This is a genomic window from Mycobacterium sp. NGS34 (assembly GCF_059812845.1).
In genome coordinates this window covers 1-53,366 of record NZ_JCALDM010000022.1, presented here as the reverse complement: position 1 = coordinate 53,366, position 53,366 = coordinate 1, and the positions used below count along the sequence as shown (strand labels likewise).

Here is a 53,366-nt window from a genome sequence, read left to right as displayed (position 1 = left end):
AGAGCCCGATACCCCCAGGCCCTATTTATCCCGGTCCCACTCTCGCCCGGGTCACGTTATGGGCCAAGAGGACTTTTGCCCCGAGCCGATGGGCCAAAGGTCACAGACCAAGCGAACACTCGACGGGTGAACCGTTCGCGAAGTGAAACCGCTTGGCGGTCGCGACGAGAGTCATCGCCTCTGTTAGCGTCGTTGTGTTAGACGAGCGTGTGTGTGGGCATCACCTTGAGTTTGACACCGTAACGCGGTCCGATGCCGTAGCCTCCGCGACCGGCCGAGGCAACCGCCGGCATACCGGTCGCCACCGTTGTCATCTCCGTGCCCTGTTCTGCGGGGGCGGTCCAACCCGAGCCCGCCAGCGTCGCAGCACCAGTCTCCGCGGGGGTGGCCGCAGACCATGCGGCTGGCACCGTCAACTTGCCGACCGAGGACGCCGAGCCCATAGCGGCCAACACCGGCGCCCCACCGGAACCTCCGGCTGCTGGCCCTGCCGTGCCCGCCAGGACCGTTCCAAGGCCCGCTCCCCAGCCCTGCGGAGCGGCGACCCCGGCGGCGGCAGCACTTTGCGACACAGCACGACTGACCCCGCCGGCGACGGCCTCGAACATGTTCCAAGACCCGATGTCTCCTAACAGGCCGGCGATGGCGTAGCCGTCGTTCCAGATCCCGATGTTCGATCCCGAGCCAATGAGGTCGTTCAGGAAACCGTTGGAGCTGGACGAGAGGCCCGGCGCGGACGATTGGGCAAAGCCTTCCACCCGTTGCACGGCGGCTTGGATGACTGCGGCGGCTTGGGCGGCCGGCCCGGCCGGGTTGGTGGTCGGTGCCGGCGAGGTCAACGGGTTCAACGTCGCGGCGCTCGCCGAGGAGCCCTCGTAGCTGTACATGGCGGCGGCGTCTTGGGCCCACATCTCGGCGTAGTGGGCCTCGGCCGCCATGATCGCCGGCGTGTTGACGCCCAGGAAGTTCGTCGCGACAAGGCCCGCCAGCAGAGCCCTGTTGGCCGCGATCACCAGCGGGGGCACCGTCATCGCAAACGCTGTCTCGTAGGCGGCCGCAGATGCCATGGCCTGACTGGCCGCGTGCTCAGCGGCCGCGGCGGTGGAGTTCATCCACCCGATATAGGGCTCGGCCGCGGCGGCCATCGCCGCCGAGGACGCACCCAGCCACTGCCCGCCGGCCAGCTCTGAGATCACCGACTCGTAGGAGGCGGCCGTGGTAACCAATTCGGCGGCCAGGCTGTTCCATGCCGCCGCGGCCGCCATCAGCGGCCCCGCCCCCGGCCCGGTGTACATCCATGTCGAATTGATCTCCGGGGGTAACGCTGCGAAATCGAAAACCATTTCACTAATCCTGTCCCTTGTTAATTGAACGATTACGCTTCGGTTTAGCCGGCCGCGTTGGCCGTCTGGCGCCCTAAACGACCGCCGGCTTGGGCATCACGGTGGGTTTGACGCCATAGCGCGGCGCACCCAAGCCGCCGGATTTCCCGGCCGTGGCCACCGACGGCATGCCGGCCGGCATGGTTGTCACCGGCGCAGCATGTGGCGCGGCGCTGGTCCAGCCCGCGCCCGCCAAGAAGGCAGGGGCAGGGCTGACCGCCGGGGCGGCTTGGCTGGCCCAACTGGCCGGTACCGACATCCCGCCGACCGAGGATGCCTGACCCATACCCGCCAACACCGGCGCCCCACCCAGGCCGGCAGGGCCCGCCGGCCCCACCGCACCCGCCAAGAGAAGTCCGCCCAGGCTGCCCGAACCGAGACTCCCGGCGCCCAGAGCCTCGGCGCCGCCAGTGGTGGGACCGGCGCCTCCTAGCGTGATCCACGAGAGCAGGTCCGATGCCCCGGCGCCGAACATATTCATCTGCAGAATTCCGATCAGGCTGCTGTTATTGAGCGCGCCGGGGATGAGCCCAAACTGTCCAAACTGGGTCAGCTGACCGATGATCGAAAACCCCGAGCCGGCTGCGGCGGCGTTGGCGGCCTCGGTGGCGCCGTAGGTACCGGCGCTGGTGCCCAGGGTGCTCACAAACAGCTCGTGAATCGCCTGGGCTTGGGCGGCGAGCGACTGGTATTGGCTGCCGTACGCGGAGAATATTCCCGCCTGCAGCGCTGATACCGGATCGGCGGCTGCAGGAATCACGCCCGTGATTGGCGCGACTGCGGCCGCGTTCTGGGCGGCCATTGCAGAGCCGATACCCTGCAGCTTGTTCGCCGCGACGCTCAACGCTTCGGGCTGTGTGATTACGAAAGACATTTTCTTCGCTCCTTCAGAGTCGTGTTGTTTCAAAGAGTGTGGATGACGTTGTTGTTTCAGCGACCCCCTGCCTGGTTGACGTGTCAGGTTATTTGGGTGACGTGTCATGTCAAACACCCAGCGGCATAAGGACTTTGGATTGGATGCAGCGACATACTGAGTGACTGAGGGATGCCGATGGCAATCCATCACACTGTCAGCGTCGTTAGCGGGTTTGCAGCGAGCCTGGGAATTAGGTTCGGGTATTTTCGACCTACCGCGGTGCGTGACAAGGTTCGCCGCCGACACGAATTCGGTCTCGTAGTGCGTCGCATACATCGCCGACCCATCGGGGCTGACCGTGATGGTGTCCGGCGAGGCGCCCAGGTTAACGGCGTCGATCACGGCGTCGGTTGCGGTGTCGATCACTCCCAGGAGGCGACGGTGTTGGTAGTAGGAGCTGTGTTGAGACAACCCGGCGTACACGCGAGTGCCGCCGGGTTTGGCTGCAAGGTCGGCGATCGGGTAAGTATCGACGCCGGGAATGGTTGCGAGCGTGGCGGTCTGGGTGTCATTCACCGAAACCCATCTGGCGCAACGACCGTCATTCCGCGCGTTGTATGCGGCGCAGAGGAACGCCCGATCTGAGGTGATGACCTCCCGCGCGTAAGACGCACCGCCAATAGCATGTATCTGGTGGTCGGCGACGTCGACAACTGAAATCGAGCCTTCGAAGTTGGTGACGTAGATCCGGCTTCCGTCGGGGCTGATCGTCATGCTCTTCGGATGTGTATTGATCGGAATGGTCCCGAGACTGTCGTTCTCGCAACTGATCACCGCGATCGAGGTGGTCAGGGCCACAAATGCACGAAACGTATCCCTAATGGCCACGTCGCCCGTTGGGCAGCCAAACGGGATCGTCGCGATGACGGTTGCTGTCGGTGTGCGGTAGTCCGGCTGGGGGCCATCGGCCATCGGACGATCAGCGAGGTCAACCAGCTTGGGGTCGCTCAGAGCTGGCTGGCTGTCACTGGACCTATCACGCGGGCTGTCGCGGTTATCGCCGTCGGCGTGGCTCATGGTGATTCTTTTCGGTTGGCTATCTCGCGCCTTCTATGGTTCGAGCACCGGTCACGACGGACATAGAGACCAAAGTCATTCAGATGATCGGCGTTCGTCCTCTTCGTGCTGCTGCGGTCCCGCCCCGCCGCATCCCCGCAACCGAAAACGAGGCCGCCGTGTTCGGTGGATCGGTCGCTATCGCGGTGCGGGTCTTGCACGTGATGAAATCAGCGACCCCGACATTCGATTCTGTGAAAATTGTTGGTGCCGTGCGATATCGGCATCAGCTCATCGTCGTCGCAGTACTGCTCTGCTCACCCGGCTGGGCGAACCGCGCGGTGGTCGGCGGTTCACGACTGGGACTCCAAGGCCCTAGGCTCCACAGCCATTCGGGGTCGGCCACTGCCTTAGCGGCACCGGCGGATTGCGCCACATCCTATCCCTAGCCCGCCGGTCACGCCGCCGCAATTTCGGTCGCGAAACACTGCGCGGTGCGCCCGCACCGGGTATGGCCGTCCAAACTGTCGACGGTCACGTGATGCGACAGGTCGTCCTAATTATTGCGCGCCTCAAGTCGGTACTAGCTCAGATCCGAACTAGCGTGGCGAGGAACAGGACTGTCATGCCGGCGGCCATCATCGCCTGACCGAGGTCACCCGCGACCTAAAGCGGGCTGTGTCGTGCTGGCCTGCGTGTCCAGAAAACCGCTGCGAGGGCGAAGCCGATGGTACCGAACCAGTTCACTGCGCTGAACCATCTAGGCGATCCACTGTTTGCCGGCACGCTGCTTGCTGGCGCGCTGCTTGCCGGCGTGTTCGTCGCAGCCATGTCCATGCCCGGCATCGAGGCACCCCGACTGGATACTTGATCCGGCGCTTTCGACGTACCGATCGACAGGGGATGAGATTTGGTAGCAGAACACGGTTGCCGATGCAGCGTAGGACCGCAGCCGCCGGCGGCCGCAATCGAGTCGGTGCCGCACGATATGGCGGCTATCGAACGGATTCGATGCAAAGCCGTCACCGCAATGAACCCGCAGCCATCGTTTGCAGAGCGCCCGCACCAGTGTACTCTCTGGGGGTATGTGGAATGTGCGGGTATCGGTGGGTGCCCGACACGTCGCCGCGTCCAAACCGTCGCGGCGCCATGTTGTCGTCGCCGTAGCGGTCGCAGTCGGGCTGCTCGCTATCGTCGGCCCCTGCGGACCGCCGCGTTTGCAGTTCCACACGCCTGCTCCATGGCACCCGGTGGTTTCAGCCAACGGCAGTGAGTTCGTTGCCAACATCGACAACGCGTATCTTGTCAACGCCTCATCGATCTGCAAATCGGTCCGGGTGTTGGCGACCGCGCCGCTGGTGCGGACGGCCAGTATTTTGGTTGCGCTCAGCATTGGGCTGGCGTTGGTCGCCCTCGCGGTTTCAGCGGCGCTGCTTGTGGTGCCAGCTGGCCGAGGCCCGCCACGCGGACTCACCGCCGCCCTCACCGGACAAGACCAGTTGGTCCGGTACTGTCAAGCTCGTCGCTGATCGGTCAGCGTCAGGCCGTTGTGCTATTGCGACGGCTGGTGACCGCTGGCCCACGTTAGCTGCCGCGCCCTAGGCTTGCGGCCTCGATCCTGAAGCGACATCCCATGAATCGCGTCGTGTCCGCCGACACCTTGGTGCTGCGCCAGCTTCGGGCGACCGCCTCCCGCGAGGAGACACGGCGCCCCGGTCGACGCCGCACCGTCCTCGGTGACTATCGCCGTCGGAAAGCCCCTGGCCGGCACCGCGGTAGCGCTGCACGCCTCAACGTCACTGAGCACCGCCGACCACTTTTTTTCGGGCCAGACTCGACGGGTTCGACCCGTGCGCAGCATGAAAGGCCCCCCGTCCGGCCCGTGGCCAGCCGGCCGGTGCGCGGTGCCTCGGGTCAGGCATTTGCCGGCCGCGGAGATTCCGTCGTGACTTTCGTTGCGCAGTTGTGCAGCGTCGAAACGCCCAGCCAGATACCAATCACCAACCAAATTTCGCCATCGCCCATCGGCCAGCTCTGTGCTGATACCAGGCCTGACTCCGCTTGAAATGAGAACCGTGAGAGACATGAAGGGACACAACGAATGTCGTTTGTGACAACGCAGCCGGAGGCCCTGACGGCGGCGGCGGGCAACCTGCAGGGCATCGGCTCGGCATTAAGCGCCGAGAACGCGGCTGCGGCAGCGCCGACCGCCACCGTGGTTCCGGCCGCCGCCGATGAGGTGTCGGCGTTAACAGCGGCGCAATTCGCCGCGCACGCACAGCTGTATCAGGCCGTCAGCCGCCGGGCCGAAGAGGTTCATCAGCAGTTCGTGGTGGCCATGGGAGCCAGTGCCGGTTCGTATGCGGCCACCGAGGCCGCGAATGCGATGTCGGCCAGGTGAGTCGAGGGAGCTAAGAAATGGATTTCGGAGCATTACCCCCGGAGATCAACTCCGCCCGGATGTATACCGGTCCTGGATCGGGGCCGTTGCTGGTCGCCGCGGCCGCCTGGGACGGGCTGGCCACCGAATTGGCTTCGGCGGCAAACTCTTACGGATCGCAGATCTCGGGTTTGACCGTCGGGTCGTGGCAGGGTCCGGCGTCGACGTCAATGGCCGCCGCCGCGGCGCAGCATGTGGCGTGGCTGACGACTACCGCAGCCCAGGCTGAGCAGACCGCCGCCCAGGCCCGCGCTGCGGCGGCCGCCTACGAGGCCGCGTTCGGGGCGACGGTGCCGCCGCTGTTCATCGCTGCTAACCGCGCGCAGTTGATGGCGCTGATTGCGACCAACATTCTGGGTCAAAACACGCCGGCGATCGCGGCCACCGAGGCGCAATACGGCGAAATGTGGGCCCAGGACGCGGCCGCCATGTATGGCTACGCCGGTTCCTCGGCGGCCGCATCGACCTTGACGCCGTTTACCCCGCCACAGCAAACCACCAACCCGACCGCGCTGGCCACCCAGGCCACCGCTGTTACCCAAGCGACCGCAACCTCCGCCACCCCCGACACTCAGGCGATGCTGTCACAGGCGATATTGGCCGTGCCGCAGACGCTGCAGGGACTTGCCTCGCCCGCATCGTCGGGATCGTCGGCGTCGCTAAGCTCGATGAGTACGGTCATGTCGATGACTAGTTCGACCGGTTGGATTGCAAGTGCTCTCCTGTCGAATGCAAACCAGCTGCAGAGTCTGGTCCCCAAGGCCAGCCTCGCCAGCGAGGCCGGAACTGCGCTGGCGCCGGTGCTGGGCGGACTGGGTTCGCCGACGAACGTGCTCGCGTCAGCCGGCGCGCCCGGCCTTGGCACTAGTGCGGCCGCGACTGCGGGTATGGGCCGGGCGAACTTGGTCGGGGCCTTGTCGGTGCCGCCTAACTGGACCACGGGAGCAGCAGCGATCAGCCCTGGCGCCGCCGCGCTGTCCGGCACCAGCCTGAATGCCGCCCCTTCAGCCGAGGTAGGCGCGCCGGCGAGCATGCTGGGCGGATTGCCCTTGGCGGGTACGGCCGGGCGCGGCGTCACCGGTGCCCTGGCCGATACCCGGTTCTTGATCCGCCCCCCCATGGTGCCGCGGTGGTCGGAAATCGGGTAGCGAAAGGGTGCACTACCAATGCATTTCAGCTCGCCCGGCCATATCACATCGACGAGTGCAAGACACAGGACCTCAAGAAGTTGCAGGCCTGATCTTCGGCTGGCAAACAGCCGGGTGTGCAACGTGGCGGGATGGTTGATGACGTCCGATCAGGACACCAGTCGGACGAAGTCCACCCGCGTACCCTATGAGGGTATGAGGCGCGTGCGGGGTCAGGCCGATGCCCGTTGCGTGGTGTCGTGTTTGCGGTCGCCGTGTCGTGGCATACACGGATTATCGCTTGCCGGCGACCCGATTACGCCGAGCTGCTCGATCACCTTCCACCCGATGAGCCAGCCGTCAACACGCATTCCGATGACATGGTGGGAGCAGTCATGGACACGGTGGTTGACCGTCGTCGACCCCGCCGCAGTGACGCGATGACCCCTATTTCCCGGTTCCGCAGCTTCGACATGCCCAGCCGAATGCTGATGATCAACCAGTTCGGCATCAACATCGGCTTTTACATGCTGATGCCGTACCTGGCGGCCTATCTCGCGGGCCCGCTCGGTTTGGCGGCCTGGGCGGTCGGTTTGGTCCTGGGTGTGCGCAACTTCTCCCAGCAGGGCATGTTCGTTGTCGGCGGGAACGCTGGCCGATCGGCTGGGCTACAAGCCATTGATTGTGGCCGGCTGTCTGCTGCGCACCGGCGGGTTCGCGTTGCTGGCGGTCGCCCACTCACTGCCTGCTGTCCTTGTCGCTTCGGCGGCAACGGGTTTCGCGGGAGCGTTGTTCAATCCGGCGGTGCGTGCTTACCTCGCAGCCGAGGCCGGGGAACGCCGCGTCGACGCGTTTGCCATGTTCAACATCTTCTACCAGGCCGGTATCTTGCTCGGCCCGTTGGTGGGGCTGGCGCTGATGGTGTTTGACTTCCCGATCACCGCAGCGGGTGCGGCGGCGGTGTTCGCCGTGCTCACCGTCGCGCAGCTACTGGCGTTGCCCCAGCACCGGGTCGATGCGCCGCCGGAGAAAACCTCGATACTCGATGACTGGCGTGTCGTCTCCGGTAATCGGCCCTTTCTGTTGTTTGCCGCGGCGATGATCGGGTCGTATGTGTTGACATTCCAGGTCTACCTGGCCCTGCCGCTGCAGGCCTCGCTGCTGGCGCCGCACTCGCAGACCGCGGTGGTAGCGGGGATCTTCATGGTGTCTGGGATCGTGGCCATCGTCGGCCAACTGCGCATCACCCCCTGGTTCGCCGCACGCTGGCGCTCCGGGCGAAGCCTGGTCATCGGCATGGCCATCCTGGCGGCATCGTTTTTGCCGCTAACACAGGTTCCCGACGGTCAGCGCCTCGGAATCATTCCGGCGATCGCCGCCACTCCTGGCGTCGGCGGCCATGCTGGCCGTGGGCGCGGCCGCAGTCTTTCCTTTCGAGATGGACACCGTGGTTGCCCTGGCCGGGGGCCGGCTGGTAGCGACCCATTACGGGTTCTACAACACCATCGTCGGGGTCGGAATCCTAATCGGCAACTTGGCAACCGGCTCGATCATGGGCGCCGCGCGACACGTTGGTGCCAGCGAACTCGTCTGGGGCGGACTGGTTCTGGTTGGCATCACCGCCGCGCTGGCACTACACAGGCTCGATCGTGGTCATCACCTCGAACTTCAAACCGCGATTCCAAGGGGTCAATAATGCGAGTACTTGCAATGTCAGGCGGAACGCTTGATGGATGCGACGTCGAAGACACCGCAAACAGCACCCAGGATTTGCAATATGGCACCAAAGAGCTGCGTCGCGCACGCTGGTTGCCATTCTCATTACCTGACCAGCTGGAGTGGCCGATCAAGCTAGTTCGGGGAAGGAACCCGATGATCGCACTCTGGGCGAACGAAAAGGCAAGTGCGCGATGCAGACCCAACGACGATGCGCCATCCCGGCCCGTCCTCGCAGGAGATCCATAGCCCTTCGGCGCTTCTGCTCAAAGGGAGGTCCCAAAGTGATAGCCACCCCGGTACGCTCGCCCAACCACGGGCTATCACGATTGGCAACCCGCCTTGGACTGGCGGTTGCGCTACTTGCCGCTCTGGGAGTGTCAGCTCCGACCGCTTATGCCGACCCTAACGATGACGCGTTCCTGGCAGCACTGAGGTCCCAGGGCATTAGCTTCGGGTCAACGACAGGCGCGCTCAACGCCGCTCACGCCGTCTGCGAACAACTTGATCACGGCAGGACGCCGCGTGGGGTTGCGCGTGAAGTGAGGAAAAACAGTAAGCTGGACGCTAATCGTGCCGGGTACTTTACCGGCCTCAGTATACGTGTGTATTGCCCGCAGTATGCCCACTAGACCTGAGGGCGCATGCGCAACCGCCAGTGGATCTACCAGTGGCAAGGTTGGGCTTCGTTCGTGCATTAAAAGGTCGCTCGCCGTATCGGGGTATAGCGTACCTAGGTCACGAGGGGTGGGCCACGCTGCTCGATGCAGGCCGCTACCTCGGCTCGATCTCGACTTTCTACCGGCTGCTGCGCCAAGCAGGTGAGAGCAAGGAGCGTCGCCACCAGGCCACCCACCCAGCGACGGTAATACCCGAGCTTGTCGCGTTCGAGCCGAACCGGGTCTGGTCGTGGGATATATGCAAGCTGCGCGGCCGGGCGAAGTGGAGTTGGTACTACCTGTACGTGATCTTGGACATCTTCTCCCGCTACGTGGCCGGATGGATGGTCGCCGGTCGCGAAAGTGCCGCGCTAGCTGAGGTATTGATCCGCCAGACTTGCACCAAGAAGGACATCGCCATCGCGGCATGCCGATCAGCCAAACCAGCGTGAGCACAACATTATGACCCTACAGGGATATCTACGGCTGCACCGCGTACCGGAGCGCCAAGTGGACGCGTCGCCGACCCGGGTGCTCCTCACCAAGGGAAACTCTGGCGGCGGGTTATGGTGCCCGCGTGAGGATCCCGTCCCGCCGATCCCGGTCGTGGCTGGGCGGAGGCTGTGATCGGCGGGCCGGTTTCATTGCCGCGGTACATGGTCGGCAGCCGGATCGGTTACCGATCAGCGGAGTAGCCGGTGCGCGCAGCGGGCTCGGATACCAACTGCACACTGCCGCCCGGGTGCCATCACCCGGGCGGCAGCTTCAGCACTCGGTCGTTGCCGAAGTCGGTGATGTAGACGGTGCGAGCCCTGTCCACCGCCACGGCCGCGGGGTCACTGAGGCCGGTGAACGGCAGCTGGGTCGCGGTGCTGGCGCCCGCCGCCAGCGTCAGCACCCGGTTGTGGAAGAAGTCGGTGACATAGACGGTGCGAGCGCTGTCCACCGCCACACCCGTGGGGTAGCTGAGGCCGGTCAACGGCAGCTGGGTCGGGGTGCTGGCGCCCGCCGCCAGCGTCAGCACCCGGTTGTTGGCGTGGTCGGTGACATAGACGGTGCCGGCGCTGTCCACCGCCACACCCGTGGGGTAGCTGAGGCCGGTCAACGGCGGCTGGGTCGGGGTGCTCGCCCCCGCCGCCAGCGTCAGCACCCGGTTGTTGGCGTGGTCGGTGACGTACACGGTGCGAGCGCTGTCCACCGCCACACCCTCGGGGTGGCCGGTGAAGGGCAGCTCGGTCGGTGTGGTTGAGCCGGCCGGCAGCTTCAGCACCCGGTTGTTGCCGCGGTCGGTGACATAGACGGTGCCGCCGGTGTCCACTGCCACACCGGTGGGGTGGCCGATGAACGGCAGCACCACCTGTCGGGAAGGCGGCGACGCCGACCCAGGCGGGGGCGACGATGGCGTCGATTTGTGAGACACGGGCTGGCATGCCACGACGCCGGCCACGAGCATGACTCCGGCCGCGGCACGCGCGATCCAGAGCCTTCCGGTGCGCTGCGCGGGTGGGGCGGCGGTAGCCGCAGGAGCGGGAACCCACGATGGTGGTGGGGCGGGCGTCGGCGGTTGGCGGGCTGGTCGCGCCGCACGGTCAATGCGATGCCGGTCTGTGATGAGTAGGATCGGCCGCCACCGCTGGGTGCCCATCATGGCTTGCGGTGTTCGCGAAGCAGCTGTCATACGCCGGCCGAAATTCGTCCTCGTCGATCTCGCCGCGGGCAAAGCGTTCGGTCAGCACATCTTCGGCTGTCGGGGCGGGCCGCTCAGCGGTGTAGTTGCGGTGGCTGCCGCCAGCTGACACGTAGCGAATGCCCAGGATAATCGCCGTGATGACGGCAACCCAAAACAGCACCATGGGCGCGGCCATGAGGATCCAGCCGCCCCACCCCCAACCGTCCCAGCCGTCCATCATGGGCAACCATCCTTAAGTGACACGGTGAGGATGCGCGCCGCGTGCATGGATTCCTAGGGTCGTTGGTCCTGGTGTCATGCGCCGGGCTTGGTGGTGAGCCCCCGTTAGACCGTGGAGTGTCCCACCCCAGAAGCTGGGAGATTTCGCGCGCCGGTGTGCCGTCGCCGGCCACCGTTTTCGCGTGGGCGCGTTGAGCGCTGCTTAGACGCATGCCGGCCGCCGTCGACGCGGACCCGCGGTCGCGCAGCCACCTTACTTAGCCCTGCCGTCGTGCGCTCATGCATGAGCGCACGCTCTGACTCCGCCAGCGCGCCATTCGAATGCTGCACCAATCTACCTGCGGCACTTGAGGTGTCGATCTGCTCGCCCTGCGACCGCAGACCGCCATGGGTGAAATCCTCAACGAGTGCCAGGAACTCCGGCAGGGAACGGCCCACCCGGTCGGGCCGGGTGACCACCGCAATGTCACAGGCTGCGGCCGAGCCGCCGGCTCGTCAAGGCCGGTGCAGCTTGCCCAGACCCCGGAACCATGTCAGTCCACACACGCCGACAACCGGCCGCGGTCAAGGCATCGATTTGGCCGGCAGTGCTCTGATCACTGGTCGACACCCCCGTGTATCCGATTTCCAGGGCCAATAGTCCCTACCCGGGCCGAGTATAACCGTGGCATCTTTTCGAACTATGACTGAAACACCTGAATCCAAGATCGAACCGACCACCGTGACTGGGCAATCCCGGTACGACAACCGATCCGATGGGCATAGTCGTCTGGGTCAAGTCGCGGCATGGGTTGTCATCGTGGCCGGTGTCGTGTTCGTCGTCGCGGCGATCTTCTTTTCGGGGCTCTTCTTGGGCTGGTCCTCAGGTGGCCACTATGGCTGGCGCCACGGTTACAACGGCGGCCGAGACGGCTCCTGCCCGATGATGGGACCCGGCGGAATGATGGGACCCGGCGGAATGATGGGACCCGGCGGAATGATGGGACCCGGCGGAATGATGGGACCCGGCGGAATGATGGGACCCGGCGGAATGGGTCCCGGGGGCCCGATGGGTCCTCAGCAAACGCCTACGACGTCACCAACCCCGATGCATCCCTAGCACTACTAGCCAGCGGAAGCGGGTATAGCGTTGGTCGCGACAAGTGCTGCGATGCGAGTGGTACGGAGACAAATCGAGCACAGTCAACTGTTTCGGACACGCCTGGATGGTGCGGTCGGTGTGTCTGCACCCCGTGTACGCGAGTGCAGCTTTAGTCGATGTAGTAGCGGTTGCCGGGGCCGAGCTTGATGACGGCGTTGTCGGGGGCATACACCGTAGCAGTTGTCGCATTCGAAGCAGTTGCCGCAGGACAGGCAGCGGCGGGCTTCGAACAGCACGGTGGATTCGTCGAGGTGTCGATGTGGTGGGCCGCCTGTTTGCCGTGCCCGATGGCGTCGGTGATGGTGCGGTCGGCGGGAATCATGTCGCCGCCGGCGAAGATGCTGGGATGGCTGGTCATGAATGTGGGGTCGACGATGACAAGGTCGTCGTGGCGGGCATGCCGGCCAGCAGGGACAGGTCCGCTTGTTGGCCGAGCGCGAGGACGACCGTCGTCGGCGCCCAGCTCTTGAAGATGCGCCACCGGTTCCCCCTGCGTGGTGCGCGAGCAGCGTTCGCGTGGAACCGGTGACGACGATCTCCCATGGAGCGCTTCGACGGATAGCACTATACAGAGTGGATACCGGGCGACCCATAAACTACGTATCTGTGTACGTAGACAGTAGGTTCGGTGGAGCGGGATCGGCAACCGGCTCCGGTGGACATCAGCTGGCGGACGTAGGCCGTGGCCGCAGCCAAGTGCGACGAACCCCGGTTCAAGACAGGGAAGGGAGGGTCGGACTCATGTCGGATCTATCGCGGTTCCAGCATCCGCGTTTTGCGCGGATGTATGAGCAGATCAGCGCGGAGTCGGAACTACGGGGAACTTCCGAGCACCGGGATCGGGTGCTGGCCGGGTTGGCGGGCCGGGTGATCGAAATCGGAGCCGGTAACGGGCTGAATTTCGGCCATTACCCCGACACGGTCGCTGAGGTGGTGGCGGTCGAGCCAGACGACACATTGCGCACGATGGCCGAGGCCGCCGCCGATCGGGTAAGCGCGCGGGTGCGGGTGGTAGCCGGCCATGCGAGCGCGCTTCCTGCCGACGACGCCAGTTTCGACGCGGCGGTGGCGTCGCTGGTGCTGTGTTCGGTGTCCGATGTTGGCGGCGCGTTGGCCGAGATGCGGCGCGTGCTCAAGCCCGGCGGCGAATTGCGCTTTTTTGAGCATGTGCGCTCAGACCACCTGGTGTTCGGCATGTTGCAGGACGCGATTACCCCGCTGTGGTCGCGCGTGGGCGGCGGTTGTCACCCCAACCGGAATACCGCCGCGGCGCTCGAGGCCGCCGGTTTCGGGATCGAGCAGATCGACCGGTTTTCCTATGCGCCGCTGCGGTTGTTTCCAAAACACACCCACATCCTCGGACGCGCCCGGGCCTGACCTGGAATCGTCTCGCCAGATGCCATCTGGCTGCAGATGACACGCACTGCGACCGGAATGCCGCGACAAATTGTGTGTACGGTGCCATCCAACTACGATCTATGTACATAGGCAGTACGTCGTCGTGGGCGGCGTGATCGAAGTCCGGCGCGTGGTGGTGCAGAAATCAAATCGGAGGCGTAGTGGGGCGGATTCGCGGGTTCGGGGAGTTGGAAGCGGTAGTGATGGACCGCATCTGGGACCGGGACGAAACGACGACGGTCCGGGAGATTTTTGACGAGCTAGCCGCCGAACGCGAGATCGCCTACACCACGGTGATGTCGACGATGGACAACCTACACACCAAGGGGTGGCTGGCGCGTGAACGTGACGGCAAGGCCTACCGGTACTGGCCGACGTTGACCCGCGAGCAGCACAGTGCCCAGCTGATGCGTGAGGTGCTCGACGCCGGGGGGCGCTCCGAACTGGTGCTCAGTCACTTTCTGGAACAGATCAGCCCGGAGGAATCCGCGCGTTTGCGTGCGGCGTTGCAGCGGCTGGCCAGACGAACCCGACGCAAGTAAGCATTCCAGGGTTATCGGGTACTGCCTGCGGCGCGCCGAAAACCGCTGGGTTACAGGGATACTCTGTCGACGCGGCCTCGAGGTCGCCGGCGGCTACGGTGGTGGTCGCATCATGCCGCCGGGTCCCGTCATGCCGCCGGAACCGCCCATCATGCCTTGCATCATTGCGGGCATCCCGTCGGTGCACGAACCCGCTCACCTCGCGGGCGTGGGCACGGATGGCGTCGGTCAACGCGGGATCATCAGAGGGTTTCCTCGGCGATGACACCTTTGGGCGTCAAGGTCAACTGGCGACGGTAGCCGCCGGCGTTGCGGAATAGCGTGGGCAGGCTCGAGCTCATGCACATGACCTCTGCGCCGTGGTCAAGGTGGGAGTACATGCTCGACATGTGGCCGTGCAGTTGGGCGGTCAGATCCGGCGCGTTGGACTCGGTGGTGGTACGCACCCCACCGGGGATCTCTTCGACGGTGCGGCTGATCTCGGTGTGCCGGCGAAACATCTCCATGACACGCCGCTCATGTCGGCCGCGCTGGCGCCCATCGTGCCGCCGTCGGTCAACCGGATCCGCAGCACCGGCGGCCCGAGCACGCCGCGCAGCGCATACCCCAGACCGGCCACCGCGCTGGCGCCCAGCGCCGTCAGCGCCGCGCGCCGGGTGAACCTACCCATGTGACGATCTCTCCCGGATAGCTCAAACATTGGTCCACGGTCAACGCCCAGCGCGATCACCACAACTCGCGCGCCTACATCAGCCGACGGTACAAATCATCCTCACCGATATCGTTTCGCGGACGTGGCGATGCTGCCAGATGCCCGGCCCGCGCAAAACCGCTGTGCCCGAACGCCGGCGGATCGCTTCGCCCCTCACCGCGGACACGAACCCCGAGCACCACAGCGGCGATGATCACACCTAAAAACGCCACCACCGCCGCCACGTTCACCAACACGCCCACACCAACCCCAGTCATCCCCGCCACCGCTTGCTGAGTGTTTGTTCGGGTCCTAGTGCGACGCGGCCAGGCAGTGCCGGGGGTTCGCCGTCACCGACTCGTAATGGCACCCCAATATTGCACCTATGGCGTGAACACATCAATCTGTGATCGCGCAGCCGACCATGATCGCCCGACTCCGCCATGCTGTCGAGGAGGAGGCCTTTTCAGGGTCCGACACTCGAGAGGTCCAAGCGCGCAGGCCACACCCGGTGCTAGTGACAGGCGCTGGGCCACGTCGTTTCTGTGGAACCCGCTGGTGTGCGAACTGGTGTTGCGGGCCGGCGAGCATTGCCGTTGGAGTTGCCGGGCCACGGATTCGACTCCGCCTTTCCGAGTGGCATTCTTGGTCAAGATCTCGACCAGCACCTCGCCGCGCCGTGTCCGGTCGCCGGTGTGAGCCTGAATCACTACGTCCATCACATGCGGCGGGTCGTGGAAACAGCCGCCGAGTATCGCCCGGTGGTCTTGGTCGGACACAGCTTGGGTGGCAAGATGGTGACCCAGGTGGCCAACGCCACACCCGGACCTTCTGCCACGCATTGTCTATTTAGCTGTCTACTGCTGCATCGACTCGGCCAGGGTGCTCTCGTATGCCGATCCACCCGCTGACTGCTCCCTAGGCCAAGCCCGGCAACGGGCATTCTTGGGCCATCCCGGCCAAATGGGTGCTGCGCGAACCAATCCCCACACCGGCGACCTCGACGTGCTCGCAATTCAGCACCGTCTGCTGGCCGCCGAAATCGATCCCGCCAAGTTTCTCGGTGGCTTTCCTATGCGACTCGACCCGACGAGCCTGTGCAGATCTTCGTTGCCGAAGTTTCAAGCAACTCGAGATTGCTGGGGCTGGGTTCTGAAGACCTAATCCGCACCAGCAACGATGAGGTCATTCCGATCGACGTACGGACCGAATGATCAACGAAGGCAACGCACTCACACCCGACAATCCCTTCGTGGTGCATACGGTCGCGGGCAAGCCGTTGTGCGCCCATCGCCCACGCTGCCGACATCGCCGGCATCCTCACTGAGGATAGACCGCGAGCGAGTAAAAACCGGCATCCTCACTGAGGATAGACCGCGAGCGAGTAAAAAGTTGCCATGTCTGTTTGTAGACATCTGCACCCGTCTCGACGCGGGTGCTCGTTGTCATCCGGTGTGGGGCCCTATGGCCCTAGGTGCTCACGCAGCGCAAAGCAAATACTGAGCGTATGGAGTTAGACGGCGCTGAGGCGCAATGCAGCTGCTGGCCAGCGTTGGGTATGGCGTTGATGTCGATCCACGTATATCCACCGCTCGTCAGGTGCTGACACTAGCGGAACGGAAACTCATGCCATGTTCACCAACATCACCAGCCACGCCGGCGCCCTGATTGCCGCCATCGTGGTGCTCAGCGGCGGCGCAATTCTACGCGGTGGCACAGCGGTGGCCGACCCAAACCAGGACGAGCGGTTTCTGGCACTGCTCGATCAAGAAGAAATCCCCGCCATTCAGAACGTGCCAAGCCTCATCGACACAGCCCATAGGATTTGTCGCAAGCTCGATGGCGGCATGACGGTGGACGCCGTGGTGGACGACATGAGGAACAAATCGTTCACAGACCCGGGCGATGCGCAATTCCCCGCCCGCCGAATCACGACCACCATTACCCGATTCATCACTGCGTCAGTGAAGGCCTACTGCCCGAACGATCAAAGCAAGATAGCTTCCATCATGGCTAATCCCGTGCCGGGATCGCATAAGCCGATGCACCGTGTCGCCGCGTACCTGCACAACGCGGTCGGCGGCGGAAGCGACCTGTGGGAGCCGCCGCCGGCGTTGGACATGATCACCATGCCGGCTGGTTGGCAGGAATCGACGGGCCGGGGAGCGGTGCGGCTGCCACACTTGATGGACGGCGGCGTTTTCGTGGTGGGCCGCTACGGGGACGACGGGTCGCACGGTGACGCGCATGGCACAGTGCTTGCCTCGCTGATCGGAGCGGTTCCCTCGGGGGAGAGCACCCCGAACCCGCCGCAGATTCCGCCACCACCGCCGCCGGCGGCGCAGATCCAGACGCCACCCCGGCCGATCGCGGCACCGCCTCGACCAGAACAGCCCCCGCCTCCACCAAAACAGCCCCCGCCTCCACCGCAACAGGCGGAGCCTCCTGCTGCGCCTCCGCCTGGCGGCGGCGGCAACGGTGGCGGCGATGGCGGTATCGGCCGCGGCGATGGCAACGGCAGTAACGGTCCGGCGGAGCCCATGCCGCCGGGCTTGGTCAGGCTCGCACCGTGAGACAGGAACCGAGCCGTCGCTGTTCGGCGTCTCCTCGTTGTCGGCCTGCCGGCAAAGCCTTCCGCTGATCGCGTCGCGCGGCGCGCGCCGACCCGGCGTATCGGGTCGTCTGGTCCCGGCACAGAATCAACCGGCGCCGGGCCGGCAACACCGCCACCGGTGGCTGTACCGCTTCTGCCACGCCCGAAGAGCGCCCATCAAGGTCGCCGCGCGCGGTGAGATCGGGTCACGCGGCGCGCCAATTGCAGGACTCAGCCGGTCTGCCGTCTCATTGGCCGTTCATGAGACCAGCGAATAACACAAGGGCTTCAATCTGTCTCGGTGTCCCCGCTCGACGCTGTTGTTGATGGGAGGTCACCCTCCTGCTGGCCCACGTCACGTACCCTGCACGATCTCCACCGCGCGGCCCGCATTTCGTCCGGCGTGGCGAGCGGGTACCGGATGCCTCGGTCTTCCTAAAAGACCTCGCAGGCCTGGCTTGGCTAGTGATGAGGTCTAGTCGGCGGATTGGGTGGGTGCAGAAGAGCCCCGCGCCAAGAGCAATGAAATGTCACGACGCTACAGTCCCGGCGCTAGGTCGTAGTGGGCTGGTATGGGTTCTGCGGGTTGGGCGGTGCCGTAGATCAAGACGATTTCGTCGTGCGCGTTGATGGGCAGCGCGGCAGCGTTGCCGATGATGGGATTTGCCATTGACGAAGGCCCGCAGCGTTTTTCCGTTACCCGACTGCAGCCCGCCGATGCTGCCGGTGGACAGGCTGACGTCCCATTCTGTGACGAACTCGCCGAGGGTGAACGTTTGCTTGATTTGCGATTCGATAGGAATCACCCCTGTCGAGTCGTGCGTGTGCACGGGGCTGATTCCCCGACGATCGATGCCGATCATCGCTGGGACCTCAACGGATTGCCCGTTGACGCGCGCGTCGAGGTGGGCATGAATGTGTTCGACGGTGCCCTGGTGGCTGAGCATCGGCAGCCCGGCTGCGCGCATCGCGGCCGCTGCATCGGTTGGAGGTGGGCTCCACGCCGGAAATGTGTTGCGGCTGAACGCAGTGGTGGCTGGTGGGTTACTCGGCTGGGGAGGAACTGCTTGATCATGTTGAGGACGAACCGATTTCGCGATGACTGAGACGGCGATCTGCGCAACGATTCCTGCTGGGACGATCCACACCCATCCTCGACCGCGCCCGGCGCGGGCCCTCGTGGTAGCCCTCCGTGCGCCGATGCCAGACCCCGGCCGCCTGGCCGCATCGTTTGACTCAGAGCCTGGCTTGCTTTTCGATCATTTGTGAGCCTCCATGTCGCGGGCCGTGGTTGTCGGCCATACTCTCGTTTTACGAGGTGGCCCCCCGCGCGGGGACCGGGGTGCCGTGCCTGCTCATGCCCGTGACGGCGTTTGGCAACCGACCTCCCGGCGGGCCGATACTACTATCTGTGTACGTAGATAGTAGAGCATGATTCGGCGGCGTTGGTGACCGGTACGGGCCCCGCCGGGTGTGGGCCCTGGGGTGTGGGGGAGGGCGCCGATAAGCGACCGCTGATGCGCCGGGGTCCCAACAGGGCAGTCAGAAGCGGTGAGTCGGAATCGGCCAGATCGGTGGAATTCATTCGGTGCGCGACTTTGTGGGGTGGTCAGGCTTGTCCAGTGGTGGCGGGTGGGTACCGTGCGCACGGCCGTCGGCGAACCCATGGTCAGCCTCCCGCAGCGCTCGCAGCTCGTCGCGCAGGCCGGCCAGGTGGGCGATCGACGGTCTGGTTCTCACTATGTGACTCAACGTCGCCGCCTCGGCGGCCTGGCAGGTCGGGCCTGGCACAGATGAAATAGGTCAAGGTGATCGAGACCGGCGCGACCGCCGCCGCCGCTAGCTACTTCGACCTGAAAAAGTCGGGGCGTGGCGGTGCCTGAACTGGTGGTTGTCTGACGCGATGATGGCCTCGAACCCTTGGGCAAGAAGGGATCGAGGCCATCGTGCTCAAAACTGTAAACGACCAGTTGTCGCTGTGGGATGCAATCCTGCCTGCGGAGGTGTTGGTGTTGCCTGCCGAGTTGGCGCGGGTGGATGCGCTACTGGATGACCCGGCGTTCTTTATCCCGTTCACGCCGTACTTCGATCCGCGGATCGGGCGGCCGTCGGTACCGATGGAAACCTACCTGCGGCTGATGTTCTTGAAGTTCCGCTATCGGCTGGGCTTCGAATCGCTGTGCCGCGAAGTAGGCGATTCGATTTCCTGGCAACGGTTCTGCCGCATCCCGTTCGGGACGCGGGTGCCGCACCCGACGACGTTGACGAAGCTGACCAGCCGCTGCGGTGAGGCCGCCGTCGCCGGACTCAACGAGGCCCTGCTGAGCAAGTCCGCCGCGGCGAAACTGATCCGCACCGACAAAGTTCGCGCCGACACCACGGTGGTCGAAGCAGCGGTGGCGTACCCGACCGACTCGGGGTTGTTGGCCAAGGCCGTCGGCGGCATCGCCGGCACGGTCAAGCGGATTCAGGCCGCCGGTGGGGCCGTTCGCACCCGGGTGCGTGATCGCAGTCGGTCGGCGGGGCAGCGGGCTCGCGCGATCGCGGCCAAACTGCGGCTACGAGGTGCGGCGGCCCGCGAAGAGAGCCAAGCCGCGGTGCTGCGGATCACCGGCCAGTTGACCGACGTCGCCGAAGCGGCAATGGCCGACGCCGAGGCGGTCTTGCGCAACGCACGCAGAGGTCTACGCACCGCGACGGGCCGGCGCCGCGGTCGCCTGCACCGGGCGATCAACGACCTGGCCACCCTGCTGGTGCGCACCGGACAGGTGATCGCACAGACTCGTAGCCGGCTGGCTGGGGTGATGCCGGATTCGGCGGGCCGGATCGTGAGCTTTCACGACGTCGATGCCCGCCCGATCCGTAAGGGCCGGCTCGGCAAACCGGTGGAATTCGGCTACAAAGCCCAGGTCGTCGACAACACCGACGGGATCATCCTCGACCACAGCGTGCACGTCGGAAACCCGGCCGACGCACCTCAACTGGCGCCGGCGATCGCCCGCATCACCGATCGGACCGGGCGCGCTCCGACTGCGGTAACCGCCGACCGAGGCTACGGATACGCCGCGGTTGAAGCCGATCTGCACCATCTCGGGGTGCGCCGCGTGGCCATTCCTCGAGCCAGTAAGCCAGGCGCCGCCCGGCGGGAGTTCGAACATCGAAAAGCGTTCCGGGCCAAGATCAAATGGCGGACCGGATGCGAAGGCCGGATCAACCACCTCAAACGCAGCTACGGATGGAACCGCAACCGAACTGACCACCCTGGCCGGTGCACGCATCTGGTGCGGACACGGAGTCTTCGCCCACAACCTGGTCAAAATCAGCGCCCTGGCCGCATGACACCCATCCCACCACCGGCACGATCATTACGACCAGCACCGCCATCAAGCAGCACTAACCATCAACCCTTTTTCGGGTCGAAGTAGCTAAGCTAGCTAAGCTAAGTCGACATCATTGCCCGTCCGACCGATGCGCCGCCGACCGTTGGGCTTTGGGCGTCTCGATTTCCGCGCGCACTGGTCGAGCTGTTGACTCGTTGCACCCCGCAGTCGGCGTCGTGCTCTGGCGGTGCCCGCGCATCGCTAGCCACATCATCAGCCCGATCCCGACAGGACAGGCCAGGGCCGCGAGTGCCAGCAGCACCGACTGCATGTCTTCTCTGTGAGGCGGCCGCAGTCCACCCACCAACATCTACGGTCTACGTACCGACACAGTAGACCACTGTTGCGCCGTCGCACGCGCAGTGTCGGGCGCCGTTCGACGGCGCGTGATGACCAGACCCGGTGGTTGCGGGTTAGAGGAGATCGCAGGCCGTGGGCGCCCGTTGTCCTGAACCGAAACGGAGAAGCCGCCCGGGCGGGTTCGCGGGCCGACCTGGGCGCAGCGATGTCGGTTACCCTGAATGCAGCGTTGCAGCCGCGTGCTAGGGAGGCGTCAGTGGGCGTTGCGGTTTGCCTGTTGCTGTATAGCTTTGCGGTCGCGGTGATCGTGCCCGGGCTACTGGTGCGCCTGACCCGGTCGGGCGCGGCACCATGGCTGGCGATTGCCGCATGGCTGACCGCGATCGTCAGCGTGCTGGCATCCTGGCTGGTCGCGGTCGGCTTCCTGGTGGTCGCGGTGGCGCAAAACCCGGAGCAGCCAGGACGGCTAGCGAGCACGTGTTTCGCGGCGATGCGCCAGATCGCCGTCGGTGGTTCCGGGCCGCTGCTGCAGGCAGCGCTGTTCGCGCTGACCGCGGCGGCCACCAGCGCCCTGGCGATTCTGGGGTGGCGCCTGACTCGATCGATGCGGCGCGCACGCGCACTAAGCCACCGCCACGCCGCCGACGCCCGCATCATCGGGCGCCGCGTTGCCGGGCTGGACGCCGTCGTGGTCGATGCCCCCGAACGGCTCGCCTATTCGGTGGCCGGGCGCCCCGACACCATCGTGGTCACCAGCGCCGCGCTCGACGCGCTCGACGAGGGCTGCCTCGATGCGGTGCTGGCGCACGAGCGTGCCCACCTCAGCGGGCGCCACCACCTGATGCTGGCCCTGACGCGCGGTTTGGCCGCGACCCTGCCACGCGTTGCACTGTTCGCCATCGGCGCACGCGAATTCGCCGGGCTTACCGAAATGGCGGCTGACGACGCGGCCGCGCGCCGGCACGGCCCCGACACCGTGCTCGGCGCGCTTCTGGCCCTGTCCGTACAGGCGCCCATTCCCAGCTGTGCGGCCGCGGCGACCGGTACCGATGTGCTGGCCCGCGCGCAGCGATTGGCCACACCCACCGTGGCGGGATGGCGCACGCGGCTGATGCTCGGCGCCATGACGTTGCTGGTGGTGTTGGTGCCACTGGTCGTCGGGGTGCACGTCGCGATCGGATATGGGCTGTGCAACCCGATGGGGGCTTTTGGGCAGGCTATTGCTGCGGGCTGATCTCGCGGCGTGCGGCGGCGCAGCGGCCGCTTCGCGCCGGTGTCCGTAAGCATCGTCTGGTGGCACGTGAGGTGGCCGATCAGAGCGCCACGTAGCTGCGCCCCCTAACACGGTTACTATCTACGTACGGACATCGTAGGTAAGCTGTGGGCATACGCCGCCGGCCCTGCGTAGGAAAGGTGAGCGCCGTGTCGAACAACAGATCATTCACAACGGCAAGCCCAACATCGTCCGTTCCCCCATCAGCGCTGAGCGGGCGTGCGAGCGAGCCGTGGATCCGGCACCGAAATCGACTCGAGGAGGGGCCTTTGCGCAGGCGCCGGCATGTAGCGGCAACCGTACTGGGCGCGGTGCTCGTGTTGATCGGCGCGTCTGGAACGTTGGTGGTGAGCTCACAGAGGGAGTGCACGCGCCGGTGTCCACCCGCCCACGCCGCCCCACCGTCACCGGTCCGCGCGCCATCGCCGGTGGCAGCGAGGATCACCGTGACCCCGCCGCCCGAAGCCAGCGACGTCGACCCGCTCGGGGAGGTGCTGGTGACCGCGACAACCGGGACTCTGACCGAGGTGGCGATGTCCAACGAAGACGGCACCCGCATCGCGGGGATCATGACGCCCGACAACACCGCGTGGAAGCCTGACGTCGCGCTAGGCTACGGCCGCACCTACACCCTGACGATCACCGCCACCGGCACCGATGGCAGCATCGCCAGGCAGGTGTCGAGATTCACGACGCTGACCCCGCACAATCAGACCAAGGTCTACCTGACAACCACCGCCGCAACCCCATTGCACGACAGCGACACGTACGGAATTGGCACCGTGGTGGTCGCGCACTTCGACGAACCGATCCCCGACCGCGCCGCCGCCGAACGCCGGCTGTCGATCACCACATCGCCGCCCGTGCCGGGATCGTGGTATTGGATTGATGACCAGAATGCGCACTGGCGACCCCAGCAGTACTTTGCCCCGGGCACCGTGGTCACCGCGGCGGCCAATGTCTACGGAATCCCTTTGGGCAATGGCCTTTACGGTCAAGAAGATAGCCGTGTGACGTTTCGGATCGGAGATGCCCACGTATCGATCGCCGACGATCAGACCAAACAGGTCAGCGTGTACAACAACGGCGTGCTGGTGCGAACGATGCCGACGTCTATGGGAATGGGTGGTAGCGAAACCATTGGCGGGCGGGCTATCTCGTTTTGGACTCAGCGCGGTACCTACACCGTGATGGACAAGGCCAATCCGGTGATCATGGACTCCTCCACCTTCGGGCTACCGATCAACTCCCGGCTGGGTTATCGCGAAACCATCAAGTACGCCACCCGGATCAGCACCGACGGGGTGTACCTGCACGAGCTCGATGCCACCGTCTGGGCGCAGGGCAATACCAACGTGACCCACGGCTGTCTGAACCTCAACCGCGAAAACGCCCAATGGTTCTACGAATTCTCCCAACTCGGCGACATCGTCGAGGTCCGCAACACCGGCGGCGAGGCGCTCCAACTGTGGCAAAACGGCGACTGGACAATGCCCTGGCAGCAGTGGCTAAGGGGCAGCGCGCTGCCCTGACCTCGCGCCTTGGCTGCTGCCGCAACAAACGTCGGGCCCGCTCCGTCGCGGCGAATGACGTGCCCCAGCAACCGAGCCCGAATAATGTGCTCGACGCTCGGGGGCGCTCCCGACTGGTGCCCGGCCACTTCCTGGAGCAGATCAGCCCCGGGTGGGGGTGATGCGACGCGCGGCCGACATCGGATCAGCAGCAGCGCTGGCCGCGCCAGGCATCGCGGCCTTCCCTGACCGCGACCACGGCGATGACCAGGGCCATGACCGGGTCGGCCCAGGACCATCCGAGCAGCGAGTTGAGCAGTAGCCCGACGAGCAAGACGCCGGACAGGTTAAGTGCACAGCAGGGTTTGCTTGGAATCCGCGACGGCACTGGCCGATCCCAGCTCGCGCCCCGCGCGACGCTGCGCATATGACAGGACCGGCATCACCACCAACGAGACTGCGGCGAGCACGATCCCGGCGGGGGAGTGCCCGGCGGTGTCCCCGCCGAGCAGCGAGCGCACCGATTCGGCGGTGACGTAGGCGGCCAATGCGAAGAAGGACAGCGCAATCACCTTCAGCGCGTGCCGTTCCCGCGCCTCGGGGTCTTCGCCGGAGAACTGCCACGCCACGGCGGCGGCCGAGGCTACCTCGATGACCGAATCGAGCCCGAAACCGATCAGCGCGGTCGACGAGGCCACCGCGCCGGCCGCGAGCGCGATGATCGCCTCGATGATGTTGTAGCCGATCGTCGCCGCGACCAGCAGCCGCACCCGTCGCGTCAGCACGGTCCGACGTCGCTGACCAACGTGATCGATGACGGCTGCGGGTGCGGACGCGCAGCACTCGTCGGGGCTCGCGGGCTGCTCGCTCGACGGGGTGGTGAACGACAGGGGGAGTCGACGGCCGCCGTCCTCGCTCATGACCGCAGCCCCGCCGGAATCGTCGCGGCGCCCGGCCGGCCGTCATCGACGCACGACTGATCGGGATCCACCGCGAGCACGAGCTCCACCAGCTCGCGCAGCGCCCGGGCTAGCTGCACGTCGGCCAGCGCGTAGCGCACCTGGCGGCCCTGATACGTCGCCACCACCAGGCCACAGCCCCTCAGACACCCCAAATGATTGGACACGTTGGACCGCGTGAGCCCCAACTCGGAGGCCAGCTGACCGGGGTAGCTTGCCCCATCGAGCAGGGCAATCAAGATCCGGCACCGGGTGGGGTCGGCCAGCGCCCGGCCAAGCCGGGCAAGCGCCGCCTCCCGCACCTTATACGTCAGCATTCATAGAACAGTACAGTGTTGGCTGATATAACTGCAGGCGCCACCGTTGGTCGACCCCCTCTGGGCAATCGGCCTACGATCGGTGTTCTGCGGTTATAGGGAGGCATGGTGCCGATTCGATTCACGCCCGGTCGACCATGAGGCCGGCCGCGCTAGTGCGGCGGCATGACGCGCATCCGCTTTGGACGCGGATCGCGTTGTGCGGCTTGCTGGGTGGGCTGCTATTGGCGGTATTGGGCATGCCACATCTCGACATCCATGGCCCGCTGCATTACCTCGGTGTGATGGACCCGTTCTGCGGCGGCACCCGATCGGTGTACCGGACGCTGCGCGGCCATCTTCGCGACGCGGTGCGCTACAACCCAGCCGGCCCCATGCTTGTCCTCGCCGCCGTCGCGCTCGCGCTCCGGGCCGCGATCGGCTGGTCGAGCCGTCGCTGGCTGGACGTGCACATGCCAGCGCGATTGCTCATTCCGGTGGCGGTGGTGACGCTTGTCGCCCTCGACGTGAATCAGCAGCTGCACGGGCGTTGTTGCTGCAGCCGTGGGGCGGGGCGTGACAGGCGCGCGGCAACGGTTGTTGTCCACCGTCGCCGGGCAGCTCGGCCCGCCCCACGGTCTGCTGGAACGTGGGGCCGCCATCATGCTGAATCGGGGCAACCGGCGCTCGGATGGCCGCGGTGCAGGCGACGGAAATCGGGGTGGGTGGGGTAGCCGCCGACATCGGGTTCGGTGGACCCAAGGAGGCGGCGGCTCATGTTGCGCAGAGTGTAGTTGCACGGTTAGTCGACGGCATCGGAAAGGGTAGAGACGCAGGCTGTTTCGTCGATCCGCTGTCGGGCTTGCAGCAACGAGTGTAGCAGACACACCCGACGGTGTTGACAGCCTTTCGTCAGGTTTTAGTACGCAAACTCTCAGTGTATGTGAGGTCATTCCGGGAAGGCTTGGTCCTGGAAGGACATGACGAAGCCGTTGACCCGACTTGTGGCGGATCGACCGTCCGCGACGGCTCACCGAGACCGCGAACATGCGGCGGTTTAGGTAGGAGGTATTGCGTGGCAATCGATTTCGGGCTCTTACCGCCGGAGATCAACTCGACTCGCATGTATACAGGTCCTGGAGCGGGGCCACTACTCGCCGCGGCAGCGGCCTGGGACGACGTGGCCGCGCAGCTGCACGCCACGGCGGCGAGCTACTCTTCGCTGGTCTCGGGGCTGACGGCGGGGTGGCGGGGTCCGGCGTCGGCGTCGATGACGGCTGCGGCCGCGCCATATGCGGCATGGATGAATGGGACCGCCGTGCAGGCCGAGCAGACCGCTATCCAGGCTAGGGCGGCGGCCGCCGCATTTGAGATTGCGTTCGCGGCGACGGTGCCGCCGGCGGCGGTCACGGCCAACCGTGCGCGGTTGCTGGCGCTGATCGCGACGAATTTCTTCGGGCAAAACACCCCGGCGATCATGGCGACCCAGGCCGAATATATCGAAATGTGGGCGCAGGATGCCGCTGCCATGTACGGCTATGCTGGCTCCTCGGCGGCGGCGGCCCAGGTGATGCCGTTCACCCCGGCGCCGCAGACCACGAACCCGGCCGGGACGACCGCACAGGCTTCCGCGGTTACCCAAGCCACTAGCACGGCGGCCGGCGTTGAGGCGACGCACCTGCCGCGACTGATGTCCGTGGTGCCACAGTTTCTGCGGGGCCTCGCAACGCCCGCAGCGCCCACCGCTGCGGCGGCGGCTGATCCTCCATCGGCCTCAACGCTGACATCGGTTTTGTCAGCTTTTACAACCGGGACGTATTCTCCGTTCTCGCTGTATGCCCCGGTGGGCTCCACCTACTTGTTCGGCTGGTACTACTACCTGACTCCGCAGGCCGGATACAACTACGGGAACGCGCTTAGCAAAGTGCAATCTACGAGCGGTGGGGCACTCGCGGGGGGCGGGCCGGGTCTGCGCATGGTGGGCACACCGGTACTGAGCGCTCCGGGAGCGAGCGCACCAGTGGTGGCCGGCATGGGCCGTGCGGGCCTGGTCGGAGGCTTGTCCGTGCCGCAAGGCTGGGCGTCGGCAGCCCCCAAGATCAAGGCCCTCGCCGCCATGGTGCCTGAAAGTCTTCTGAGTGCTGCTCCGGCGGCGCTTGCAGCGGATGGTCAGGGAAGCATGTTCGGCAGTATGGTGCTGTCCGGCCTGGCCGGACGGGCCATGGCCGGAACCGGCGGGGCCGCTGCCCGGTCCGCGGGCATCGGGGGCGCCGCTCAGGTCGCAGAGGCCACCACAGCCAACATTTTCGTGATCCACGAGGCCGGCGAATGAGCACCGCGAGCGCGACATCGCCCCGCACGACCAAAACCGCCAACACGATCGCCGCCAATTGAGGAGTCTAGCAATGGATTACGGCGCCTTGCCTCCCGAGATCAACTCCGCTCGCATGTATACTGGTCCAGGGGCGGGATCGATGCTGGCCGCTAGCGCGGCATGGGATGGGCTGGCCGCCGAACTGCGCTCGACCGGAGCCTCGTATTCCTCGGTGGTTTCGGGGCTGACCGCGGCGTGGCTGGGCCCGTCATCGGCGAGTATGAGGGCTGCGGCCGCGCCGTATGTGGCGTGGCTGACCGCCACCGGGGCGCAAGCCGAGCTGACCGCCAACCAGGCCCGGGCGGCGGCAGCCGCCTACGAGGCCGCGTTTGCGGCCACGGTGCCCCCGCCGGTGATCGAGGCGAATCGCGCTGAGTTGGCGGCGCTGATTTCTGCCAACATTCTCGGTCAGAACGCTGCGGCGATCGCGGCCAACGAAGCCCGATACGCCGCGATGTGGGCTCAGGATTCCGCCGCGATGTATGGCTACGCCGGCCAATCCGCGGCTGCCGCCGCGGTGACGCCGTTTGATGCGCCCTCGCAAAACACCAACCCGGCTGGCACTGCGGGTCAAGCCGCTGCGGTTACCCGGGTCGTCGGTACCTCGGCCGGGGCGAACACCCAGTCGGCGTTGTCGCAGCTGACATCGGCGACACCGAGCGCGCTGCAAAGCCTCGCAGTACCAACCGCTCCAGCCGATCCTCCGTCGTCGTTGCTTACTGCACTTAGCAACATCACCAGCCCGACGGACCCGTTGACCCAAGTCCTGGGGTATTACGAGCTTTTCGGCAAACAGATCCTGGTGGCAAACGACACTTTCGTCAGTCTGATCTCGGGTCTGAACATCGCGACGCAGCACCTGAACGACATTGCGTCCGTTGCAGGTGGCGCAGGTGCGGTGTCCTCTGTGGCGGCGGGGCTGGGGTCAGCGCCTGCGCTGGGATCGGCGGGCTTGGCCGGGGCCGGGTCAGCGGTGTCGGCGGGTGTCGGCCAGGCCGGGTTGGTGGGCGGGCTGGCGGTTCCGCCAAGTTGGGCCGTGGCCACCCCCGCGATCCGGACGGTCGCTGCGGTGTTGTCGGGCACCTCGGAGGGTGCCATTGGGGCAGCCGCGGTAAGCCAGGGCAGTTTTTACAGCGGGATGGCCGTGGCGGGTATGGCCGGAGGCGTGCTCGGCGCGGCCGTTCCCCGTGCCGTATCCGGTATCGGCGTTCAGCGGCGCGATGCCTCGGCTAACGGCGGCACAAGTCTCAAAGACAGCGAGTCCCCCGAGAACTTGCAGCGCGTCGTGGCCCAGATGGTGGAGAATCCGGACAGCGTGCAGCACTGGCACACCGATCCCGACAACCTCGACGGCCTGCTCGCCGAATTGCGGAAAAAACCGGGCACCCACGCCGTACACGTGAAAAACGGCAAGCTTAAACTCACGCTGCCACAGTCATAAGCGCTCATCCGGCGCAGTGAGTGAACGCCGCGGCCCCAATCAGCGGTCAGCGGCCCAGCCTGTCCTTTAGCTCGGATCGCTGGGCGTGTCAGGCCAGGCCGGACAGAGCCATGTTGCCGTCGATCCTTTTGGCCCGGATCGCTGGGCGTGTCAGACGACTGGCACAGGTATCCGTCGATCTTGACGTGATCGATCCTTTTGACCCGGATCGCTGGGCGTGCCAAGGCGGACTTGGCCTGCGGGTTCGGCGCTGTGTGCGAGCACTCATGTTGAATTATAGGTCTTGCTGTGTCGGGCTGCAGACGAAAACGCGCATCGGCACCGGTCATGATCGATCGACCGGTGCCGGGGTGTTGGGCTGGGAGTTTAGTGCTCGCGCAAGCATGAGAACGGTCGCCGAGAGGTCCTGGTCGTAGGTGCGCCCGCACCCGCTGCAGGTGATTAGTCGCTGCTGGGATTGGCTGTCGACGCGGTTTTCGTGGCCGCAGCCGGCGTGGATGCGGCTCAATCCGGCGGCCGGCACCACGGTCACCAGCACCCCGTTACGCGTTGCAGCGGCGACGATGGTTTGCCGCAGCGTACCGGGGGCGGCGTGGTCGCGGCGGCGGTCGATTTCGCGCTGCCGGTCGGTGGGTAGCTCGCTGCACTCGAGGGCGCCTCGGATCAGGGTGGACATGTTGGTGTCATCGACGACGATTTGGCCACATTGGGTGACCAGGGTGTGGGCGACTTGACGCCACAGGTCGTCGCGGTAGCCCAGCGCCCGCGAACGGCCGTGGCCTTGCTGCTGCCAGAGCAACCGGTCAGCGCGCCGCCAGGACTCTAACGGGCCGGCGACCTCGATGCCGCTGTCTCGCCAGGCCCGGGCCAGTGCGGCGAACCGGGCCGGTGAGCGCCACTGCGCCACATCGGCGGCGGTGATCTGCTCGCCCTGGCGGGTGGGATGCGGGCGCGGACCGTGCTCGCGCAGCCAGTCGCTGACCTTGGCTCGAATACCGTCCAATGCCAAATCACGTACCGACGCTGTCTCGGCGTGGCGCTGCAGCCGCGCCGCGATCGACCTCGGTGCGACGACATGGCCCGACAGTGCGTCGGCGATAGGCACGATCACGTGGGCGAGCTTGCGTGGGATCACAAGTGGCTGGTTGGCGCGCCAATGCGCGACCACGGTGCCGACCTCGGTGGCGCGCCAGCCCAAATGTATTGCCACAGTGGGCCGCTCATGGCGCTCGGCGACCGTCTCGCTCGGGAGGCGCGCGGTGATGGACAGCCGTGCCCGCAGGTCGGCCCCGACTCTGGTGAGTGTCAGTTTGGCGCCAATGATATCGACGTCGGGGGGCAGCCACCGGTGCGCCTGTACAGGCAGGTCGACCCATTGCGCTTGGCCCTCAACGGATCCGCAGCGCATCCGAACGGTGACGCGCCCAGCGCGGCGTTGCTCGGCGCGCGACATGGCCGCCCACTGGTCTGGGTCGATCCACGGCACGTGCAGCACATTGCGGTAGCGGCCATCAGGATCGGCCAGCACAGCTGGACTACGCGGCGGCAGGCCAGCCTGTCGCTGCAGTTGCACCGCGATAGTGCCGGTGCCGTCGAAGCGGCGGTGGCGCAGCGTCGCTGGCCGACCTTCGGCGCGCTGTTGCTGAACGCGCCGCGCCGCGGTCTTGTGCTGGTCAAGCAGGGTGTTGAAGCTCGCCCAGTAGAGGTCTCCCTGCTGGCAGTAGCGGCGGTAGAGGGCTTTCTGATCGGCGGCGAGCCGGCCGGCCCGATCACGGCGCCGCTGTGCGGCTGCATCTCTGACCTCGGCGATGGCGTCACGCCGGGCCTGGCGAGCGGCTTTGAGCCTGGCGCGCGTCTCGCGCAGCTGTTGCGTGATCGCCGGATCCACGTGTTTGCCGCGCGCGGCGACCCGGGCTGCTTTCACCCCCGCACTGGCGGCAGCCGCGTCTTCTGCTGCTGCCGCCACCTGCGCCTCGGCGCTAGCCACCCCCGGATACGATGACCAAATCTGCTTAATGTCTTCGTCGTAGGCCAGCTGCAGGCTGACCAGATCCTCGCGCAGACTGTGAGCGAGCCGCAGCTGCCGGCGCACGACATCAGGAATCTGCCAACGGTAATGCACACCCATGGTGTGAACCGTGATCGTCGTCGCCGATGCCGGCGATTGAGCCGCGGCCGCCTGTCCAACAGTCACATGTAACTCCCTACGTTTCCTGGGCGGCCGTCGTAACGGGCCCAACCCGCAGTTGCATTCCGTAGGGCCCCGCCGCGAACGGGTCATAGTGAGTCGGCTCCACGCGGTATCCAACGCATCGCCGATGTCTCTTTGTGGCGCGTGTGTTGGCTCCGGAGTTGACAAGCACGATCACCATCCCCGCTACAGGGTTGTCGCGTGTGACGCTGAAGACCGCTCGGGGGACGGCACAACCAAGCCGGTGGGCTATCGCCCGTCGCGCATGATGCTCAATGTAGCGGGTCCGCACTTGCTTGATACGTGCCACGGGACTTTCCTTTGCTGGGTGCCAGCTAACGCCTGTTAGGGGTGATTCTCCCGCTTAGGCATGGCCATTTGCTACGTTTGCCTTCCTTCGAAGCGCCCTGACAGACGTTGTGCCCCTTCGATGGCATTCCCGACAACCTAAGCCGGACTTGTACCCGAGTTTTCTGTGCTGAAACAGCTTCGCGCACACCATGGTTCCCTGTGGGTTGTCTGGCCGTTGGCTGTCTTTCGATGGATTCGATGGCTTCGCCCCGCGGGCACACCACTAACCAATGAGGCCGGCGCGCTCAACCATCCTGAACTCCATCGGCGAGCCTTGCTTCCGACCGTCGATGGAGTCCGTTCTTGAGGAGCACTGCGCCCTCTGACTACCATTGCAACGCCTTGGCGAGCACATCAGAGCCCAAGTCGGCAACCTCGTTGCGCGCAACCCCAAGACAAAGTGACCCCGCGTCGCCATGGCCATAGTTGTCACGATCCGGGTGCCGGGCTGGGTTTCCAACCGCACACCACCGGGGCGAAATGGCCGCAACCCCACCCCAGGAGGAGTCGGTCGACTCCACGCGGCACGTTAACGATCATGTTCTGGGTGTCAGCGTTTGCACTGCTTCCGATCACGTGGGCGGCAGTCACCCATGACGGGGAAGTGCCATCATTGACTATCCGAAGCAGGGCGCCCCGATGCGGACCGATGGCCGAATCATCGGCCGACTTGCGGGCACCCAGGCCAGCACAGTTGACGATCACGTCGGCCCCGTACTCGGCGCGTAGCCGCTGCTCCTGCTCGACGAGCGACCCCACGGGCGATCGCATGGACGGTGCTACACGATATCCCGGGATTTTGCGGGTGCCGATCGCGAGCGGATTCGACACATGCTGTGTCATCTCGAGTTCAGCGCGTTGGACTTGTAGTGTTGTGTTCTTCGCTGCGATGCTGCCGCCGCCGGGCCGCAACAGACATGGTGAAACCAAGTAGATAGCGGTGAGCCATTCCGGGGCTCCAGCGTGTGATGCATCCGTACCGTTTACAGCATCGACGATGCTGCAGGAGTCATAACCTGTTCGTCGTCGCCAAACGCAGCGACGCGTACCGCTGATCGATACCGTTTACCGTCGCCGGCAGCGCCCACTATCCACTCCGAAAACCAACCAGAGCAAATTGATTCATCAGATGAAAACCTTGGTTCTTCTTCTTGTCGCCGCCGGCCGGGCACCTTTGCGGCAGTGGCGGCTGCGGTGGCGCAAGCTCCGCGCAGATCCCATGATGCGCGCCCACGTGGTTGGCACGGGTCTCCGGCCAGTCCGATTACCGGTAAAGCCGCATAATCGATTCCGGGCGTATTCGGGCCTCTGCGTATTGCTTGGCCACGAGCCGTCTCGCTCGTTGAGGCGGGGAGCCCTTCGAAAGCGCTCGTCAGAATCCGGCTCGGATTCTCGCTGGTTTGCTGATGTGTCATCTCGAGCAGTCGACCGCGACCTCGAGAGCCGCGCAAATGGCGCGCATCCGGATGTCGGCGAGGCGGCCAAGCCGATTGACCAACACCCCGACCCAGACACTTTCGACTGAGTCCAAATTCACCGCGGAACGGCGCGGGATCGGGTCGGAACCGGGTTCAAGAACAACTTCGCTGGCCAGTCCCCGGATGGTCGTGGTGCAGGGCGCGACGAGTGCGCGTCGAAGCCGAGGGATCGCCGCATCGCGCGACAGCACAACGACTGGACGTCGGCCGATCTCGGCCATCTCACACCACCAGATCTCTCCGCGTGCCGGAAGTGCGCTCACGAGTCTGCAGCCGCCCGCCGCCACGACGCTAGGTCGCCCCACTCGTCGGGCTCATCAACCGGGTGCTTGTCGTAGGCCGCGTAGCTCGCATCCACCTCAGCCGATCGATGACGAGCAAGTAATGCGCTGAGAGCCTCATCGATGAGAGCTGCGTCAGTCATTCCTGCCTGCACGTCGCGTGCACTGCGCAAAAGCGCGGCGTCGACAGTAGTGCTCAGGCGTATGCGGTTCATGCCACTATTATGCCACGCCTGGCAAACTCTCGTGTGGGCTTCTGGGGCGCATCAATCCGGTGACGCCGCGCACGGCGAACGCGTACATGGGTCACCGGTAGAGTTCGATATCGTGGCGGACGATGAAGTCACCGGTCAGCACGCCTTCACTGGCGGCGCCAATGCGCGCACCATGCTGGACCGAAGCGCTGGCGCATCGACATCCACATCGACATCGACATCGAGGGCAACAAACATCCGTTGGCGCTGGCTCAACCACGACCGCCGCTGATCAGCTAAGCATGTTGTCGCCATTATGGCGACGGTCGTATACGACTACCCGAACAACCGTGCGCGGTCAGGGCGTTCGGTGTGTGCGCGGCGTAGGGTGCGGCGACACGATTATGCCGGTGGGTGCTCCCGCTCCGTCGCTACCACCGGGAGCCTCAAAGTCCCTGGTGGACTGACCGGGACCGGCTGTGGCGGGCGCTGGCGTCACGGTGGAGGTAGGGGTCGCAATCGGTGTGGTCGTGCTGCTTGCCAATTCGCCGCGGCCGAATCCGACTGCTAAGAGCAGCGCTGCTGCTCCGCCGAACAGCGCGATCGTCGTTTTTGTTTGAGATTTCATCAGAGTCTCCGTTCTTGGTCATGTTGTCCTCGCAACTCCCAATGTTGCGTGCCGATACCCCCATGGGGTAGGGACTTAGGTCCCACGCGTGTAGGGCAACCAGGCCTCTAAGTGGCGGTGGGATTTGCGACATGATCGATCGCGTGGTGAATTCGAAGGTGTCCCGGATTGCAATGCAATCGCGCACACAGGATCTGGGTCGACCCATGACACTGACCCCACGACAATGGGGGTGGCCAGTTTCCCGGTGCGCGACATGAGTTTGGGGTCAACGTCAAACGACTCTCGTAGCGGCCGTTTGCAGCGTTACAAAGGATTCGGGGCCACTGTATTGCTCGGCAGGTCGGCTGGCCGAGTCATTGTCTCATTCCCGCGGGGAGCGCAGCCGCTAACGCGGTGAGCGTGGGTTCGAGAACCGGTAGGTCGGGCAGGTGTGTTGCGGTCGAGTTGGGATCTTTCAAGCCGGTTGACGTCGACAACAGCACAACGTTCTCATCGCGGTCGAGCCATCGTCGCTCGGCAAGTTGTTTAGCGGCGAGGACGGTCAAAACGGACGCACCTTCTGCGTAAAGGCCCTCCGCCGAAGCTAATTCGAGTTGCATCCGGGCGATCGCATCATCGGAGGGCTCGGCGACCGCAGTCCCGTTGGTGGCCCGGACGGCGTCCAGTCCCTGGTAGGTGGGCACGGTGGCAGCGACGGAGAATGCCATCGAGGGCTTCTTGAGAATCGGCGGTAGCTCTTCCGCCCCAGGCTGCAGCCCGCGTGCGTAGGCGCCGAACGGGTCGACGGCGACCAACCTCGGCATGCGGTTGGTAAGACCCAGCGCAATGAGGTCGGCGAACCCTCGGCGGATGCCGGCGAGGCCATCACCGTACGCGGTTGGGACCACGATGGCATCGGGTGTTTCGCCGAGTTGCCGCCACAGCTCGTAGGCGATCGTCTTATAGCCCTCAATGCCAAACGGATTGGAGCCGACGGGAGGGCTCATGGGCCCAGATATTGGAGTCCAGCCGAATTCGTCGACCGCTGCCCTCATCACCGACCAGCGGTCTGGGCCCTTTTCGTAAGCAACAACTGATGCCCCGTAGGCCTGCATCAGAATCTTCATCTCGCGCGGCACGGACGACACGGTGAGGACCACGCAGCGTAGACCCGCTGCGGCCGCGTATGCGGCGACGGCGGCGCCGTGGTTGCCGGTCGAGGAGACGATGACGGTGGAGGCGCCCGAGGCTGCCGCCTTGGTCACTGCGACTGCCGCAAGCCGGTCCTTGTACGACCACGTCGGATTGCGGGTTTCGTCTTTGAGCATGAGTCGGGGCAGGCCCAGTTGAGGCCCCAAACGGTGCAAAGGAACCACCGGTGTCGCACCTTCTCCGAGGCTGATCGGGACGGTGTCGGGTGTCAACGGCAGCAACTCTCGAAAGCCGAAGACGCCCGGTTCGGACGACTTCCATGGCAACGGGCCCGGTGTCAGCGTGTAGGCAGGAGCGAGGTTGACGCCCACGCCGGAGTGGGCACATTGGCGACATCCGAAAGGTGCCTCGGGTTCTGGTGTTTGAATGCCGCACCGGGGGCATTGGAGGAATCCGAGATACCGCTCAGTCATGGGAGAAGTAGACCGCAGTCTTGATCCATGGTGAACAACCTTTACCCATTGGCGATCAGTACCGCCACGCGGCGTGCCGCCAAGTAGCTGTAAGGCATTTTGCGGGATGCTGCCTGCAGTGCGACGATCCAAACACACTTCTGGATGTTTGCACCTACGAGACCAACTGGGTCGACGCTAGCAGCAATCGCAAGAACACAGCACCGGCTAGCATCGCCTGGAGACGCTTGCACCCATTCTCGGGAAGGTGGCGCGGGGTGGTCCGAACCCGCAGCGACCGCGCCCGCGTGCGTCGGCGACTATCGCATCCTGTTCGTGGGCAGCTCGGTCAACGCCGTGTGGTCGTTGCCGATTAGGTATGGGGGCCGCCCAGTGCGCAGGGAGGCGGCCGGGGGATTCGAGTGACCTACGCCTTCAATCACTTTGGTCGACCGCTCTGACGACGTTCGTGACTCAGCGTGCAACAGGACGCTTGGCTGGATCACATGCCTGCAGGGGTGCTCGATGAACAGACAAAGGGGTAGAAGGCAGGTGTTTACTCTCATCTCGGCCGGCCCGGAGTCGTCATTGGGGATTAGAGTAGAAACTTGCTAGATCGCCGTCGTCGGTGCCAACTTGTAGGTACGAGCGACGGTCCGGTTACGGCGGGAGAGGGACCCCGCAAATCCAAGGGAGAAAGCGTGACCGCAGCCAAGGCACTGGGCGCATCCGAGACGACCGACCGCGCACTTCATCTGATCATCAACGCAGTCGAGACCAACCCGTCGAGACCGGGGGTCGATGTCGACGTGACACTGTACCTCCCATGGGGGACTGTGATGGGTAGCATCGAGCCCTGCTGGTATTTCGACCAGAAACTTCTCGGCTACCTTCAAACGGTCGGCGTCGACCACCACCACCAGAACCCGGTTGATGGCACCTGCCCAAATTGCCCAAATGGGGGTGGGTCGCACGACTACATGCACTTGTCTGGGGTTACCTGCCGCCGGAGTAGCGGCGAAGTCTACCGGCATGACCAGCTTCGCGTACGGTTGGCAGACGTCACTTCCTGGACCTTTGGTCATGGCGCGCGTTAGGGGTTGCTGATCAGCGTGCCCGCCCCTGCGTATTCGATCCCAACGAGGCTTTGAGCATCGTGTGACAAATTGCCCGCCCGCCCGGTACGGCTATTCCAGGGCGTCATCCGTACCCGTGCTTGCTGCAAGCCATGGCATCAACGGCATCGAATTTAGCGCGTCCCGGAGTCGTCGTTCCCGCTGCGGGAACCTGACAGCTGGGTGGGAGCTGTTGTCCGGCAATGGGCTACGAAGTCTTCCAGACGCGTTACCGAAACGGGCTCGATCCGCGGCGTCTGGCGTGCTGATGGGCTGGTAGAGGCTGCGGGTGGCAGTTGCATCGCCGGGGATGTAGTAGGACCTGATGTTGTCGCTGAGGGTGATGATGCCGGCCGTCGATGCTCTCCGCGATGGTGACGGCAAGCCGCCATTAGGCTGCTAGGGACGAGGCGCGTGGTTGTGATCGCGGTTCAGACAGGCCCGGGCTGAGTGCGGCCATGGCGGTGGCAATGGCACACTTCTTGGCGATCAGAATCACACCGGCCAGACGGGTCACAGCTGGAGGCGTTCGAGGGCGGCGAGGTATGCCTCGGTGTAGGTGGGGAATTGGGCCGCGGTGTCCAGCAGGGTGTCGATCGGGATGCAGGCACGCACGGCCCCAGAGCCGCGGTGTGGATCCATTCCCGGCCAGCGGGGCGACCGCCCACGCGCCGACCAGGATGCGCTGGTCGCGGTCGGCGAGGACGCCGAGGGTGCCGACGGGGTGGGTTTGGTAGGTCCAGGGGCGGGCGATGGCCTCGGCGAGATCGACCTCGGCGCCGATCACGTCGATCCGCGCCGTGCGGGCGGTGTCGGTGGTCATGCCGACGGCAGCGATTTCAGGGTGGGCGAACACCACGCGCGGGATACCGGTGTAGTCCGCTCGCCGGGGTGTGCCGAGGATGGTGTCGGCGACCACGCGGGCCTGATACATGGCGACGTGGGTGAACAGCGCGACACCGGTGACGTCGCCGAGGGCCCACAACCCGTCAGAGGTGACACGACAGGCTCGTCCACCGGCACAGCCCCGCACTGGGTTGGAGTGACACCGACGGTGTCGAGGCCGAGACCAGCGAGGTGGGGGCGGCGACCGGTGCCGAGCACGATCACATCCGCGACAACGGTGCTGCCGTCGTCGAGGTCGACCCGGCTGCCGCGATTGTCGGGGTGCACGGCGGTGACCTGGGTGCCGGTGCGGATGTCGAGACCGTCTTTGCCGAGCTGGGCGGCGGCCAGTTCGCCGACGCGGGGGTCTTCGCGGTCGAGCAGGCGGGACCCGCGCTGGACGAGGGTCACCTGGGCGCCCATGCTCGCGAGGAATTGGCCGAGTTCGACGCCGACGGCGCTGCCGCCGATCATCACAACTCGGTCGGGGATCTCACGCAGGGTGGTGGCCTCCCGGTGGTCCACACCGTCCCGGTGCCCGGTCCAGGGATCGGTGGGCGGACCGGGGCCGAGCCGGTGGCGAGCACGACATGGCGGGGGGTGATCAGCTGGTCTGCGGCCTGGACCTGCCACGGGTCGCGGCCGACCAGCCGGGCGGCGGCTTTGATGACGGTGACGCCTTGGTTCTGGTAGCCGGTGATCTGGGCGGTGTCGTCGAGGTGGCGGATCATGTAGTCGCGGTAGTCACACAACGCCGCCCAATCCAGAGAGGGTTCGGACAGACCGGCGGTGTCGGTGGCTTCGGCGCGGGCCTCGACCGGCCGCAGCAGGGTTTTCGACAGGATACACGCCCAGTAGACGCATTCCCCGCCGATGAGTTGTTTCTCGATCAGCGTCACCGACAACCCGCCCCGCGCTAGCCGCGACGCGGCGACCTCACCGCCGGGACCTGCGCCGATCACGACGACGTCGACATCCACATTTGGGCTCATAGCCGAAAGTCCTTCCCTGTTAAGCGATTCGGATCCGGTGATGCGGTCGCCCCTGATGAAGGCAGTACTCACCGGCGAGTGGACTACTGCCGTCATGGCGCTGGTCAGCAGCTACACGCGGGCGGTGTGGTGTCGTCGAGCATGGCGGCGGTGAGGGGTTGTCCAGCTGGTAGGCGTCCGCAACCGGCACAACCGTCGCCTCGGGGTGGGGATCGGAGCCAGGGTTGCGCGGCGGCGGGGTCGGTGAAGAAGTGGACGTGGTTGCAGAACGCGGCCCGGATCGACGCCGGGGCGTCGGGGGTGAGGACCGATACCACGGTGTGGCGGGGGCGACGCCAGTGACCGCGTCCGGGGTGACGGTCAACCGGATCGGCGCACCGGTGGTATGGCGGTGGAGCTGGCGCGGGCGGGCCGATCGAGGACGGTCGGGAAGATGAGAGTGTCCAGCACACACCAGGTGTGGAGCACGCGGTCGTCGACTTCGAACCGGTGCGGGGTCGGGCGTTGGGTGAGGCCCGCGCCGACGACCCGCCCGTCGGCGTCCTATTCGTTGTCGGGCATGGCGTTCAGCGCCGCCCGGATCTCGGTCTGGGTGCGGCGGGTGACCGCGGCGGTCCGATCGAGGCCGGCCGGCCCTAGGCGATCAGTTCGAGCAGGGGCCGCCACAGCCAGGGGTGGGCGCTGGCGCCGCCGCCGGTGAACGCGGCGGCGAGCTGGGCAGAAAGTTCATCGGCTGGGGTGGTCACGATCGTATTCCTCTCCGTGCGAGGGGTGGGGTCAGGCGGCGCAGCACGACAGTTTCGACACGTCGCTGGTGAAGGTCTGCGCGGTGAGTTTCAGTGCTTCTGCCATGGTCAGATACGGCGCCCAGGTGCCGGCCATCTGCGTGGTGGTCATGCCGGAGGACACGGCGTAGACGGCGGCCTGGATCGCGTCGCCCGCGCCGTCGGCGACGATGTGCACCCCGAGGATGGGGCCGGTGTCGTGCTCGGCGACGATCTTGACCAGGCCGCGGGTGTCACGGTTGACCAGGGCACGCGGCACATACTCGAGGGTCAGGACCCGGCACTGGCACCGGTACCCGGCCGCGACCGCCTGGGCGTCGGTGAGCCCGACCGACGCGATTGCCGGGGTGGTGAAGGTGACCCGCGGCAGCGCCGTGTAGTCCAGGGTGCGCTCGGCGCCGGCGAGGGCGTTGTCGGCGACCAGGTTGCCGTGCGCGGCGGCCACGTACACGAACTGTGGATATCCGGTGACGTCCCCGGCAGCCCAGATCCGCGGATTGTCGGTGCGCAGGTACTTGTCGACCACGACCTGCCCGCGATCGCCGAGCTTCACCCCGACCATGGGCAGGTTCAGACCCTCGGTGACCGGGTGGCGGCCCATCGCCACCAGCACGTGCTCGGCGGAGAAGGTGCGCTCGGCTCCGGCGACGACCGTGGTCGCGGTGACCTGCCCGCCCGAGCTGCGGTGCACCCGCTGTAGCTGCGCGCCGGTGACGACGGTGATGCCCTCGTCGGCGAACACATCCGCGATCACCTCACTGACCTGCGGCTCCTCCGCCCTCGCGAGCCGCTCGCCGCGTACCAGGACGGTGACCTTGGAACCGAGGCGGGCGAACAGTTGCGCCTGCTCGAGCCCGACGTAGCCGCCGCCGAGCACCAGCAGCGATTCGGGCACCCGATCCAGTTCCATCGCCGTGGTCGAGGTCAGATACCCGGCGTCGGCGAGCCCGTCGACCGGCGGCAGCCACGGCGACGACCCGGTGGCCACCAGGAAATGCTGCGCCTCGATGCGCCTCGACCCGCCGTCGGGCGGTGTGACTTGCAGGGCTGGTCCGTCGACGAACCGGGCGTTCCCGCGCACGATCTCCCACCCGTAGTCGGCGGCCAGTTCGAGGTACTTCTGCGCTCGCAGGCCCTCGACCAGGCGATCCTTGCCCGCGATCAATGTCTTCATGTCGACGGGACCGGCATCGGTGGTGATGCCCGGGAACGCTTGTGCGGCCGCGACGTGGCGGGCCTCGGCGGCGGCCAGCAGTGCTTTCGACGGCACACAGCCGACGTTCACGCAGGTGCCGCCGACCGTGCCGCGCTCGATCATCACCACACTGTTTCCCTTGCGACGCGCGGCGATTGCGGCGGCAAACGCGCCACCGCCGGAACCGATCACCGCCAGGTCATAGCCGCAACCACCTGTCATGAGCTCGGTCTCCTCCCGATCCAGGGGTCCGGTCGGCACCGCCGCAACCCACATCAATATTCGTCTTGCCGAATAGATCTACTCCAGCATAATATTCGTTCTAGCGAATAGCTCCAAGTGTTCGGAGGCTCTCCATGGTTCCCGTCGCAGACCGCGCCACCACGACGGTGGATGCGGGTGCATGTCCGCACACCGATACCGTGGCGCGGTTCTTTCGCGCCCTGTCCGATCCCACCCGGCTCACCCTGCTGGAATACATCCTCGCTGGTGAGCGCACCGTCGCCGACTGTGTGGCGCATGCAGGGGTCACCCAGCCGCGGGTGTCGATACACCTGGCGTGCCTGACCGACTGCGGGTATGTCACCGACCGCCGAGACGGCCGCCGCCTGCTGTACTCCGTGGGTGACCCCCGCGTGGCGGAGCTCATCGTCCTCGCCCGCGCCCTGGCCGCCGACAACGCCGCCGCGCTGGACTGCTGCCCCCGCATCCCGGCCACCAACCCGTCGGGGAGGTCGTGATGGTTACCCCCACCCACCCGGCACACTCACCGGCGAGCGCGCCCGATGTGACTGACGGGGTGTCGTCGCCGTTGATCAGGTTCGGCTGCATCCGCTGGTGGGGGTTCGCGCTGTTCATGCACGTGGCTCACCGACCACTTCACGACTAGCAGTGAGACGGCGGTGGCGGTACTAGCTGCCGCAACTGACGTTGAATTTCGCGATCACATCACCATCACTCAGGTCTTAGTGACGACGCGATCAATCGACGTTCAGATTCGCGATCAAAGCCAAGGCGCGCATCGCACCGAGTTTGCGCGTGGCAGGGCGAGGTTTCAGGATCACCCCGGCAGGGTAGGGGTGGGTTAGCCCGATAATGATGAGGCTAGTCCTGTGATCGCGCGTCGGTGCAAGCCATTTTGATTGTGCGATGGCTGGTGGCGAGAGGAGCTTGCCGTGTACGCCGGTGTGGCATCGATGCTATTGGTCGCGCTTTCAGGCATTTTGGTGGTCTATGTCATGCACCGGTTCACCGCGGTAGCACCTGACGCGCTGACGTCGCTGCCATTTGGCTCGGGATGGCCGCCACAGGAGCACGCGCTGTCTCGCTATCACGCACGCTGGTATGTAGCGACACTGGTCTTTTTGGCGTTCGACGTGGAGATGCTGTTCATGTATCCGTGGGCGGTGGTTGTCGTGCGGGACGGTGCGGGTGCGATCACCGAGATGTTCTTGTTTCTGGCGGCTCTACTGCTTGCCGTTGTGTGGGCTTGGCGAGAGGGCGCGCTGCGATGGGCGTAGGTGCGCTGCTCGCCAGCTATGCTTGCCGCCGCGCCCATGTCCTGCTGGCGGAAGTGCCGGGGCATTTCGAATTGCGCGCGTCTGTTGAGCGGTCGCTGTTCAGGCGCGGATGGTGTTCGGCGCTGTCACCGGCCGATGCCGATATCTTGGCGGTATGCGGGGCTCCAGGACCCGAATTCGCCGAAATCATCGATCTGATCTGGGATCAGATGCCGGGACCGCGGGTCCGCATCGAGATCCAGGATTTTCAGTCGGTGGATTCGGCGCTGACGCGTGGGGGCGCGGAACTGCTCGACACGGGTTTGCATCGACGCGATGCGGCGCAGCGCGGTCAGGCGGTGAACCGATGTCCTGCCGATCGATCCCGATCATCCGAAGCCTATGAGGCTCAAGGTAATTCGGACCACGGCGACATGGACCACGGTGACCACCAGCACATGGACCACGGCAGAATGGCGATGGCGCCCGGGGGGATTCCGCTCGCCGAGGGCGCCGAGGACCGAGATGGACTGCAGATGGATGTGCTACACGTCTGTCTTGGTCCGGTTCTTGCGTATTGGCCGTCGGGACTGGTGCTGAAATGCTCGTTGCAGGGCGACGTTGTCACCGATGCCGACGCGTGGGTCGTTGACGCTGAGCGTGACGGTGGTACGTCAGGGGCACCGGCTAAGCGAGCTGCGCCACTGGAGGCGGCACGGGAGTGTGACCACGTCACTAGCCTGTTGGCGTTGGCGGGGTGGTCGTCGGCGGCGGATCAGGCCCGGCAGATTAGGGACTTGCTGTTGGATGAGCCTGCTGCGGTCGGCCGCGCCCAGTTGCTGCTGGAAAAGTTGCTGCGCAAGCTGCGCCGGTCATGGTTGCTGCGCTGGTCACTGCGGGACCTGGCGCCGTTCGATGTCGCCGACGCAGAGCGTCGTCGGTTGCCGGGGCCGCTGGGCGGCGATACCTATGATCGGCTGCTGGCGCATGTCGACAATGCGCTGGCTTGTTTGTCGTTGTCGCCCAGCGTATTTCGTGCAGATCCATCGAACGTAATCGGTGCGTTGCCGGAGTTGGTGCGGGGGCTGGAGGTAGCCACCGCCAGGCTGGTGGTCGCGAGCTTGGGTGTGGATATCACGCCTGTGGGTCGGGTCAGCCATGTCTGACGCCGCAACGGTGGTCTCGGGTGTCTGGGCGCCGGTGGGTGCAGTGTTGCTGTGCCTGCTGGGTCTCTACGCCGCGAGCATCGACGGTGTGCTCGCCGCGCGAACTACCGGTGTGGCCACTGGGGCAGTGGCCACACCGCTGCTGGAGGGCGCTCGGTTGCTGCGGCAGCGCCGCCGCGCCACGGTGGCCGCCGACACGCTGCTGTGGCGGGTCGGCGGTGCCGGATTGATCGTCGTGGCCCTGTTGAAGGTCGCGGTCGTGCCGCTGGGACATTGGACGTTGGTCAACCTCGATGTCGGGATCGTCTGGTTCAACGCCATGGATGTGACGGTGTGGGCGCTGGTGTGGCTGGCCGGGTGGGGGCCCAATTCCGTGCACTCGCTCATCGGCGGCTATCGCTTTCTTGCCCATGGTCTTGGCTACGAGCTCCCGCTCATGTTCGCCCTCGTCGCCCCGGCGATCGCGGCGCAAAGCCTGCGCGTGGGCTCCGTCGTCGCCGCTCAGCACGGATTGTGGTTCGCGGTGTGGATGCCGGTCGCTTTCTTCTGCTACTGCCTGGGGGTTGTCGCATTTGCGGTGTGGGGCCCGTTTAGCCCGGCACTTGGCGCCGATATCGCCGGGGGAGTGCTCACCGAATCGAGTGGTGTCGACCGTCTGGTTTTCCAGGCCGGGCGCTACATGGTTCTTAGTGCCGGTGCCGCCTTCGCAGTGCCGTTATTCCTCGGGGGCGGGGCGGGACCATTGCTGCCGGACTGGCTATGGGTGCTGGTCAAGACGGTGGCCGTACTGACCGTGCTGGTGTGGCTGCGTCGGCGAGTGCCGGCCCTTCGCCCGGAGAAGTTCCTGGAGTTCGGCTGGATGGTGCTGCTGCCGGCCGTCGTGTTGCAGGACCTTGTCGTGTCCGCCATAGCCGTTTGGAGGGGCTAATACATGGTCGTGGCCATCGTGTTCTGGATCGTCGGGGTGATTGCCGTGCTGGCAGGGGCTGCCGTGTTCTGGGTCAATTCGATGGCGCGCGCCACCTACGCGCTTGCGGCGTCGTTTGTGGCCGTCGGAGTGGCGGTGCTGCTGATGCAGCAGAACTACATCGGGGTGGTCACGATCTTGATGATGGTGATGGAAATGGCCGTCATGGGTGTCTACATGGTCATGTTCATGGGGATGAACCCGGCCCTGTTGCCGATGAGCATGGTGCACGACAAACGTTGGGCGCTTGCGGCCGCGGCGGCAACATTCGTCGTGCTAGCCGCCGGGATACTGCTGATCGACTGGCCGTCGCGCCACGGAGCGCCGGCCCCGGATGTCACCGTGGCGCTCGGTAAAGCATTGATGGGCCCGCTGATGCTGGTGATGGCCGTATTCAGCCCGGTGATGGTGGCGACCATGGTGTCGGCGATCGTCCTGGCGGCCTCTCGAACGCGTTATGACCGCTTCGGTGACGACCTGAAGCGCCGGCCCGCCGATCCGCAACCGGGAGGTGTCGGACGGTGACTCTGCAGACGGTGCTGCTGGTAGCGGCCGCGGTGTTCAGTGTGGGGCTCTATGGTGCGCTGTCACAGCAGGTCGTCGTGATGGTGATGATGGGCCTGGAATTGATGATCAATGCGGTCATCCTCGCGGCTGCGGGCTTTTGGTGGTTCGTCATGCCTGCCCCAACGGGGCAGGTGCTGTTGCTGGTGGTCATCGGGGCCATGACGGTGGAAATGGCGATGGGCTTCGCGATAGCCACGTTGCTGCACCGTGACCGCGGCACTGACATGACCGACATGGCAACGGACCTGTCAGGGTGAGTCAGGCGATGATGCCCATAGCTCAGCCGTCGCTGTGGTTGTTGGTCGGTGTCCCGGCACTCGTTGGCGGCGCGCTACTGCTGTATCCGCGCGCGGGCCGGGTGGCCGCGGCGATTTCGGTGAGCACGTCGGCGGTTGTGGTGGGGCTGTCGATCGTGGTGGCGTTCACCCGACCGGCGGTGGGTGTGGCGTTTATGGCGGGCGCAGATTTCGCCTTGCGGGCGGATGCATTGGCGGCGACGGTGGTCCCGGCCATCGCAACTGTGACGTTCCTGGTGCTGTTGTTCGCCGTGGGGGACATCCGGGTGGCGCAGGGCCGGTTTCACGGGTTGATGTTGCTGTTTGCCGCCGCGGCGCTGTTGACGGCGACCGCGGCGACGTTGCCCGCCTTGTTGTTGGCCTGGGAGGTGATGGGGGCCGCCTCGTATGCGCTGATTGGTTTCTGGTGGCGCGACCAGTTTCGGGTCTCGGCCGGATTGAGCGCTTTCGTGACGACCCGCACGGCCGACTTGGGGCTTTACCTCGCCGCGGGCGCCGCGCTTGCCGGCGGTACGCGACTGACGTTGGCGGGCTTACCCGCAACGACCGGGGGCTGGCGGCATGTGGTGGCCGCGGGGGTCCTCGTCGCCGCGCTGGGCAAGGCGGCGCAGCTCCCATTTTCGTTCTGGATTTCACGGGCGATGGAGGGCCCGAGTCCGGTCAGCGCCCTGTTGCACTCGGCGGCGATGGTCGCCATGGGGGGATACCTGCTGTTGCGGGTGCAGCCGCTGCTGGCGGCCACGGGTTGGGCGGCCACGGCGGCGGCATGGGCCGGCGCGGTGACCGCTGTGCTGCTTGGTGCCGTCGCGGTGGCCCAGCGCGATCTCAAACAATTGCTTGCTGCCTCCACGGTGGCGCAGCTGGCGTTCGTGGTGATGGCCGCCGGTCTGGGTGCGATAAGTAATGGTGCGGCGCAGCTGGTGGCGCATGCCGCGACCAAAGCCGGGTTGTTTCTCGCGGCAGGGGCGTGGCTGTCGTTGCTGGGCACCAAACAACTCGATGACCTTTGGGGAATCGCACGCCGTCAGAAGGTGATCGGTTGGTGTGCCACTATTGGGGCGCTGTCCCTGGCCGGGGTGGCGCCGCTGTCGTTGTGGGCGACCAAGGACACCATTTTGGCTGCGGCCCTGGAACATTCGCTCTGGCTCTACCTGGTTGGTTTGCTGGCCGCGGTCCTGTCGGCGGGCTATGCCGGAAAAGTCCTGGTTGTCATCTGGCGGACACCGGCCGAGGGTGGTGGCCATGAAATGCAGCGGTCCAACCTATTTCAGCAGGCACCGCTTGTTGTCCTCGCTGGCGGTGCCGCGGTGTTGGGTGTGCTGGCACTACCCCCGCTCGGCGCGGTTCTCAGCCGTGCCCTCAACAACTCCGCAACCACACATGCGACGGCTGCCGAACTTGCCGGATCGGCCGTGCTGGCGATCGCCGTCGTGGCAGCGGTGCTGCGCTGGCGGGTGCCGGAGCCGCGCTGGGCCCGCGCCTGGCTCGGTTTGGAACGGGTCACGCAGGTGCTTGTGGTCAGTCCAACCTTGAGCCTTGCCCATGGGCTGGCACAGATCGATAGTCGCGGCATCGACGGCGCTGTTGAAGCGGTAGCCGCGGCGATGCGTCGGCTCGGTGAGCTGGCACGCAGACCGCAAGCCGGCCTGCTGCACCGTTATTACCTTGCCGGGATTGTGATCCTGGTGGCCCTTGTCCTGCTCTTGGCCACGGTGAGGTAAGCGTGCTGAGCCTGATCGTCGTCCTGCCGCTGGCAGCCGCACTGGTGGTGCTGGTGCCGCCCGTTGGCGGCGCCTTCGCCAAATGGTTCTGGGTCGCCGTTACTGTGACGGATTTGGCGCTGGTCGTAGTGATGTGGGCGCGTTACCGCACCCCACCGTCGAATGCGCTGGCATTCGAGGAGCGCGCGAAATGGATCCCCGGGCTAAACAGCAGCTACCACATTGGCGTCGACGGGCTGTCGCTGCCCCTGGTGGCGATGACCGCGGTGATTTTTGTCGCGTGCGCGCTGCATGAGTTGCGGGGCCGTGACCGGCCCCGCCCGCGGGCGGCGCTGTTTTTGGCTCTTCAGACGGTGAGCCTGGGCCTGTTCGTCTCGGCCGACCTGATCTTGTTCTTTGTCTTCTTTGATTTGTCAATCGTGGCAATGTATTTCGTGATTGCCGGATGGGGCCACGGCGACGCCGGGCGCTCGGCGCTGAAGTTTTTTCTCTACACCTTCTTGGGCTCGCTGGCACTGCTGGTCGGTTTCATCGGCCTCTACGTCGCCGCCGAGCCACACACGTTCGACATGACCAAGATCGCTTGCAGCACACCGCTTTCGGGACGGCCGCTAGCCGGCGGGCTGGTGTTGGCGGCGATTCTGCTGGGCTTGGTGGTCAAGACCCCTACGGTGCCGTTTCACACGTGGCTGCCACCCGCGCACACCGACGCCCCGGCCATTGGCTCCGCGGTGCTGGCCGGGGTGCTGCTCAAAATGGGCGCCTATGGATTCGTGCGGATCGCGATGCCCATGTTGCCGCAGGCGTGGCGGCACTGGGCGTGGGTCGTCGTCGCCGTCGGGCTCATATCCGTGCTGTACGGGGCACTTGTTGCTTTGGCGCAGAGCAACCTCAAACGGATGATCGCCTATACCTCCGTCAACCATATGGGCTACATCGTGCTGGCCGTCGGGGCTGCCGGCCTGGTCGGTGGCAGTTCCGCCGACGTCCGCGGGGTGGCGGTCACCGGCGCCGTGACCCAAATGGTCAGTCACGGTTTGATCACCGGCGCACTGTTTCTGGTCGCTGGTGTATTCCACGACCGGGCAGACAGTTACGACATTGATTCCTATGGCGGGCTGGCCGGCCCGGCGCCGAGACTCGCGGCACTGTTCGCCGTCGGAGCATTCGCTTCCCTTGGACTGCCGGGCTTTTCGGGCTTCATCGCCGAATTCCAGGTCTTCGCCGGCAGCATCGCCGCAACCTGGGTGGCCGCGATGGCGCTGCCCGGCATTCTGATTGCCGCCGCCCTTTTCCTGCGCGCACTGCAGCGCATTTTTACCGGTCAAACGCGTGGCCTCAGTGGGCGCTTCGCTGACGTGCACGTTTCCGAATTATTCTCGGCGGGAATACTTCTCGCGCTGTCACTGGCGATTGGTGTGTTCCCGCGGCCGCTTCTCGACGTCATTGAACCGGCCGCCCACGGGCTCGTCGCGCTGCTGGGGAGATAGTCATGGACACCGAGGGCCGGATGCGGCCACTGTTGATGGTGCCCGAGATGTTGCTGTTCGGCGGCGGACTTGCGGTGATGATTTGCGGCTCCTTCCTGCCGCGGCGGCGTCAGTGGTGGACCGGCGTCGTCGCCGCCACGGTGCTGATCGGGGCCGTCGTGGCCGCCGTGGTCGAAGCGACCGGTCGGAATCAAGGGGCGTTCGAGGGCAGTTTCGTCGTCGACACCACCACCGGTGTCGCACGGACACTGGCCGCAGCCGGGGCCCTGTTCACCCTGGCCGTGGCCGCCGGTGAGGTGCGCGGCTCACCGCGCGAAAGCGAAACCTATGCGCTGCTGCTGTTTTCGTGTACCGGCGTGTTGCTCATGGCGGGCGCGGCTGACTTACTCGTCTTAGCCACCAGCTTCCTGCTTACCAGCATCCCGCTCTACGGGCTGATCGGACTGACGCGCTCGGCGAAGGCAGCAGAAGCGGCGATGAAGGCCTACCTGATGGGCGCATTATTCGGAATCGTGTTGTTCCTGGGCATCTCGGTGCTTTACGGAGTCACCGGCGCCACCCGCTACGACGAACTCGCCGGACGCCTCGGCGCGGCACCGGCTGCGGCCGTCGCGGCCGGGGTCGTAGGCGTCCTCGCCGGCCTGATGTTCGAAGCCGGCAGCGTGCCCGCCCACTTCTGGGTGCCCGACGCGGCCGAAGGTGCCAACGGAACCGCGGCGATGTTCTTGACCACAGTGCCGAAAATCGGGGCACTGATTGCGGTCTACCGCTTGGCCACTACCTTTCCTGGCACGATCCATTGGCCGCTGCTGGTTGCGGTTTTTGCGGTGGCGAGTATGACGCTGGGCAACCTGGCGGCCTACTGGCAGCAAGACCCCAGGCGGCTGCTGGGCTGGTCGACGGTGAGCCAAGTCGGATTCCTGCTCGTTCCGATCACGGTGATCGGCCACACCGACCTCGCGGGCCCATCGCTGCTGTTCTACCTCGGTGCATACACGCTCACGAACAGCGCCGCCTTCGCGGTAACCTCGGCTGTGCCGGAGCGGCGCAACCTCGCCGACTACAGCGGCCTGGCACGCGCGCGGCCTTGGCTGGCTGGTGCCCTCGTCGTCGCGCTGCTCGGGCTCGTGGGCACGCCACCCACCGCGGTATTTGTAGGGAAGCTGACCACGGCCGTGGCGGCCTGGGACGGTGGTCAGGCCTGGCTTGCAGTGGTGGTGTTCGCCAACAGCCTCATCAGCCTCTTCTACTACCTGCGGTGGATCATCCCGTCATTCCAAGAAATCGCAGATACCTCAACTGGCGAGATATTCGCGCCCATCAGATGGTCCTCGAGCACCGCGGTAATCGCCGCGATTCTCAGTCTCGCACTGGGCATCTCGGCCGGAGCGATCTGGCCACTTCTTGCATAACCGGTTTCGTTGCATCACTTAGCGCGTCGGCGTGGCGCTCGGTGGGCGGGCAGCGTTTCGACCGGCCGTGCGGGGTTCTGCGCCGTCGTGAATGAGGTGCTCGAATGTTTCAGTTGGATTGATACGCCTTATCCAGAAGTGACGCGAGCCAACGATGTTCTGACAAAGTCACACAGCGAACTGTTCCACCCGGGCCGTCAGAAGGTGTAGTTCAGGCTCGTCATCATTCCGGCTTCTTGGTGGTAACCGTTGTGGCAGTGGATCATCCAGATGCCGGGGTTGTCGCCGACCAGTACGGCGCTGAGTTTCTGCTTGGGCAACACGATGACGGTGTCTTTGCGTGCGCCCAGGCTGCCGTCGGGTTTGATCATCTGGAAGGTGTGGCCGTGCAGATGCATGGGGTGATACATCGACGTGGAGTTGGTGAACGTCAGGGTGGCGCGCTGTCCTTGTGTGATGGTCAACGGCGAGGTTTTGGGATAGCGCTTGCCGTTGATGCCCCAGTCGTATTTCGTCATCGAGCCGGTCAGTTCGACGCCCAGGGTGGCATCGGATTTAGCCGGTCCCAGCGTGGCGGCCGGTGTGGCGATGAACATGTCCACCGTGCCGATCCGACGGTTGAGTTCGGGCGGCCGAAAGTTGGCCTCGGGGGCGCCGCCGGCGCCGGTGGACAGTAAGGCCCGCCCGCCCGCTGCCTGCTTGCCTTCTGGCATGGCGACCAGGGGAAAGACTCCGTCGCCGGCGGTGACGATGACGTCGTAGCGTTCAGCCATCCCGATCAACAGGGCGTCGACCTCGGTGGGTAGCACCGGATAACCGTCGGTGTGGGTGACCGTCATGACGTGCCCGGCCAGGGCGACCCGGAAGGCGGTGTCGGCGCCTGCGTTGATGAACCGGATCCGAATCCGTTGCCCGGGCTTGGCGTTAAAGGTGGTCGGCGCTGCGGGCACACGCCCATTGACTAGGTAGTAGGGGTAGGCGACGTCACCGGCGTCCCCGCCGAGCAGCGCGCTGTCATTGTCGGCGGTCGTCCCGGGCATCTCACCCATGCCGGGGTCTCCATCGCGGGCCGACGTCTTCCGCGCCGTGAGCTCGTCGTAGATCTGTTGGGGGCCCTTGCCGATCCCATCTGTCCAGTCATCGAGCACCACGATCCATTCGGCGTCATAATTGCCGGGCTCACTGGGATCGTCGATGATCACCGGCAGATAAAGCCCGTGGTCGGTTTGCAGGCCGACGTGTGGATGGGCCCAGTAAGTGCCGGGGTTAGGCACCGAGAACCGGGAGGTGAAATCCCCATTTGGGGCGATGTTGGGGCTGGCCGGATCCACGCCGTCCATGTCGTTGCGCAGGGCGATCCCGTGCCAGTGCACCGAGGTCGCGCCGGTGAGCCGATTCTTGACGGTGACCGCCAGTTCATCCCCAACGTTGGCGCGGACCAAGGGGCTCGGAAGCGCATCGCCGTAGGCGAGGGTACGCACAAGCACGCCACCCACGTCGACGGTCGCCGGTTGCGCGGTCAGGGTAGCGGTGACGGTGCGTCCGCTGTGGGGCCGCGCGGCTTCGGCAGCGGCGATGGCGGCGCTCATCCTCTTCTCCGCCGAGTCTGTCGAACGACCACAACCGGACAATGCCACCCCGCCGGCGATAGCAGCGAGCACGAACGTCCGGCGGTTCAAAGACATTGGATCAAAAGGCGATTCGGTCACAGCGACACCGATGCAGAATAACGGCCCATCACAATCATTCCTTTCCAGTACCCAGCCATACGGTAGTAGTCCGGTGGTATGGCCTGCCGCCAGTGCATCGACGAGCTAACCGATCGCCACCTACGTGAGGCACTACACGAAACATCCTGTTCACCATGAGTACGGCTCCGGATGGCTAGCGGGAAGGCATCGGCATGTTGGGCATCGGGCTCATGCCGGGCATGTTCTGCATGCCTTTGATTTGGTTCTTCATCTCGGCCATCATTTGTTTCATGTCGGCTTCCACCGAGGCACAACCGTTCGTCCGGGCGTTGTACCAGCTTGCGGGTGCAAAAAGCAGCCAGAGCCCAGCGGCGACGATGAAAATCCCGACCGCGATGCCTGTCAGGGCCAGAGCCCAATAGACCCAAACCCAAGGTGAGCGTGGCGGCGGTGTCTGTCGTTACCTGCTCACGCTCTGCCATTGGTTGGCTCCTAATCTGGCGAACAACGCCGTTGTTACTGCACTCGAAAAACAATCTGCGACTGCAGGCGGTGGTGCCGTACATTCACGTTCTAGCGGTCGCGTCATGGACCTCGAGGTGATGGCCGCGGTCCAGACGACGCAGAGCCAGCGCGGCAACGATGCCGACGAGAACCAAGCCACCCCAGACGAGTTCGCTGTGGCCAAGCTGTCGTGCAGCACCCATGACGGAGCCGGTTGCGAAGTTACCGACCAGGATCCCTACGCCAACAATGGTGTTGTAAAACCCGTAATGAGTGCCCACCAGCCGGCCCCTGGACAGCGACACCACGGTGGCCATCTCGAAAGGAAACACCGCCGCCGCACCAACGGCGAGCATGGCCGCTGACACGAAAAGCGCGGCAACCGCTGCAAAAATCCCAAAGCGCTGAGCGTCGGGAACAAGTGCGAGCGGCACGAACGACGCCGCCAGTATCGCCATTCCGATGACCAGGCTGCGCCCGGAGCGCCAACGCGCGGCGAACCAGTGGGTGATGCGCAACTGCCCGGCGACGGCCACGATCCCCGACACCACGAAGATCCCGGCCACCAGCGCGCTCTGCGAGTGCGGTGCCAGCACAGCGGCCTGCAGCGGTAGGGCCAGGTAGACCTGAAACGTCAACACATAGGACCCGATCATCGCCGCGGCGAACAACAGGAAGGACCGATTACGAACGACGACGCGCCAGTCGTCGAGTATCGAGGTCTTCTCCGGTGGCGGATCGGCACGGTGCTGGGGCAGCGCCAATAGCTGCGCGACCGTGAGCACGGCGAACACCGCCGCCGCGCCCGCCGCGGTGATGGGGAAGTTGAACACCATCAGCGCCAGTCCCACCAACGGGCCGAGCAGGATACCGGCCTGGTAGAAGATGTTGAACATCGCAAACGCCTCGACGCGGCGTTCCCCGGCCTCGGCTGCGAGGTACGCGCGCACTGCCGGATTGAACAACGCTCCCGCGAAACCCGTTGCCGCCGAAGCGATAAGGACTGCAGGCAGTGAGTGGGCGACCGCCAGCAACGCGAACCCGCCGGTCCGTAGCAGACAGCCGGCCACGATCAGGGGTTTGTAGCCAAGCCGATCGGCCAGTGTCCCACCCACGACGAACATGCCCTGCTGGGAGAAGTTGCGCACACCCAGGACCAAACCGACGGCCCATGCCGCCAAACCGAGCGGGCCCGCGAGATAGGCCGCCAGGTACGGCATCAGCATGTAAAAGCCGATGTTGATGCCGAACTGGTTGATCATCAGCATTCGGCTGGGCATGTCGAAGCTGCGGAACTGAGAAACGAGGGTCATCGGCACGTCACCTGA

Annotated in this window: 47 protein-coding genes and 7 pseudogenes; 30 read left to right on the top strand and 24 right to left on the bottom strand. The window is 65.4% G+C overall.

Annotated elements, in window-relative coordinates; all coding sequences use genetic code 11:
- Positions 1 to 197: 197 nt before the first annotated feature.
- Together AC5Y7V_RS29570 and AC5Y7V_RS29565 are read right to left on the bottom strand one after the other, a co-directional pair.
- A complete protein-coding gene (locus AC5Y7V_RS29570; RefSeq protein WP_499883556.1) occupies positions 198 to 1,343 on the bottom strand; it encodes a PPE family protein in 1,146 nt (381 codons plus the stop codon).
- Positions 1,344 to 1,416: 73 nt separating this feature from the next.
- Entirely contained in the window at positions 1,417 to 2,256 is an 840-nt protein-coding gene (locus tag AC5Y7V_RS29565) for a PPE family protein, SVP subgroup (RefSeq protein ID WP_499883561.1), read from the bottom strand.
- A gap of 1,765 nt (positions 2,257 to 4,021) precedes the next feature.
- Here AC5Y7V_RS29565 and AC5Y7V_RS29560 point away from each other — a divergent pair.
- The 7 genes and pseudogenes from AC5Y7V_RS29560 to AC5Y7V_RS29530 form a co-directional block, all read left to right on the top strand.
- Positions 4,022 to 4,165, top strand: a complete 144-nt coding sequence (locus AC5Y7V_RS29560) for a hypothetical protein (RefSeq protein WP_499883555.1) — start codon at positions 4,022 to 4,024, stop codon at positions 4,163 to 4,165.
- A 214-nt stretch (positions 4,166 to 4,379) separates the two neighbouring features.
- Positions 4,380 to 4,823: a putative copper homeostasis (lipo)protein LpqS gene (gene lpqS / locus AC5Y7V_RS29555; protein ID WP_499883554.1), complete on the top strand. Its 444-nt coding sequence runs from the start codon at positions 4,380 to 4,382 to the stop codon at positions 4,821 to 4,823.
- Between the two features lie 572 nt (positions 4,824 to 5,395).
- Positions 5,396 to 5,695 carry a PE family protein gene (locus AC5Y7V_RS29550; RefSeq protein WP_499883553.1) on the top strand — a complete coding sequence of 100 codons (300 nt, stop codon included), beginning with the start codon at positions 5,396 to 5,398 and terminating at the stop codon, positions 5,693 to 5,695.
- A gap of 17 nt (positions 5,696 to 5,712) precedes the next feature.
- Entirely contained in the window at positions 5,713 to 6,882 is a 1,170-nt protein-coding gene (locus tag AC5Y7V_RS29545) for a PPE family protein (protein WP_499883552.1), read from the top strand.
- Between the two features lie 419 nt (positions 6,883 to 7,301).
- Positions 7,302 to 8,557 (top strand): annotated as a pseudogene (locus tag AC5Y7V_RS29540) (MFS transporter).
- A gap of 214 nt (positions 8,558 to 8,771) precedes the next feature.
- A complete protein-coding gene (locus AC5Y7V_RS29535; RefSeq protein WP_499883560.1) occupies positions 8,772 to 9,209 on the top strand; it encodes a DUF732 domain-containing protein in 438 nt (145 codons plus the stop codon).
- Between the two features lie 107 nt (positions 9,210 to 9,316).
- Positions 9,317 to 9,652: pseudogene (locus tag AC5Y7V_RS29530) on the top strand (DDE-type integrase/transposase/recombinase); the annotation flags it as partial.
- Positions 9,653 to 9,984: 332 nt separating this feature from the next.
- Here AC5Y7V_RS29530 and AC5Y7V_RS29525 read toward each other — a convergent pair.
- The 3 genes and pseudogenes from AC5Y7V_RS29525 to AC5Y7V_RS29515 all read right to left on the bottom strand — a co-directional run bounded on the left by AC5Y7V_RS29525 (position 9,985) and on the right by AC5Y7V_RS29515 (position 11,604).
- Positions 9,985 to 10,656 carry an NHL repeat-containing protein gene (locus tag AC5Y7V_RS29525; RefSeq protein ID WP_499883551.1) on the bottom strand — a complete coding sequence of 224 codons (672 nt, stop codon included), beginning with the start codon at positions 10,654 to 10,656 and terminating at the stop codon, positions 9,985 to 9,987.
- Positions 10,657 to 10,880: 224 nt separating this feature from the next.
- A pseudogene (locus AC5Y7V_RS29520) lies at positions 10,881 to 11,146 on the bottom strand (SHOCT domain-containing protein).
- A gap of 104 nt (positions 11,147 to 11,250) precedes the next feature.
- On the bottom strand, positions 11,251 to 11,604 hold the full coding sequence (locus AC5Y7V_RS29515; protein WP_499883550.1) for a recombinase family protein: 354 nt from the start codon (positions 11,602 to 11,604) through the stop codon (positions 11,251 to 11,253).
- Positions 11,605 to 11,944: 340 nt separating this feature from the next.
- On the opposite strand from AC5Y7V_RS29515, the gene AC5Y7V_RS29510 reads away from it, so the two are divergent.
- Positions 11,945 to 12,244: a hypothetical protein gene (locus AC5Y7V_RS29510; protein WP_499883549.1), complete on the top strand. Its 300-nt coding sequence runs from the start codon at positions 11,945 to 11,947 to the stop codon at positions 12,242 to 12,244.
- A gap of 151 nt (positions 12,245 to 12,395) precedes the next feature.
- Here AC5Y7V_RS29510 and AC5Y7V_RS29505 read toward each other — a convergent pair whose 3' ends face one another.
- Positions 12,396 to 12,644: a hypothetical protein gene (locus tag AC5Y7V_RS29505; protein ID WP_499883548.1), complete on the bottom strand. Its 249-nt coding sequence runs from the start codon at positions 12,642 to 12,644 to the stop codon at positions 12,396 to 12,398.
- A 383-nt stretch (positions 12,645 to 13,027) separates the two neighbouring features.
- Between AC5Y7V_RS29505 and AC5Y7V_RS29500 the strand changes: the two genes are divergently transcribed.
- A complete protein-coding gene (locus AC5Y7V_RS29500) occupies positions 13,028 to 13,663 on the top strand; it encodes a class I SAM-dependent methyltransferase (RefSeq protein ID WP_499883547.1) in 636 nt (211 codons plus the stop codon).
- Positions 13,664 to 13,845: 182 nt separating this feature from the next.
- A complete protein-coding gene (locus AC5Y7V_RS29495) occupies positions 13,846 to 14,226 on the top strand; it encodes a BlaI/MecI/CopY family transcriptional regulator (RefSeq protein WP_499883546.1) in 381 nt (126 codons plus the stop codon).
- Positions 14,227 to 14,319: 93 nt separating this feature from the next.
- On the opposite strand, the pseudogene AC5Y7V_RS29490 reads toward AC5Y7V_RS29495, so the two are convergent.
- Both AC5Y7V_RS29490 and AC5Y7V_RS29485 read right to left on the bottom strand, forming a co-directional pair.
- A pseudogene (locus AC5Y7V_RS29490) lies at positions 14,320 to 14,896 on the bottom strand (hypothetical protein).
- Between the two features lie 74 nt (positions 14,897 to 14,970).
- Positions 14,971 to 15,174 carry a hypothetical protein gene (locus AC5Y7V_RS29485; RefSeq protein ID WP_499883545.1) on the bottom strand — a complete coding sequence of 68 codons (204 nt, stop codon included), beginning with the start codon at positions 15,172 to 15,174 and terminating at the stop codon, positions 14,971 to 14,973.
- Positions 15,175 to 15,462: 288 nt separating this feature from the next.
- Here AC5Y7V_RS29485 and AC5Y7V_RS29480 point away from each other — a divergent pair, with 288 nt between their 5' ends.
- Positions 15,463 to 15,828 carry an alpha/beta fold hydrolase gene (locus tag AC5Y7V_RS29480; RefSeq protein ID WP_499883544.1) on the top strand — a complete coding sequence of 122 codons (366 nt, stop codon included), beginning with the start codon at positions 15,463 to 15,465 and terminating at the stop codon, positions 15,826 to 15,828.
- Between the two features lie 720 nt (positions 15,829 to 16,548).
- The gene (locus AC5Y7V_RS29475) at positions 16,549 to 17,490 is read left to right on the top strand and encodes a DUF732 domain-containing protein (protein WP_499883543.1); all 942 of its coding nucleotides are present in this window, start codon (positions 16,549 to 16,551) and stop codon (positions 17,488 to 17,490) included.
- A 550-nt stretch (positions 17,491 to 18,040) separates the two neighbouring features.
- Here AC5Y7V_RS29475 and AC5Y7V_RS29470 read toward each other — a convergent pair.
- Together AC5Y7V_RS29470 and AC5Y7V_RS29465 are read right to left on the bottom strand one after the other, a co-directional pair.
- Positions 18,041 to 18,658, bottom strand: coding sequence for a hypothetical protein (locus AC5Y7V_RS29470; protein WP_499883542.1), 618 nt, complete (start codon positions 18,656 to 18,658; stop codon positions 18,041 to 18,043).
- Between the two features lie 433 nt (positions 18,659 to 19,091).
- Positions 19,092 to 19,250: a hypothetical protein gene (locus AC5Y7V_RS29465; RefSeq protein ID WP_499883541.1), complete on the bottom strand. Its 159-nt coding sequence runs from the start codon at positions 19,248 to 19,250 to the stop codon at positions 19,092 to 19,094.
- A gap of 206 nt (positions 19,251 to 19,456) precedes the next feature.
- On the opposite strand from AC5Y7V_RS29465, the gene AC5Y7V_RS29460 reads away from it, so the two are divergent.
- From AC5Y7V_RS29460 to AC5Y7V_RS29450, 3 genes are all read left to right on the top strand, one after another.
- Positions 19,457 to 20,935, top strand: coding sequence for an ISNCY family transposase (locus AC5Y7V_RS29460; protein ID WP_499883540.1), 1,479 nt, complete (start codon positions 19,457 to 19,459; stop codon positions 20,933 to 20,935).
- A gap of 511 nt (positions 20,936 to 21,446) precedes the next feature.
- Entirely contained in the window at positions 21,447 to 22,424 is a 978-nt protein-coding gene (locus AC5Y7V_RS29455; protein ID WP_499883539.1) for a M56 family metallopeptidase, read from the top strand.
- Between the two features lie 308 nt (positions 22,425 to 22,732).
- Complete coding sequence (locus AC5Y7V_RS29450) at positions 22,733 to 23,995, top strand: L,D-transpeptidase (protein WP_499883538.1); 1,263 nt, start codon at positions 22,733 to 22,735, stop codon at positions 23,993 to 23,995.
- Positions 23,996 to 24,179: 184 nt separating this feature from the next.
- Here the strand turns inward: AC5Y7V_RS29450 and AC5Y7V_RS29445 are convergent.
- A pseudogene (locus AC5Y7V_RS29445) lies at positions 24,180 to 24,894 on the bottom strand (cation efflux transmembrane domain-containing protein).
- On the bottom strand, positions 24,891 to 25,250 hold the full coding sequence (gene cmtR, locus AC5Y7V_RS29440; RefSeq protein ID WP_499883537.1) for a Cd(II)/Pb(II)-sensing metalloregulatory transcriptional regulator CmtR: 360 nt from the start codon (positions 25,248 to 25,250) through the stop codon (positions 24,891 to 24,893). Before cmtR ends, AC5Y7V_RS29445 begins: the two are co-directional and overlap by 4 nt.
- A gap of 137 nt (positions 25,251 to 25,387) precedes the next feature.
- Here cmtR and AC5Y7V_RS29435 point away from each other — a divergent pair, with 137 nt between their 5' ends.
- The 3 genes from AC5Y7V_RS29435 (at position 25,388) to AC5Y7V_RS29425 (ending at position 29,044) form a co-directional block, all read left to right on the top strand.
- Complete coding sequence (locus AC5Y7V_RS29435; RefSeq protein WP_499883536.1) at positions 25,388 to 25,963, top strand: DUF2752 domain-containing protein; 576 nt, start codon at positions 25,388 to 25,390, stop codon at positions 25,961 to 25,963.
- A 347-nt stretch (positions 25,964 to 26,310) separates the two neighbouring features.
- Entirely contained in the window at positions 26,311 to 27,561 is a 1,251-nt protein-coding gene (locus AC5Y7V_RS29430) for a PPE family protein (RefSeq protein WP_499883559.1), read from the top strand.
- Between the two features lie 73 nt (positions 27,562 to 27,634).
- The gene (locus AC5Y7V_RS29425; RefSeq protein ID WP_499883535.1) at positions 27,635 to 29,044 is read left to right on the top strand and encodes a PPE family protein; all 1,410 of its coding nucleotides are present in this window, start codon (positions 27,635 to 27,637) and stop codon (positions 29,042 to 29,044) included.
- 325 nt (positions 29,045 to 29,369) lie between these two features.
- On the opposite strand, the gene AC5Y7V_RS29420 is transcribed toward AC5Y7V_RS29425, so the two are convergent.
- The 3 genes and pseudogenes from AC5Y7V_RS29420 to AC5Y7V_RS29410 all read right to left on the bottom strand — a co-directional run.
- The gene (locus tag AC5Y7V_RS29420; RefSeq protein WP_499883534.1) at positions 29,370 to 31,238 is read right to left on the bottom strand and encodes a hypothetical protein; all 1,869 of its coding nucleotides are present in this window, start codon (positions 31,236 to 31,238) and stop codon (positions 29,370 to 29,372) included.
- 1,759 nt (positions 31,239 to 32,997) lie between these two features.
- Positions 32,998 to 33,327 (bottom strand): type II toxin-antitoxin system PemK/MazF family toxin, encoded by a 330-nt coding sequence (locus AC5Y7V_RS29415; RefSeq protein WP_499883533.1) that lies wholly within the window; start codon positions 33,325 to 33,327, stop codon positions 32,998 to 33,000.
- Positions 33,324 to 33,575 (bottom strand): annotated as a pseudogene (locus AC5Y7V_RS29410) (type II toxin-antitoxin system antitoxin MazE5); the annotation flags it as partial. The gene AC5Y7V_RS29415 and the pseudogene AC5Y7V_RS29410, both read right to left, overlap by 4 nt.
- Before the next feature lie 97 nt (positions 33,576 to 33,672).
- Between AC5Y7V_RS29410 and AC5Y7V_RS29405 the strand changes: the two are divergent.
- Positions 33,673 to 33,831, top strand: coding sequence for a hypothetical protein (locus AC5Y7V_RS29405; RefSeq protein ID WP_499883532.1), 159 nt, complete (start codon positions 33,673 to 33,675; stop codon positions 33,829 to 33,831).
- A 692-nt stretch (positions 33,832 to 34,523) separates the two neighbouring features.
- Here the strand turns inward: AC5Y7V_RS29405 and AC5Y7V_RS29400 are convergent.
- Positions 34,524 to 35,672, bottom strand: coding sequence for a pyridoxal-phosphate dependent enzyme (locus tag AC5Y7V_RS29400; protein ID WP_499883531.1), 1,149 nt, complete (start codon positions 35,670 to 35,672; stop codon positions 34,524 to 34,526).
- Between the two features lie 782 nt (positions 35,673 to 36,454).
- Between AC5Y7V_RS29400 and AC5Y7V_RS29395 the strand changes: the two genes are divergently transcribed.
- The gene (locus tag AC5Y7V_RS29395) at positions 36,455 to 36,850 is read left to right on the top strand and encodes a hypothetical protein (protein WP_499883530.1); all 396 of its coding nucleotides are present in this window, start codon (positions 36,455 to 36,457) and stop codon (positions 36,848 to 36,850) included.
- A gap of 531 nt (positions 36,851 to 37,381) precedes the next feature.
- On the opposite strand, the gene AC5Y7V_RS29390 is transcribed toward AC5Y7V_RS29395, so the two are convergent.
- The 5 genes and pseudogenes from AC5Y7V_RS29390 to merB form a co-directional block, all read right to left on the bottom strand.
- Positions 37,382 to 37,510 (bottom strand): hypothetical protein, encoded by a 129-nt coding sequence (locus tag AC5Y7V_RS29390; RefSeq protein WP_499883562.1) that lies wholly within the window; start codon positions 37,508 to 37,510, stop codon positions 37,382 to 37,384.
- 61 nt (positions 37,511 to 37,571) lie between these two features.
- A pseudogene (locus tag AC5Y7V_RS29385) lies at positions 37,572 to 37,691 on the bottom strand (hypothetical protein); the annotation flags it as partial.
- The gene (locus AC5Y7V_RS29380; RefSeq protein ID WP_499883529.1) at positions 37,688 to 38,278 is read right to left on the bottom strand and encodes an FAD-dependent oxidoreductase; all 591 of its coding nucleotides are present in this window, start codon (positions 38,276 to 38,278) and stop codon (positions 37,688 to 37,690) included. The gene AC5Y7V_RS29380 and the pseudogene AC5Y7V_RS29385, both read right to left, overlap by 4 nt.
- The gene (locus AC5Y7V_RS29375; protein ID WP_499883528.1) at positions 38,227 to 38,745 is read right to left on the bottom strand and encodes an FAD-dependent oxidoreductase; all 519 of its coding nucleotides are present in this window, start codon (positions 38,743 to 38,745) and stop codon (positions 38,227 to 38,229) included. The genes AC5Y7V_RS29380 and AC5Y7V_RS29375 overlap by 52 nt, the downstream gene beginning before the upstream one ends.
- Before the next feature lie 104 nt (positions 38,746 to 38,849).
- Positions 38,850 to 39,197 carry an organomercurial lyase gene (gene merB / locus AC5Y7V_RS29370; RefSeq protein WP_499883527.1) on the bottom strand — a complete coding sequence of 116 codons (348 nt, stop codon included), beginning with the start codon at positions 39,195 to 39,197 and terminating at the stop codon, positions 38,850 to 38,852.
- A 7-nt stretch (positions 39,198 to 39,204) separates the two neighbouring features.
- Here merB and AC5Y7V_RS29365 point away from each other — a divergent pair, with 7 nt between their 5' ends.
- Positions 39,205 to 39,384: a hypothetical protein gene (locus AC5Y7V_RS29365; RefSeq protein ID WP_499883526.1), complete on the top strand. Its 180-nt coding sequence runs from the start codon at positions 39,205 to 39,207 to the stop codon at positions 39,382 to 39,384.
- Between the two features lie 138 nt (positions 39,385 to 39,522).
- On the opposite strand, the gene merA is transcribed toward AC5Y7V_RS29365, so the two are convergent.
- Positions 39,523 to 40,947: a mercury(II) reductase gene (gene merA, locus AC5Y7V_RS29360; RefSeq protein ID WP_499883558.1), complete on the bottom strand. Its 1,425-nt coding sequence runs from the start codon at positions 40,945 to 40,947 to the stop codon at positions 39,523 to 39,525.
- Between the two features lie 134 nt (positions 40,948 to 41,081).
- Here merA and AC5Y7V_RS29355 point away from each other — a divergent pair, with 134 nt between their 5' ends.
- From AC5Y7V_RS29355 to AC5Y7V_RS29315, 9 genes are all read left to right on the top strand, one after another.
- Positions 41,082 to 41,465 (top strand): ArsR/SmtB family transcription factor, encoded by a 384-nt coding sequence (locus AC5Y7V_RS29355; RefSeq protein WP_499883525.1) that lies wholly within the window; start codon positions 41,082 to 41,084, stop codon positions 41,463 to 41,465.
- Between the two features lie 435 nt (positions 41,466 to 41,900).
- A complete protein-coding gene (locus AC5Y7V_RS29350) occupies positions 41,901 to 42,245 on the top strand; it encodes an NADH-quinone oxidoreductase subunit A (RefSeq protein WP_499883524.1) in 345 nt (114 codons plus the stop codon).
- Positions 42,236 to 43,390, top strand: a complete 1,155-nt coding sequence (locus tag AC5Y7V_RS29345) for a hypothetical protein (protein WP_499883523.1) — start codon at positions 42,236 to 42,238, stop codon at positions 43,388 to 43,390. The genes AC5Y7V_RS29350 and AC5Y7V_RS29345 overlap by 10 nt, the downstream gene beginning before the upstream one ends.
- Positions 43,383 to 44,318 carry a complex I subunit 1 family protein gene (locus tag AC5Y7V_RS29340; RefSeq protein ID WP_499883522.1) on the top strand — a complete coding sequence of 312 codons (936 nt, stop codon included), beginning with the start codon at positions 43,383 to 43,385 and terminating at the stop codon, positions 44,316 to 44,318. Before AC5Y7V_RS29345 ends, AC5Y7V_RS29340 begins: the two co-directional genes overlap by 8 nt.
- 3 nt (positions 44,319 to 44,321) lie before the next feature.
- Positions 44,322 to 44,882, top strand: coding sequence for an NADH-quinone oxidoreductase subunit J (locus tag AC5Y7V_RS29335; protein WP_499883521.1), 561 nt, complete (start codon positions 44,322 to 44,324; stop codon positions 44,880 to 44,882).
- A complete protein-coding gene (locus tag AC5Y7V_RS29330; RefSeq protein WP_499883520.1) occupies positions 44,879 to 45,181 on the top strand; it encodes an NADH-quinone oxidoreductase subunit NuoK in 303 nt (100 codons plus the stop codon). Before AC5Y7V_RS29335 ends, AC5Y7V_RS29330 begins: the two co-directional genes overlap by 4 nt.
- A gap of 11 nt (positions 45,182 to 45,192) precedes the next feature.
- Positions 45,193 to 46,941, top strand: a complete 1,749-nt coding sequence (locus tag AC5Y7V_RS29325; RefSeq protein ID WP_499883519.1) for a proton-conducting transporter transmembrane domain-containing protein — start codon at positions 45,193 to 45,195, stop codon at positions 46,939 to 46,941.
- A gap of 2 nt (positions 46,942 to 46,943) precedes the next feature.
- The gene (locus AC5Y7V_RS29320) at positions 46,944 to 48,431 is read left to right on the top strand and encodes a complex I subunit 4 family protein (RefSeq protein ID WP_499883518.1); all 1,488 of its coding nucleotides are present in this window, start codon (positions 46,944 to 46,946) and stop codon (positions 48,429 to 48,431) included.
- A gap of 2 nt (positions 48,432 to 48,433) precedes the next feature.
- Entirely contained in the window at positions 48,434 to 49,843 is a 1,410-nt protein-coding gene (locus AC5Y7V_RS29315; RefSeq protein WP_499883517.1) for an NADH-quinone oxidoreductase subunit N, read from the top strand.
- Between the two features lie 197 nt (positions 49,844 to 50,040).
- On the opposite strand, the gene AC5Y7V_RS29310 is transcribed toward AC5Y7V_RS29315, so the two are convergent.
- On the bottom strand, positions 50,041 to 51,528 hold the full coding sequence (locus AC5Y7V_RS29310; RefSeq protein WP_499883516.1) for a multicopper oxidase family protein: 1,488 nt from the start codon (positions 51,526 to 51,528) through the stop codon (positions 50,041 to 50,043).
- Between the two features lie 572 nt (positions 51,529 to 52,100).
- Positions 52,101 to 53,351, bottom strand: a complete 1,251-nt coding sequence (locus tag AC5Y7V_RS29305) for an MFS transporter (RefSeq protein WP_499883557.1) — start codon at positions 53,349 to 53,351, stop codon at positions 52,101 to 52,103.
- Positions 53,352 to 53,366: the final 15 nt, after the last annotated feature.

What these genes read in the sequence shown, in the direction of transcription:
- AC5Y7V_RS29570 (WP_499883556.1), bottom strand. Translation starts at nt 1,343, where the DNA reads ATGGTTTTCGATTTCGCAGCGTTACCCCCGGAGATCAATTCGACATGG.
- AC5Y7V_RS29565 (WP_499883561.1), bottom strand. Translation starts at nt 2,256, where the DNA reads ATGTCTTTCGTAATCACACAGCCCGAAGCGTTGAGCGTCGCGGCGAAC.
- AC5Y7V_RS29560 (WP_499883555.1), top strand. Translation starts at nt 4,022, where the DNA reads ATGGTACCGAACCAGTTCACTGCGCTGAACCATCTAGGCGATCCACTG.
- lpqS (WP_499883554.1), top strand. Translation starts at nt 4,380, where the DNA reads ATGTGGAATGTGCGGGTATCGGTGGGTGCCCGACACGTCGCCGCGTCC.
- AC5Y7V_RS29550 (WP_499883553.1), top strand. Translation starts at nt 5,396, where the DNA reads ATGTCGTTTGTGACAACGCAGCCGGAGGCCCTGACGGCGGCGGCGGGC.
- AC5Y7V_RS29545 (WP_499883552.1), top strand. Translation starts at nt 5,713, where the DNA reads ATGGATTTCGGAGCATTACCCCCGGAGATCAACTCCGCCCGGATGTAT.
- AC5Y7V_RS29535 (WP_499883560.1), top strand. Translation starts at nt 8,772, where the DNA reads ATGCAGACCCAACGACGATGCGCCATCCCGGCCCGTCCTCGCAGGAGA.
- AC5Y7V_RS29505 (WP_499883548.1), bottom strand. Translation starts at nt 12,644, where the DNA reads ATGACCAGCCATCCCAGCATCTTCGCCGGCGGCGACATGATTCCCGCC.
- AC5Y7V_RS29500 (WP_499883547.1), top strand. Translation starts at nt 13,028, where the DNA reads ATGTCGGATCTATCGCGGTTCCAGCATCCGCGTTTTGCGCGGATGTAT.
- AC5Y7V_RS29475 (WP_499883543.1), top strand. Translation starts at nt 16,549, where the DNA reads ATGTTCACCAACATCACCAGCCACGCCGGCGCCCTGATTGCCGCCATC.
- cmtR (WP_499883537.1), bottom strand. Translation starts at nt 25,250, where the DNA reads ATGCTGACGTATAAGGTGCGGGAGGCGGCGCTTGCCCGGCTTGGCCGG.
- AC5Y7V_RS29435 (WP_499883536.1), top strand. Translation starts at nt 25,388, where the DNA reads ATGAGGCCGGCCGCGCTAGTGCGGCGGCATGACGCGCATCCGCTTTGG.
- AC5Y7V_RS29425 (WP_499883535.1), top strand. Translation starts at nt 27,635, where the DNA reads ATGGATTACGGCGCCTTGCCTCCCGAGATCAACTCCGCTCGCATGTAT.
- AC5Y7V_RS29390 (WP_499883562.1), bottom strand. Translation starts at nt 37,510, where the DNA reads ATGGATCCACACCGCGGCTCTGGGGCCGTGCGTGCCTGCATCCCGATC.
- AC5Y7V_RS29375 (WP_499883528.1), bottom strand. Translation starts at nt 38,745, where the DNA reads ATGAGCCCAAATGTGGATGTCGACGTCGTCGTGATCGGCGCAGGTCCC.
- merA (WP_499883558.1), bottom strand. Translation starts at nt 40,947, where the DNA reads ATGACAGGTGGTTGCGGCTATGACCTGGCGGTGATCGGTTCCGGCGGT.
- AC5Y7V_RS29355 (WP_499883525.1), top strand. Translation starts at nt 41,082, where the DNA reads ATGGTTCCCGTCGCAGACCGCGCCACCACGACGGTGGATGCGGGTGCA.
- AC5Y7V_RS29345 (WP_499883523.1), top strand. Translation starts at nt 42,236, where the DNA reads ATGGGCGTAGGTGCGCTGCTCGCCAGCTATGCTTGCCGCCGCGCCCAT.
- AC5Y7V_RS29340 (WP_499883522.1), top strand. Translation starts at nt 43,383, where the DNA reads ATGTCTGACGCCGCAACGGTGGTCTCGGGTGTCTGGGCGCCGGTGGGT.
- AC5Y7V_RS29335 (WP_499883521.1), top strand. Translation starts at nt 44,322, where the DNA reads ATGGTCGTGGCCATCGTGTTCTGGATCGTCGGGGTGATTGCCGTGCTG.
- AC5Y7V_RS29325 (WP_499883519.1), top strand. Translation starts at nt 45,193, where the DNA reads ATGCCCATAGCTCAGCCGTCGCTGTGGTTGTTGGTCGGTGTCCCGGCA.
- AC5Y7V_RS29315 (WP_499883517.1), top strand. Translation starts at nt 48,434, where the DNA reads ATGGACACCGAGGGCCGGATGCGGCCACTGTTGATGGTGCCCGAGATG.
- AC5Y7V_RS29310 (WP_499883516.1), bottom strand. Translation starts at nt 51,528, where the DNA reads ATGTCTTTGAACCGCCGGACGTTCGTGCTCGCTGCTATCGCCGGCGGG.
- AC5Y7V_RS29305 (WP_499883557.1), bottom strand. Translation starts at nt 53,351, where the DNA reads ATGACCCTCGTTTCTCAGTTCCGCAGCTTCGACATGCCCAGCCGAATG.